General features: G+C 58.6%; 34 protein-coding genes, 1 tRNA gene and 8 pseudogenes. 21 read left to right on the top strand and 22 right to left on the bottom strand.

The genetic code is table 11. From position 1 onward, the window contains the following. Nucleotides 1-493, bottom strand: a 493-nt coding sequence (locus C8024_RS03305) for a circularly permuted type 2 ATP-grasp protein (protein WP_173202958.1), incomplete at its 3' end; no start/stop codon positions are given. A gap of 329 nt (nucleotides 494-822) precedes the next feature. Here C8024_RS03305 and prfB point away from each other — a divergent pair. The 6 genes and pseudogenes from prfB to C8024_RS03330 all read left to right on the top strand — a co-directional run bounded on the left by prfB (nucleotide 823) and on the right by C8024_RS03330 (nucleotide 7,476). Then, nucleotides 823-1,949 (top strand): peptide chain release factor 2 gene (gene prfB / locus C8024_RS03310; RefSeq protein WP_173202936.1). Its coding sequence is split into 2 segments (ribosomal slippage): nucleotides 823-1,219 and nucleotides 1,219-1,949, totalling 1,128 coding nucleotides; the frame shifts between segments, so codons are not numbered across the junction. 671 nt (nucleotides 1,950-2,620) lie between these two features. Continuing rightward, entirely contained in the window at nucleotides 2,621-3,139 is a 519-nt protein-coding gene (locus tag C8024_RS03315; RefSeq protein WP_173202937.1) for a 2Fe-2S iron-sulfur cluster-binding protein, read from the top strand. After that, nucleotides 3,126-4,115, top strand: coding sequence for a xanthine dehydrogenase family protein subunit M (locus tag C8024_RS03320; protein WP_173202938.1), 990 nt, complete (start codon nucleotides 3,126-3,128; stop codon nucleotides 4,113-4,115). The genes C8024_RS03315 and C8024_RS03320 overlap by 14 nt, the downstream gene beginning before the upstream one ends. A gap of 77 nt (nucleotides 4,116-4,192) precedes the next feature. Continuing rightward, a pseudogene (locus tag C8024_RS22835) lies at nucleotides 4,193-5,516 on the top strand (xanthine dehydrogenase family protein molybdopterin-binding subunit). Next, nucleotides 5,498-6,322 carry a xanthine dehydrogenase family protein molybdopterin-binding subunit gene (locus C8024_RS22840; RefSeq protein ID WP_367947129.1) on the top strand — a complete coding sequence of 275 codons (825 nt, stop codon included), beginning with the start codon at nucleotides 5,498-5,500 and terminating at the stop codon, nucleotides 6,320-6,322. Before C8024_RS22835 ends, C8024_RS22840 begins: the two are co-directional and overlap by 19 nt. 530 nt (nucleotides 6,323-6,852) lie before the next feature. Continuing rightward, nucleotides 6,853-7,476, top strand: a complete 624-nt coding sequence (locus C8024_RS03330; protein WP_254305517.1) for a class I SAM-dependent methyltransferase — start codon at nucleotides 6,853-6,855, stop codon at nucleotides 7,474-7,476. A 417-nt stretch (nucleotides 7,477-7,893) separates the two neighbouring features. Here the strand turns inward: C8024_RS03330 and lepA are convergent, their stop codons facing one another. After that, the gene (lepA, locus tag C8024_RS03335) at nucleotides 7,894-9,699 is read right to left on the bottom strand and encodes a translation elongation factor 4 (RefSeq protein WP_173202960.1); all 1,806 of its coding nucleotides are present in this window, start codon (nucleotides 9,697-9,699) and stop codon (nucleotides 7,894-7,896) included. A gap of 869 nt (nucleotides 9,700-10,568) precedes the next feature. Next, complete coding sequence (locus C8024_RS19930) at nucleotides 10,569-10,802, bottom strand: hypothetical protein (RefSeq protein ID WP_217271964.1); 234 nt, start codon at nucleotides 10,800-10,802, stop codon at nucleotides 10,569-10,571. Between the two features lie 170 nt (nucleotides 10,803-10,972). Between C8024_RS19930 and C8024_RS03340 the strand changes: the two genes are divergently transcribed. From C8024_RS03340 to C8024_RS03365, 7 genes are all read left to right on the top strand, one after another. Next, nucleotides 10,973-11,566 (top strand): SAM-dependent DNA methyltransferase, encoded by a 594-nt coding sequence (locus C8024_RS03340; RefSeq protein ID WP_173202939.1) that lies wholly within the window; start codon nucleotides 10,973-10,975, stop codon nucleotides 11,564-11,566. Further along, the gene (locus C8024_RS03345; protein ID WP_173202940.1) at nucleotides 11,512-12,759 is read left to right on the top strand and encodes a hypothetical protein; all 1,248 of its coding nucleotides are present in this window, start codon (nucleotides 11,512-11,514) and stop codon (nucleotides 12,757-12,759) included. The genes C8024_RS03340 and C8024_RS03345 overlap by 55 nt, the downstream gene beginning before the upstream one ends. Beyond that, nucleotides 12,732-13,559 carry a type ISP restriction/modification enzyme gene (locus C8024_RS03350; protein WP_173202941.1) on the top strand — a complete coding sequence of 276 codons (828 nt, stop codon included), beginning with the start codon at nucleotides 12,732-12,734 and terminating at the stop codon, nucleotides 13,557-13,559. The genes C8024_RS03345 and C8024_RS03350 overlap by 28 nt, the downstream gene beginning before the upstream one ends. Beyond that, on the top strand, nucleotides 13,543-13,671 hold the full coding sequence (locus C8024_RS22475) for a hypothetical protein (RefSeq protein ID WP_302051580.1): 129 nt from the start codon (nucleotides 13,543-13,545) through the stop codon (nucleotides 13,669-13,671). The genes C8024_RS03350 and C8024_RS22475 overlap by 17 nt, the downstream gene beginning before the upstream one ends. Before the next feature lie 5 nt (nucleotides 13,672-13,676). Continuing rightward, the gene (locus tag C8024_RS03355) at nucleotides 13,677-13,844 is read left to right on the top strand and encodes a hypothetical protein (RefSeq protein WP_173202942.1); all 168 of its coding nucleotides are present in this window, start codon (nucleotides 13,677-13,679) and stop codon (nucleotides 13,842-13,844) included. A 31-nt stretch (nucleotides 13,845-13,875) separates the two neighbouring features. Further along, nucleotides 13,876-14,052: a hypothetical protein gene (locus C8024_RS03360; RefSeq protein WP_173202943.1), complete on the top strand. Its 177-nt coding sequence runs from the start codon at nucleotides 13,876-13,878 to the stop codon at nucleotides 14,050-14,052. 178 nt (nucleotides 14,053-14,230) lie between these two features. Continuing rightward, complete coding sequence (locus C8024_RS03365) at nucleotides 14,231-15,625, top strand: OprO/OprP family phosphate-selective porin (RefSeq protein ID WP_254305516.1); 1,395 nt, start codon at nucleotides 14,231-14,233, stop codon at nucleotides 15,623-15,625. 34 nt (nucleotides 15,626-15,659) lie between these two features. Here C8024_RS03365 and phoU read toward each other — a convergent pair whose 3' ends face one another. From phoU to C8024_RS03390, 5 genes and pseudogenes are all read right to left on the bottom strand, one after another. Next, entirely contained in the window at nucleotides 15,660-16,388 is a 729-nt protein-coding gene (gene phoU / locus C8024_RS03370; RefSeq protein WP_173202944.1) for a phosphate signaling complex protein PhoU, read from the bottom strand. A gap of 241 nt (nucleotides 16,389-16,629) precedes the next feature. Next, a pseudogene (locus C8024_RS03375) lies at nucleotides 16,630-17,675 on the bottom strand (substrate-binding domain-containing protein). Nucleotides 17,676-17,818: 143 nt separating this feature from the next. Further along, nucleotides 17,819-18,442 (bottom strand): GNAT family N-acetyltransferase, encoded by a 624-nt coding sequence (locus C8024_RS03380; protein ID WP_173202945.1) that lies wholly within the window; start codon nucleotides 18,440-18,442, stop codon nucleotides 17,819-17,821. Nucleotides 18,443-18,463: 21 nt separating this feature from the next. Beyond that, nucleotides 18,464-20,991, bottom strand: a pseudogene (locus C8024_RS03385) (penicillin-binding protein 1A). A 75-nt stretch (nucleotides 20,992-21,066) separates the two neighbouring features. Then, nucleotides 21,067-22,310: pseudogene (locus C8024_RS03390) on the bottom strand (N-acetylmuramoyl-L-alanine amidase). 521 nt (nucleotides 22,311-22,831) lie between these two features. Between C8024_RS03390 and C8024_RS03395 the strand changes: the two are divergent. From C8024_RS03395 to C8024_RS03405, 3 genes are all read left to right on the top strand, one after another. Beyond that, nucleotides 22,832-25,585: an Rne/Rng family ribonuclease gene (locus tag C8024_RS03395; protein WP_173202946.1), complete on the top strand. Its 2,754-nt coding sequence runs from the start codon at nucleotides 22,832-22,834 to the stop codon at nucleotides 25,583-25,585. 164 nt (nucleotides 25,586-25,749) lie between these two features. Then, nucleotides 25,750-27,102, top strand: coding sequence for a M48 family metalloprotease (locus C8024_RS03400; protein ID WP_173202962.1), 1,353 nt, complete (start codon nucleotides 25,750-25,752; stop codon nucleotides 27,100-27,102). Nucleotides 27,103-27,187: 85 nt separating this feature from the next. Further along, complete coding sequence (locus C8024_RS03405) at nucleotides 27,188-27,973, top strand: DsbA family protein (RefSeq protein ID WP_367947130.1); 786 nt, start codon at nucleotides 27,188-27,190, stop codon at nucleotides 27,971-27,973. On the opposite strand, the gene C8024_RS03410 is transcribed toward C8024_RS03405, so the two are convergent. Beyond that, the gene (locus C8024_RS03410; RefSeq protein WP_100094527.1) at nucleotides 27,970-28,644 is read right to left on the bottom strand and encodes an RlmE family RNA methyltransferase; all 675 of its coding nucleotides are present in this window, start codon (nucleotides 28,642-28,644) and stop codon (nucleotides 27,970-27,972) included. The genes C8024_RS03405 and C8024_RS03410 overlap by 4 nt on opposite strands. Then, on the bottom strand, nucleotides 28,641-29,753 hold the full coding sequence (locus C8024_RS03415; RefSeq protein WP_173202947.1) for a Ppx/GppA phosphatase family protein: 1,113 nt from the start codon (nucleotides 29,751-29,753) through the stop codon (nucleotides 28,641-28,643). The genes C8024_RS03410 and C8024_RS03415 overlap by 4 nt, the downstream gene beginning before the upstream one ends. 113 nt (nucleotides 29,754-29,866) lie before the next feature. Here C8024_RS03415 and C8024_RS03420 point away from each other — a divergent pair, with 113 nt between their 5' ends. Then, nucleotides 29,867-30,529, top strand: a complete 663-nt coding sequence (locus C8024_RS03420) for an SOS response-associated peptidase (protein ID WP_173202948.1) — start codon at nucleotides 29,867-29,869, stop codon at nucleotides 30,527-30,529. Between the two features lie 58 nt (nucleotides 30,530-30,587). Continuing rightward, nucleotides 30,588-30,661: transfer RNA gene (locus C8024_RS03425), tRNA-Gln, on the top strand. 158 nt (nucleotides 30,662-30,819) lie between these two features. Here the strand turns inward: C8024_RS03425 and C8024_RS03430 are convergent. From C8024_RS03430 to C8024_RS03440, 3 genes are all read right to left on the bottom strand, one after another. After that, nucleotides 30,820-32,880, bottom strand: coding sequence for a catalase (locus C8024_RS03430; protein WP_173202949.1), 2,061 nt, complete (start codon nucleotides 32,878-32,880; stop codon nucleotides 30,820-30,822). Nucleotides 32,881-32,998: 118 nt separating this feature from the next. Beyond that, the gene (locus C8024_RS03435) at nucleotides 32,999-34,270 is read right to left on the bottom strand and encodes a cytochrome P450 (RefSeq protein ID WP_173202950.1); all 1,272 of its coding nucleotides are present in this window, start codon (nucleotides 34,268-34,270) and stop codon (nucleotides 32,999-33,001) included. Beyond that, nucleotides 34,254-34,868, bottom strand: a complete 615-nt coding sequence (locus tag C8024_RS03440) for a carboxymuconolactone decarboxylase family protein (protein WP_173202951.1) — start codon at nucleotides 34,866-34,868, stop codon at nucleotides 34,254-34,256. The genes C8024_RS03435 and C8024_RS03440 overlap by 17 nt, the downstream gene beginning before the upstream one ends. A 394-nt stretch (nucleotides 34,869-35,262) precedes the next feature. Between C8024_RS03440 and C8024_RS03445 the strand changes: the two genes are divergently transcribed. Continuing rightward, nucleotides 35,263-35,523: a DUF1902 domain-containing protein gene (locus C8024_RS03445; RefSeq protein ID WP_173202952.1), complete on the top strand. Its 261-nt coding sequence runs from the start codon at nucleotides 35,263-35,265 to the stop codon at nucleotides 35,521-35,523. Nucleotides 35,524-35,727: 204 nt separating this feature from the next. Here the strand turns inward: C8024_RS03445 and C8024_RS03450 are convergent, their stop codons facing one another. From C8024_RS03450 to C8024_RS03485, 9 genes and pseudogenes are all read right to left on the bottom strand, one after another. After that, nucleotides 35,728-36,063: a P63C domain-containing protein gene (locus C8024_RS03450; RefSeq protein WP_254305519.1), complete on the bottom strand. Its 336-nt coding sequence runs from the start codon at nucleotides 36,061-36,063 to the stop codon at nucleotides 35,728-35,730. Further along, complete coding sequence (locus C8024_RS20835; RefSeq protein WP_254305521.1) at nucleotides 35,955-36,296, bottom strand: P63C domain-containing protein; 342 nt, start codon at nucleotides 36,294-36,296, stop codon at nucleotides 35,955-35,957. The genes C8024_RS03450 and C8024_RS20835 overlap by 109 nt, the downstream gene beginning before the upstream one ends. Next, nucleotides 36,224-36,475 (bottom strand): hypothetical protein, encoded by a 252-nt coding sequence (locus C8024_RS03455; protein ID WP_173202954.1) that lies wholly within the window; start codon nucleotides 36,473-36,475, stop codon nucleotides 36,224-36,226. The genes C8024_RS20835 and C8024_RS03455 overlap by 73 nt, the downstream gene beginning before the upstream one ends. Next, nucleotides 36,472-36,720 (bottom strand): hypothetical protein, encoded by a 249-nt coding sequence (locus tag C8024_RS03460; RefSeq protein WP_173202955.1) that lies wholly within the window; start codon nucleotides 36,718-36,720, stop codon nucleotides 36,472-36,474. Before C8024_RS03460 ends, C8024_RS03455 begins: the two co-directional genes overlap by 4 nt. Next, nucleotides 36,713-37,641, bottom strand: a pseudogene (locus C8024_RS03465) (IS1595 family transposase). Before C8024_RS03465 ends, C8024_RS03460 begins: the two are co-directional and overlap by 8 nt. Nucleotides 37,642-37,801: 160 nt before the next feature. Next, nucleotides 37,802-38,140: a hypothetical protein gene (locus tag C8024_RS03470; protein WP_173202956.1), complete on the bottom strand. Its 339-nt coding sequence runs from the start codon at nucleotides 38,138-38,140 to the stop codon at nucleotides 37,802-37,804. Continuing rightward, nucleotides 38,086-38,514 carry a hypothetical protein gene (locus C8024_RS03475; RefSeq protein WP_173202957.1) on the bottom strand — a complete coding sequence of 143 codons (429 nt, stop codon included), beginning with the start codon at nucleotides 38,512-38,514 and terminating at the stop codon, nucleotides 38,086-38,088. The genes C8024_RS03470 and C8024_RS03475 overlap by 55 nt, the downstream gene beginning before the upstream one ends. A 6-nt stretch (nucleotides 38,515-38,520) precedes the next feature. After that, nucleotides 38,521-39,724: pseudogene (locus C8024_RS03480) on the bottom strand (toxic anion resistance protein). Nucleotides 39,725-39,766: 42 nt separating this feature from the next. Further along, entirely contained in the window at nucleotides 39,767-40,600 is an 834-nt protein-coding gene (locus C8024_RS03485; protein WP_367947131.1) for an arylesterase, read from the bottom strand. 17 nt (nucleotides 40,601-40,617) lie between these two features. Between C8024_RS03485 and C8024_RS03490 the strand changes: the two are divergent. Together C8024_RS03490 and C8024_RS03495 are read left to right on the top strand one after the other, a co-directional pair. Beyond that, nucleotides 40,618-41,342: pseudogene (locus tag C8024_RS03490) on the top strand (ABC transporter ATP-binding protein). Next, nucleotides 41,339-41,791, top strand: a pseudogene (locus C8024_RS03495) (ABC transporter permease); the annotation flags it as partial. The pseudogenes C8024_RS03490 and C8024_RS03495, both read left to right, overlap by 4 nt.

Below are 41,791 nucleotides of genomic sequence, written 5' to 3' on the forward strand. Positions count from 1 at the left end.
TTTCCAGCATATAGCTCACGCCGGAAGGTGTCCGCGCATTATCCTCGAGCACATAGAACTCGCCCGGTCCGGTGCGGACGATATCGGTGCCGATGATATGGGTGTAAATCCCGCCGGGCGGATCGACGCCGATCATCTGCGGCAGGAAGGCGATATTATTGGCGATCAGCTCGACCGGGATCCGGCCTGCGCGCAAAATCTCCTGGCGGTGATAGATATCGTAGAGAAAGGCGTTGATCGCCTTGACCCGCTGCTCGATGCCGCGCGACAATTTGCGCCATTCGCCGGCCGACAATATCCGCGGGATGACGTCAAAGGGTATCAGCCGCTCGTCGCCCTCGTCCTCGCCATAGACGTTGAAGGTGATACCGGTCCGGCGGAAAAAGGCCTCGGCGTCCTCGGATTTGCGATGAAGACGCTTGGTATCTTCACCGTCCAGCCAATTTTTATAGGCAATATAGGGCTCGCGAGCGTTTCCGTCGCTACCCAGCATTTCATCGAACAAGCCATTTCCCCCAAGGCGAAGTGTGTAAACCTGTCCTCCCGCCGTCAGGCTACTGCAACAAGATGCTGATAGCAAAGGAAATAGCGGACTTCCCTGGATGAACGGCGCGAACGGAATATCTTGCTCCGCTCCTCTCTTGACGGACGTTACGGAATCCGTTCGCCATTGCGGTCCAGCCGATAGCCACGGATTTTCGGTCCCGGCTGCCTTTCGCAGCGCCACAGGATGCGAAGGAAAACAGCCTCCGTCCTCTCCACAATACTTTACTTCCCGGTGATATCGTCTAATCGCTGCTGCCAATAGTTTTGGAGATTATCATGCGTGCCGACGCGCAAGCCTTTGTCGACCGGATCGACGCCGCTCTTACCCTGATCAAGACCGCCCTCAACTGGGATGTTGCCTTGCGCCGTCTTGACGAGCTCAACGCCCGGGTAGAGGATCCGACCCTGTGGGACGACCAGAGCGCTGCCCAAGCGGTGATGACCGAACGCCGCCGCCTCGATGAATCGATCAGCGCGGCGCAGGAAATCCAGCAGGAACGCAACGACGCGCTCGAATTTATCGAGATGGCCGAGGAAGAAGGCGACAATGATCTAGCCGATGAAGGCGTCGCTACGCTCGACAAGCTGGCAACACGCGCCGACCGTGACAAGGTCAAGGCACTGCTGTCTGGCGAAGCGGATGGCTTCGACACCTATATCGAAATCCACGCCGCGCCGGCGGCACGGAAAGCCAGGACTGGGCTGAAATGCTGCTGCGCATGTACCAGCGCTGGGCCGAGGCCCGCGGCTACAAGGTCACCATGGTCGATTATCAGGCCGGCGACCAGGCAGGGATCAAATCGGCAACGATCGAGGTCAAGGGCGAGAATGCCTATGGCTATGCCAAGACCGAGAGCGGTGTGCACCGGCTGGTCCGCATCTCGCCCTATGACAGCGCCGCCAAGCGCCACACCAGCTTTTCCAGCGTCTGGGTCTATCCGGTGATCGACGACAGTTTCGAGGTCGAGATCAACGAGAGCGACCTCAAGATCGATACCTATCGCGCCTCCGGCTCCGGCGGCCAGCACGTCAACACCACCGACAGCGCCGTGCGTATCACCCACCAGCCGACCGGGATCGTCGTCGCCAGCCAGAATGACCGGAGCCAGCACAAGAACCGCGCCACCGCGATGGGCATGTTGAAAGCACGCCTGTTCGAGGCCGAACTGCAACGCCGCGAAGCCGAAGCCTCGGGCGAATATGAAGCCAAGACCGAAATCGGCTGGGGCCACCAGATCCGCTCCTATGTCCTGCAACCCTATCAGATGGTCAAGGACCTGCGCACCGGCCACACCAGCAGCGCCCCCGGTGATGTGCTCGACGGCGCCCTCGACGATTTCATCGCCGCGACGCTCGCACAGAAGGTGACGGGCGAAGCGGTCGATGTCGAGGATGTGGATTAAGGAGCTTTTGCCCCTGCGCAGGCAGGGGCCCATCTTCAGAAATACAGCCAGAAAACACTGGTTATAGATTAAGCTGCGCGGCAGATTAAACGCTGCCTCCCCTCCATTCCTTAACCTGGAAAAGACACGAGATGGCCCCCAGCCTGCGCAGGGGAACAAGACCATGCCCCCAACCCCGTTCGTCCTGAGCCCGTCGAAGGACCGCGTCCGTCCGAGAACCATGCTTCGACAGGCTCAGCATGAACGGCTAAAAGACGTTGGCGGACATGACCGCGCCAGCCTGAACGCGATCATCCTTCCATATCCTCCACCGGCAACGACACGAACTGCGCCGGAATACCAAGTTATGCCCCCACTCCCGTTCGTCCTGAGCCTGTCGAAGGACCGCGTCCAACCGAGAGCCTTGCTTCGACAAGCTCAGCACGAACGGAACGGTTCCACCTTATTTTTCAAGCCGCAAACCACCACCCGCGCACCCCCGCCACGGCTACACCACGCCCGCAAGCCGCTCCTAAATCCAACCCGAATGGAACCAATGGCCCGCCCAAAACGTAGGACAGGCAGACTCTACGCGATATCGACCCGCAGCTGACCATCATCACAGATACGAGACCTTGTCTCTGGCCAGTTCGCGCATGTCACGTCGCCACTCTTGGGAAGGACGCCGTCATATGGAAAGCACCGAACTTGTCGTAAACGGGAAAACGCACATGCTGGAGGCCGACAGCCGCGTCACCTTGCTAGATGCGCTGCGCAACCATCTCGGGCTAACCGGAACCAAGAAGGGCTGCGACCATGGTCAATGCGGGGCCTGCACGGTGATTGTCGAGGGCCGGCGGGTCAATTCCTGCCTGACCCTCGCATGCATGCATGACGGTGACGAGATTACGACAATCGAGGGTATCGGACAGCCGGACAATCTCTCGGCTCTGCAATCGGCCTTTGTTGCACATGACGGTTTCCAGTGCGGCTATTGCACGCCGGGCCAGATCTGCTCCGCCACGGCGATGATCGAGGAAGCCAAGGCCGGATGGCCGAGCTTTGTTTCCGACGATCTCGACGGTCCCGCAGAATTGAGCGACGAAGAGATATCGGAACGGATGAGTGGCAATCTCTGCCGCTGCGCCGCTATCCCAATATCGTCAATGCGATCCGTCAGGCCGCCGGAGAACAGTCATGAAGCCCTTTGAATATGCGAAAGCCACCGCGCGCGCCGATGCAACCGCCCAAGCAGCGAATAATGCGACCTTCATCGCCGGCGGGACCAATTTGCTCGACCTGATGAAGCTCGAGGTGATGGCGCCCGACAAGCTTGTCGATATCAACCGGCTCGATCTCTCCGAGATCAGCGAGACCGATGATGGCGGATTGCGGATCAGTGCCTTGGTGACCAACAGCGATTGCGCCGCCGACAAGCGCATCCGTGACAATTACCCTGTCCTGTCGCGCGCCATTCTTGCCGGCGCGAGCGGGCAATTGCGCAACAAGGCGACCACCGGCGGCAATCTGTGCCAGCGTACCCGCTGCTACTATTTCTACGATACCGCGATGCCATGCAACAAACGCGAGCCGGGTTCCGGCTGTCAGGCGATGGAAGGTTTCAACCGCATCCACGCCATTTTGGGCGCGAGCGACGCCTGCATCGCCACCTATCCCGGCGACATGGCCGTGGCGATGACGGCGCTGGATGCCCTGGTCGAAATCGAGGACAAATCCGGCGATATCCGACACGTTCCGGTGCGGGAATTTCACCTGCTGCCCGGAGACAATCCGGAGAAGGACAATATCCTCGAGCCCGGCGATCTGATCACCGCGGTGATCCTGCCACCTCCGGTCGAGGGCAAACAGATTTACCAGAAAGTCCGCGATCGCGCCTCTTATGCTTTCGCGCTCTGCTCGGTGGCTGCCATCGTAAAAATGGATGGCGACACAATAGCCAGCACCGCGCTGGCCTTTGGCGGACTGGCCCACAAGCCATGGCGTGACGAAGCGGTGGAAAAATTGCTGGTCGGCCAGCAGCCGTCCGCCGAACTGTTCGGCAAGGCCGCCGACCAATTGCTCGCCGAAGCGCAGGGCTATGGCAGCAATGATTTCAAGATACCGCTGACCAGACGCGTTCTGATTTCCGTTCTGAAAGAAGCGACACAGACAGGAGCCGCATCATGAACGCGCATCGGAAAATGGACAAACCGGACTCTCGCAACCGTCTGGATGATATGCGTCAGGAACTGGTCGGGACAGCGATGGACCGCCCCGATGGCCCGCTCAAGGTCTCCGGCCAGGCAACCTATGCGCACGAATGGGACGTCCCGGACATGGTCCACGGCGTGCTGGCGCGCGCGACAATCTCCAAGGGACGCGTCACCGATGTCGCCAGCGACGAGATTCTGGCGGACGATGCGATACACGCCGTGATCACCGACGATCGCCTGCTGCGCCGACCGGCGCAAGGCGGTGCCAATGAGGCGCCACCGCAGGGGTCGAAGCAGGTCGACTATTTCGGCCAGCCGATTGCCCTTGTCGTCGCCGACACATTCGAACAGGCGCGCCATGCCGCGAACAATCTGAAAATCGGCTATGAAACAGAAGGCAATGCGGCCTTTGACCCCGAGGCAGCCGGCACCGAAACAGACAAGCCCGAGGACGACCAGCTGGATCAGGGCGACCTTGATCAGGCGATGCGCGACGCCGCTTTCACCGTCGATCAGGTCTATCGTACACCCGGCCACAACAGCGCCGCGATGGAGCCGCATTGCGCGATCGCCAGCTGGGACGGCGACAAGCTGACCCTGCGCGGCAGCTACCAGATGCTGAATTTCAACATCAACGAACTGGCCGACGCGCTGCATATCAGCGCGGATAATATCCGCATGCTTTCCCCTTTGTTGGCGGCGGCTTTGGCTCGAAACTGGGTCTTTCACCGGAAGCCGTCGCGGCGGCTATTGCGGCGAAGGAAATCGGTCGGCCTGTCTGCGTAACCCTGTCGCGCCAGCAGGTTTTCGAAGCACCATGCGCCGCTCCGAAACCCGGCAGCATGTGCGGCTGTCCTGCGGCGAGGACGGTGTTCTGACCGGCCTCGGGCACGAATGCCTGGTATCCAATCTGCCGGGCGAGGAATTTTACGAACCGGTCACCCAGGCGACCCATTTCCTGTACGGCGGACAGAATCGCAAGCTCGGTATCGAAGTCGCGCGGCTCAACCGCACCTGCGGCGGCTCGGTCCGCGCGCCGGGCGAAGCGGTCGGCATGCAGGTGCTGGAAAATGCCATGGACGAACTGGCGGAAGCCGCCGGTATCGATCCGGTCGAGCTCAGAAAGCGCAATATTCCCGAACAGCATCCGGAGAAGGATATCCCCTATTCGTCGCGCCGGTTCACCGAAGCGCTCGACGAGGGCGCGAAACGGTTCGGATGGGACAAGCGTAACACAAAACCCGGAACCCTGCGTGAAGGCGACTGGCTGATTGGACACGGGATGGCGGGCGCAGCCGGATCAATGTCCTGTCCGAAGCCAAGGCCAAGGTTACATTGCTGGCAGACGGAAGCGCCGTGGTCGAAACCGACATGACCGACATCGGCACCGGAACCTACGCGATACTGACGCAGATTGCCTGCGACATGCTGGGTCTGCCGGCGGACAAGGTTGAAACGAAGCTTGGCGACACCGATTTTCCGGCGGGACCGGGTTCGGGTGGGTCCTGGGGGGCTTCCTCTTCCGGCTCGGCGGTCTTTCTGGCCTGCGAGGAAATCCGCCGCAAACTCGCCGACAAATTGGGCAGCGACGAAGGTGATCTCGATCTTGCAGACGGCAAGGCGGGAACGGGAGAGTCGGCGCGATCGCTGGCCGACATATTGGACGGAGAAGAGATTTCCGCAATTGGCCATATCGAACCCGGCAAGACGCTGGAGGACTGGCAACAAGCGACCTACGGTTCCTATTTTGCTGAAGTTGCGGTCAATGCGGTCACCGGGGAAACACGGGTAAAGCGGATGCTCGGCGTATTTGGGGCGGGGCGAATTTTGAACGAGAAGACCGCGACATCGCAATGCTATGGCGGCATGATCTGGGGCATCGGCAGCGCGTTGACCGAAGAGCTGGCCTTCGACAAGCGCGACGGCCATATCGTCAACCATGATCTCGCCGAATATCATATCCCGGTCAATCTGGACGTGCCGCAGATCGAGGTTGTGCTCCTCAAGGAGCGTGACGAATACGCCAGCCCGATCCAGGCCAAGGGAATCGGCGAACTGGGCATCTGCGGTGCTGCCGCCGCGGTCACCAATGCGATCTATAATGCGACCGGGATCCGGGTGCGGGACTATCCTGCTACGCTCGACAAGTTGCTGGCGGGATTGCCGGACGAAGAGGAATAATTTGGGAGAGCGGTTTGAACCTACCGGCGATAGCTGGCACGACGCGAAAACCGCTTTCCTACATGGTTGCGGATCATTATCCTGCTGCCCATAATGGAGGCAGAAATGACCCGCGGACCTTTTGAAAGACAATCGCCAACCGATCGCGCAGCCGCGCCGACTAAGTATATAATTTCTCAATATATTATTCTATATCAATACCTTATATAATTTTATTCACACAATATCTGTTTCAGCCTTAGGGGGTGTGACCCGTGTGACCCTGGTGCTTCTCGACCGGGCGCTACGCTTTATATTACCGGTCAATTTTTCAACCGACCATAAGCGCCAGCGCTTGAGACAATGCCATACCGCTGGAGGGGTGCAAACAGGGATTGAACCGGACGGTGCGCTCCCCTAGTCTTCCGGTAATGATGAATATCACCGCCCGGACCGCGCTGCCGCCTGCCCGCCTGATGGCCGGCCTGTCTGCCCTGCTGCTGCTGACCACGCCGCTCGGCGCTTGCAAACGGCTGCCCGACGAGGATGAGATGCGCGCAGAGACCGCGCGCGCCTATCCGCCGGCGTCGCGACCGGTGTCGGAACTGGCCGGCAACCAATGGTCGACCGAAACCGCCCGCGACAAGCGCGGCGAGGCCGAGGAGATCATGAAGGCCGCGGGGCTGGAGCCGGGCATGACGGTCGCCGATATCGGGGCCGGCGAAGGCTATTATACCGTGCGGCTGGCCGAGAAAGTGGGTGCGGCGGGCCGGGTACTGGCGCAGGACATCGACGAAGAAGCGATCGACCGGTTGGCCGAGCGCGTCAACCGGGAAAGCCTGGACAATGTCTCGATCAAGCTCGGCGCGCCGGACGATCCGCGGCTGCCGGAGAATAGTTTCGACCGGATATTCCTGGTCCACATGTATCACGAGGTCCGCGAACCCTATGCCTTCCTCTCGCGCCTGCGTCCGGCCCTGCTCGACAAGGCGGGAGATGATGGTGCCGGCGAGGTGATCGTGGTCGATGTCAACCGCGATGTGACGCAGCACGGCATACCGCCGAAGCAGCTGTTCTGTGAATTCGAGGCCGTCGGCTACGAACTGGTCGGCTTCATGGAGCGCCCCGAGCTCGGCGGCTATTTCGCGCGTTTCCGGGCCAAGGGCCTGCCATAAAGCCCGGCGACATCACGCCCTGCCCCTATCAGCGGGACAGCGGTTGATCTCAGCCGGTATTCAGTTGCGTGACCAGTTGGCTCCGCCGCCGCCGCGCCTTCCGCGCCAGCCGCCGCCAATGCCGCCGGTCCCGCCTCGACAGATCCCTGTCGCTCGCCCGTTCGGCCAGAATATCAATAGCCTGCTCGCCATATTTGGCGAAATAGGACTTTACCTCCCGTGCATCTTTCGCCCGACGATAACTTGTTTCAAAAAATCGAACATGGAGTGATTCCCGCAAATCAGATGCGACCCTGATGCGTGTCTCGCAGGTGCAACATATGAGATGTTACAATTGGTTTCAACACTATTTACCATAGTTGCACTGGGAAATAATGTGAAACAAATCGAGCGTTCGATTCCCGTCCGGGTTGTGACCTAACCCTCGTCGCCCATCTTCAGCGCCGCGATAAAGGCTTCCTGCGGGATGCTGACATTGCCATATTCGCGCATCTTCGCCTTGCCCTTCTTCTGCTTGTCGAGCAGCTTCTTCTTCCGGCTGATATCGCCGCCATAGCATTTGGCGGTCACATCCTTGCGCATCGCCGAGATGGTCTCGCGGGCGATCACCTTGCCGCCGATTGCCGCCTGCACCGGGATCTTGAACAGATGCCGCGGGATCAGGTCTTTCAGCCGCTCGCACATATGCCGGCCGCGCGCTTCGGCGGCGTCGCGGTGGACGATCATGCTCAGCGCGTCGACCGGATCGCCATTGACCATGATGTTCATCTTGACCAGCTGGCCGGTGCGCAGGCCGATCTGGTGATAGTCGAAGCTGGCATAGCCGCGCGAAATGCTCTTCAGCCGGTCGTAGAAATCGAACACCACCTCGTTGAGCGGCAGTTCGTAGACCACTTGCGCCCGGTCGCCGACATAGGTCAGATTCTTCTGCACCCCGCGCCGGTCCTGGCAAAGCTTCAATATACCGCCGAGATATTCGTCGGGGCAATAGATGGTCGCCTCGATCCACGGTTCCTCGATCTCGCGGATTTTCACCACATCCGGCATGTCCGCCGGATTGTGCAGGAACATCTCGCTGCCGTCGTTCATCTCGATCCGGTAGACCACCGACGGCGCGGTGGTGATCAGGTCGAGATCATATTCGCGGGTCAGCCGTTCCTGGACGATCTCCAGATGCAGCAGCCCCAGAAAACCGCAGCGGAATCCCTGTCCCAATGCCGCGCTGGTCTCCATCTCGAAAGTGAAGCTCGCGTCGTTGAGCCGCAGCTTGCCAATGCTCTCGCGCAATTTCTCGAAGTCTGCCGCGTCGACCGGGAACAATCCGCAGAAGACCACCGACTGCACTTCCTTGAAGCCCGGCAGCGGCTCGGTCGCGGGATTTTTCACCGTCGTGATCGTGTCACCGACCGCGGTCTGGCTGACTTCCTTGATCTGCGCCGTGATAAAGCCGATCTCGCCCGCCGCCAGTTCCGGCAGCTGCTCGATCTTCGGCCGCATGCAGCCGACGCGGTCGACCAGATGCTCGGTGCCCTGGGCCATGAACTTGATCTTCAGCCCCTTGGTGATCACCCCGTCGATCACCCGCACCAATATAACCACGCCGAGATAGGGATCATACCAGCTGTCGACCAGCATGGCCTTCAGCGGCTTGTCGCGGTCGCCGCCCGGTGGCGGGATCTTGGCGACGATCTGCTCCAAAATATCCTCGATGCCGATGCCCGACTTGGCGCTCGCCATCACCGCGTCAGAGGCGTCGAGTCCGATGATTTCCTCGATCTCGTTGCGCACCCGTTCCGGCTCGGCCGCCGGCAGATCGATCTTGTTGAGCACCGGAATAATCTCGTGATCATGCTCGATCGACTGGTAAACATTGGCCAAAGTCTGCGCTTCCACGCCCTGCGCCGCGTCGACCACCAGCAATGCCCCTTCGCAGGCCGCCAGGCTCCGCGAGACCTCATAGGCAAAGTCGACATGGCCCGGCGTGTCCATCAGGCTGAGCTCATAGGTCTCACCGTCCTTCGCCGTATAGTTCAGCCGCACCGTCTGCGCCTTGATCGTGATCCCGCGCTCGCGCTCGATATCCATATTGTCGAGCACCTGCTCGCTCATCTCGCGCTCGGTCAGCCCGCCCGTATGCTGGATCAGCCGGTCAGCGAGAGTCGATTTGCCATGATCGATATGGGCGATGATGGAAAATTGCGGATATGGGCCTGAGAATAAGATGGTTCGGTCATGGCCAGCCGTTAGCAGGGGCGCAAGCCCTTGTCAGCAGGAAACGTCCGCCCCGCGCCCGACATTTTCGCGGCGATTCCATCCCGTGCCGCCAATCGAACTTTACAAACTTTACACTGTTATGAATTTGAAACTTCCGGGGTTTTTCGGGCGGGATTTCGGCAGCAGCGCCGGCCCGCAATAGCCGTTTGTTCAGTTTCGGAGCAGAGAGGCTGAATGAGGAGAGAATGGGAAAGCAACGGGCAGCAGCGAGCCTTTCCGCTCCGCTTTTACAGATGGGGGCGGAGGAGGATTTGATTGTCAAAGAGCCGTCCAAGGATATGGCATAACGAGGCATGTGTAGGAAAGAGCGTTGAAGCCCCCATTTTCCTCCCTGCCGCATAGCGGTGGGGAGGTGGCAGCCGGAACGGCTGACGGAGGGGCACGTCCGGCAACAACAACACTCCGAGAATTACCCCGAACCTCAAGACCAGCGTCAAGCCCAACCGCCCCCTCCACCATCCTGCGGACGGTCCCCTCCCCACCGCTGCGCGGCAGGGAGGAAAGGACATTAAGAATGCGTAGTGAAAGAAATTTTGGGATTGAAGAGCTTGGTTCCCAAGCTATCTCCTCTCGCCGCAACCGTTCGCCAGTTAGTTGATATTTGAGGACAAGTGCGAAAGTTTGTCGATGACGTGTCCCAAATGTTCCGCTAGCAGCAGTTCATGAGCGCTGAACAAATACTTGAAGCATTTCTAAACTATGCCCGTGAGATCAGACATGCCCATGCGGCCAACCCCGATGTATCCGAACCGGCACTTGCACCTCGATTCCAGATTTTGGTAGAAACTCTTCTACCTCTTCTTCCAACAGCACCTGCACTAACCATTAGTCCCGAATTTAACAATCCAGGCGTCGGTCGCCCGGATATCGCGCTGATACGGCCCGGTCAGCCACCGCGAGCCTTCATTGAATTGAAGGCCTCCAGCAAGCATGCCAATCCGGAGCGTTGGACGACCGCCCACGACAGGAAACAATATGCCCGTTTCCAGGAACTGGCCCATTGGGCGACTTGCAATTTCGTCGATTTCTGCCTGTTTGAGCGGGATGAACAAGTGGGTCAGGCATCTATCGTACCCGAACAAGCTCTTAGGGCGGCAACATCCGATCATCGTGCTGCCGAGTTAATCGGAGAACATGATACAACCCGGTTCCTACAATTGCTCCAGCAGTTAGCCAACGCAGAACCACCAACCGCCCGAAATGCTAAAACCTGGCACATCTTATGGCGCATTCAGCCAGACTTGTTCGATCGATCGTTGCCGACCGTTTGGCCGATCTGGCGGATGCAGGCATTGAAGACGGGCCGCTCTTGCAAGTGCGCCAGACATTTAGGGACGCGCTTTATGCGCGACCTGAGGCGGGTGGTTACGCCAGCCGTGACTTCGATCAGTTATTTTCCGCAGCCTTTGCGCAAACATTAGCATTCGGCCTTTTGTTGGTTCGGGAAGATTCCGATGGTCCAGTTGACCGCAACGCGTGGGAGGATATGCCCGAAGAGCATCCTTTAATGCGGACAACGCTGCGCGTCCTCAGTCAACCGGAAGTCCGAGACGACATTGGCGTCGGATTCACCGTGATGCTCGATACGGTCAACAGTTTTGCTCCAGACATCTTGGCGCTCCGGGAAGATGGGTCGGACCCGATCCTATATTTCTACGAAGATTTTCTTGAAATTTTCGATCCTGCCGCACGTGAAAAATATGGCGTATACTATACGCCAATCGAGGTTGTTCGCTATATGGTTGGCGCACTGGATCGGGCTTGCGTGAAAATCTCGGAACCAATGGCTTGGCCGATCAGAACGTCACCATATTAGATCCCGCCACCGGCACGGGTACTTTCCTGCTCGGTATCGCTGAACGAGTCCGCGAGCAAGTCGAAGCCACTGGTGGCGCGGGTCTCGCCTCGCTCGCTCTACACGATCTTGCCCGGCGCATGTTTGGCTTTGAGCTATTGGTCGGTCCTTATGCCGTGGCACATTTCCGGTTGCACCGGGCGCTTTCGCATAGGCAAGATGAAGCCGAAAATACACCGCCAGAACTGCCCCGGCTAGGAATATATCTGGCAGATACATTGGCGCGGCCCAATGCCGAGGGCGCTCTTGGATCGATTGGTTGGATGGCCGATGGTCTGCGCGATGAAAGACGGGAAGCCAATCGCATCAAGAATGAACAGCCGATTTTAGCAATTATCGGGAATCCACCTTATCGGCGGCTGGAAGAAGGTGAACGTGAAACCCTGATTGGGCGTTGGATGGATGATATTTGGGACGACCTAAAGCAGCCTGTTAAAGATGCTGGAAAAGGAGGTGAACTCAAGTCGTTTCATGAATTTTCAATCGCCTTTTGGCGTTGGTCCATTTGGAAAATCTTCGAAGCGGACAATGCGCCGAATCGCGGCGTCGTTTCTTTCATCTCTAATCGTAAATACCTTACCGGTTGGACATTCGCTGGTTTGCGTAAAACGCTGCGAGAGCGATTTGATCGCATTGAAATCATTGATTTGCGAGGGGATGTCAGAGCTGGCGCGCGGGCCGGTGCCGAGGGAGATCAAGGCGTTTTCAACATTCAGGTGGGTACATGCATTACATTGGCAATCGCCGATGGGAGCAAAGAGGACGGTGCATTAGCCGAAATATTCTACCGTGATAGCTGGAGTGATATGCTGCTGAGGCGCACTTCCAAATTGAACTGGCTGCAAGAAGCGTCTGCGGAAGGTTCTGTAACCGATTTTGTAGGAGTAAACCGTGGATTATTGGACGATATGCGACCCGAACCGTTTCAAAATGGTGAATGGTTATCTCTTACTGAAATTTTCACATTCTATAAGTCTGGCGTAAAAACCGGCGATGACGACAATTTGGTAAAAACGATCCAGACTAATCTAGAACAATCGATCACGCCGCTCATCGCGCATCGTGACGATACAACATATGATGTAGAACTGGAAAGGCACTACGCATATCGACCACTCGATCATCGTTGGTTTTCAATGATCCAAAGATGCTAAACCGAAGAGGCCCTGAAACCCAAGCGGTATGGGGCGATGAAAACATAGGATTTTACGCGATGCCTTCCGGTACTCGAGCAGGTCCGGCTCTATGGTGTCATGGTTTGCTACCGGATTATCATGCATTCCGGGGCAGCTATGGTGGCTATGCTTTCCCTCTCTATGACCGTCGACCGGAAGAAAATGATATCAATCTCTCACCGCATTTACTCGAAGGTCTACATGCTGCCTATGGCGGCGACATGCCTGCAGAAGATATATTTGATGCGATTCTCGCTCTGCTGTCCGCAAACTCTTACACCATGCGTTTCGCCGAAGACTTGGAAGATGTCTTTCCGCATGTTCCGTTCCCTGCGGACCGGGAGGTTTTCAATCAGGCTGTTGCAATTGGAGCATCAATTCGTGCCGTCGAGACTTTCGCTCGGGCTCCCGATCGCAACTATGTAGCTACACGTTTGGAAACTCCGCCGACAGGAGTGCTGGGAGATACAGTTTTGCGTGATGGCGAGATAATTCTCTGTGCAGATGGTTCAGGCCGATTGACCGGCGTCACAGAAGCCGTCTGGAGTTTTGCCGTCAGCGGGTACCGAATATTGCCGCGCTGGCTAGATGCACGCGAGGGGCAGCCGGTTGATCTGGAACTGGTGGAACAAATCCGGGACATTGCCGCTCGGATTGCCGAACTTATTGACCTGTTCGACCAAGCCGATAATGTGTTGGAATCAACATTAGTAGATTGCCTGACGCGCGAAGCGCTCGGCTTTGGTGAAGAGGAAGCAGATGATGACGGACAAGACTGACCTGTTCGGCAACTCACAGCCGCAAGGCAGCCTCTTTGGTGACAGCGAAGATCGCATGAAACCTCCCGAGCGATCCTATCAACCCGAGCCGGAAAAATTCGCAAACGTCTGAACCGCTTGCTTAAAAAGGCGCGGGAAGCAGACCGCATGCCTTGGAACGAACGCGACGCGCGCATGTGGCAGACGGTATTTCCCAATATGGCCAACTGGCTTCCCGAGGAAGAAGCAGAGCAACTACGCTTTGAATTTCGACGTGAGATGGAGCGACTTTTGGAGGCTGCCTGATGGCCATCCATTCCCCCAGAAAATCCACCCCATGCGCACCCGCCTCGCTATTTGCCGCAAGAAAAAGCGCTTTGCCAGCGAGGCGGAGGCTATCGCGGCGGCCCTATCCGCGACCATCGATCTGCGCCCCTATGCTTGTGACCGCTGCTTCCAATATCATCTGACCAGGCGGACCAGGGGCAAGCGCCGCTTGCCTGCTGCCGTTTGAGGGCGCCCGCCTCGCGCCCGTTCACCGTCGCTCCGCGCCACCGCTAGCCTATCGCCCTGCCCCGGCACCCCACAGCCGCGCTCTGTCACAAACGTGAAATAAATATGCCATGAAAGGGCAACGCTCCGGTCATAGATCGCTCACCATCATGCAACGAAAATGCAATGGACAGGCGATTATGAAAAACCATATGCTCAAGACAATAGGCCTGCTGGCCGGGACCGCGGCGATCGGACTTTATCCCGCATCGGCCATGGCGGAGACGATTTCGGCGGAGCAGGCTGCGGCCCTGCTCAGCAAGCTGAACCAGCTCGAGCGCGAAGTCGCCGATCTGAAGGCGCAGCTCGGCAATGTGCAGCAGACGCAGCAGGCCTCGACCAGCGCGATCGCTGCGACCGAGGCCAAGCTGGCCGCGACCGAGGAAAAGCTGGAGCAGCAGAAGCCGGTCAAGGTCGCCTTCAAGGGCGCGCCGGAAATCAAGGGCGAAGACGGCTGGAGCTTCAAGCCGCGCGGCCGGATGCTCTATGACTTTGGTACCGTCAATGCGCCGGACTCAATCAACGACGCCGGCCTTGGCTTTGCCAATGAAGCGCGGCGCATCCGGCTCGGCGCGTCGGGATCGATCCCGGGCGGCTTCGGCTACAAGCTGGAGGCCGATTTTGCCGGCAACGAAATCGATCTGACCGACGCCTTCTTCACCTATGAAGACGGCGGCCTGACGGTGACGGCGGGCCAGCACAATACGTTCCAGGGATTGGAAGAGCTGTCGAGCAGCAACGACACCAGCTTCATCGAGCGCGCCGGCTATACCGATGCCTTCGGCTTCGAACGGCGGGTCGGCCTGTCCGCGCAATATGGCGTCTCGGACCTGCTGTTCCAGGCCGGGGTGTTTACCGCCAATATCGATGATCTCAACAATGACGAGAACAATAGCATCGGCATTGACGTGCGCGCCGTGGCGATGCCGAAATTCGGCGACACGCAGACCCATTTCGGAGCGTCCTACCATTATCGCGATCTGGGTGACACGGTCGGTTCGCGCCGCTATCGCCAGCGCCCGGCGGTCCATTTTACCGACACGCGCTTCATCGACACCGGCAATATCGCCGACGCGGAATCGGAGACCAGCTACGGGCTGGAGGCTGCGGTCATTTCCGGACGGTTCCACGCCGCGGCAGAGGGCCACTGGCTCAACCTGAACCGCAGCGGCGCGCTCGCCGATCCGACCTTCTTCGGCGGTTCGGTCGAGGCGGGCCTGTTCCTTACCGACGACACGCGCGGCTACAAGGAAGGCGTGTTCAAGGGCGTGAAAGTGTCCAATCCCGTCGGCCAGGGCGGTCTCGGCGCGTGGCAGGTCAATGTCCGCTATGACCGGCTCGACCTGGTCGATGCCGGCTTTGTCGGGGGCACGCAGGATGCCTATCAGGCGTCGCTTATCTGGACCCCGGTCGACTATGTCCGCTTCCTGCTGAGCTATTCGAAACTGGATTATGGCAACGCGGCGATCCTCGCGGCGGGCGATGGCGACTATAATGTCGATGCCGTTGCCGGACGGTTCCAGATCAGCTTCTGATCCGTATGATCTGCGCCGGGCGGCGGCTGTTAACCTAGGTTGATGGCTGCTGCTCGTCCCAGATGGTGCCGACATCGTCACCCTTGTTGCGATCCGGCATCTGCCGTCCGGTTTCGGCAAAATAGGTCAGCTCCGCGATATTGGTCGCATGATCGCCAATCCGCTCGAGATTTTTCGCGATGAACAGCAGATGCGCGGATTCGCTGATATAGGCGGGATTTTCGACCATATAGGTAATGATTGCGCGGAAGATACTGGTGTAGAAATGGTCCAGCGTCTGGTCCCTCGCCCAGACCGACACCGCCAGATCCGCGTCGCCGTCGGCATAGGCCTTGAACGAATCCCGGACCAGTTCGGCCGCGATATTGGCCATCGAGGGCAGCAGCGAGGCGGGCTCAACCTTGCGGCTGGACTCGGCCACGAGCGGTACCCGCTTGGCGATATTCTTGGCATAGTCGCCGATCCGCTCGGCGATGCTCGAAATCTTGAAGGTCGCGATCAGATGCCGCAGATCGTCCGCCATCGGCGCGCGCAAGGCGATCGTCTGGATCGACAAGGCATCGATCCGCCGCTCCAGTTCGTCAATCTCGCGATCATCCGAGACCACCGCTTTCGCCAGCGCCAGATCATTGTGCGACAGCGCCTCGATCGACCGGACAATCGCCGCCGTGCTCTTGTCGCCCATCTCCAGCACCATCGCCCGAAGATCGTGAATTTCCGCGTCAAAGGCGGTCACGGTATGCTGGGAGGTGCTGAGATTCATCGGGTTTCCTTGTGGCGGCTTCGCCCATTGTAACAAAAATGTCATATAAAAGACAATTGATTTGCATTTGCAGGCCGTCGCGCGGCGAGGATCGGCGCGCCATTGCCCTCCCGGGTCGGGCCGTCCCACCCCTTTCGCGGACAATAAAAAGGGGGCCGTTGTTGCCAACAGCCCCCGGATCAGGACCGATATTGTCTAGTTCGGGGCATGATCCATTTTGAGATCAGGCGATAAGGGGCGCCTATTTCAAAACATCCTTGGTCAGCAGCGGCAGATTTTTCACTGTGTCCTGCATCGCGGCCCGGGTTGCATCCGGCGAAGCGATCAGGCCCGCCTTGACCAGATAGCCGTCACGGGTGCCCGCGTTGACAAATTCCGTGATATATTCCTGGATGCCGGGGATCACGCCGACATGCTGTTTCTTCACATAGATGTACAGCGGCCGCGCACCGGGATATTCGCCCGACGCAATCGCGTCATAGGCAGGCTTGACCCCGGAAATGACGATCCCGCGCACCGTGTCGAGATTTTCCTCGAGAAAGCTGTAGCCGAAGATGCCGACCGCATTGGGGTTGGATTTCAGCTTCTGGACGATCAGATTGTCATTCTCGCCGGTGTCGAGATAGGGACCGTCGGTGCGGATCTCGTGGCAGATCGCCTCATATTCGTCCTTGTTGCTGTCCTTGAGCGCCTTGGTCGCGGGATCGGTTTTGCAGCCGACTTCCATGATCAGTTCGGTCAGCGCGTCGCGCGTACCGGAAGTCGACGGCGGGCCGTATACACTGATCGGCATGGAGGGCAGCGCGGGATCGATATCCGACCAGTTCTTGGTGGTGTTTTCCTTGCCGAACGGCTTGGCCGCAATAGCCTTGTAAATCTGCTCCGGGGTCAGGGCAAAGCTCGGACCGTCATTCGATTGCGCTACCGCGATACCGTCGATGCCGATATTGATTTCGACAATATCCGTCACACCGTTTTTCTGGCAAAGTTCAAACTCGGACGCTTCATCCGGCGCGAAGCATTTTCGATATCGGGTGTGTCCGCGCCGACACCGGAGCAAAACAGGCTCATGCCCGCGCCGGTTCCGGTCGATTCCAGTACCGGCGCCTTGAAGCTGCCAGCGGTGACAAAATTTTCCGACACGGCCTTGGCGAACGGAAAGACGGTCGAGGATCCGACGATGCGGATCTGGTCCCGGCTTCCGCCGCCGCCACTGCTGCCGGCCTGGTTTTCACAGCCGGCCAGCGCCAGTGCGGACATCGCGATTAGTGCAAATTTCGTTTTCATCAAAAATTCCCTCGTTCAAGGTTGATTGCACACGGAAAATGCCCGTGCGACCTCTCGAACAAGGCGTCTACTGCCGCTCAATGACTTTTGAATTACAGAATTATTTCATTAATATTGCACGCGGCCCGGCCGCGACCAATATTCTATCGGGGGAGCCGCTTCATCGCTTCCAGGGGCGGACTATCGGGCATTGGATGGAACAGTTCCACCCGCTCGAAACCCAGGCTGTTGTAAAAGCGCCGGTTGGCCGGATTGCTGTTTTCCAGATAGGCCATCGTACCCGTGCGGTCACAGGCATCGAGAACCGGCTGGATCAGTCGCCGGCCGAGCCCCCTGCCCCGTCCGGCGCTGGCGACACCGACGGTGAACAGATAGGCGTGCGGCTCTTTCGGATGATGTTTTGCCATCGCCTCGCCGGCTGCCTTGCCGCGCATCAGCGCACCCCAGCCACCGCTGGCAAGCAGCCCCCAATAGGTCTGCACCATCCCGGCCAGGGAGGCATCGGCCTTGTCGCCGGGCATCAGCCACATCGCCGCCGCACGGCCTTCGCCGTCTTCGCGCAGTATCTGGCAAAAGCCGTTCGGCGCGTAGATATGTCGCGCGAGACCCGAAAAGGTCCGCTTCATCGGATCAAAAGCGCCGAACAACCAGCTGTTGAACGGATCGTCGCGAAAGGCATCGGCGGTGATATCGGAAAGAGCTGCGACGCTCTCGACCCCGACGGTGGCGATACCTTGCCCAAGCACGATGTCCGATGCCGTCAGCATCGGCGTCAAGACCGTGCGGCGCTAATAAATGCCGCCTTCAGCCTGCAGGAATTCGTCGTCATTCTGCGCCGGCCCGCGGTTACGGCTGGCTTCCAGAGCCCGGGCCCGCGCTGCGGCCTGCTCGGCAAGCAATTGCGCCTTGCGGGCTTCCAGCCTTGCCAGAAGCTCGTCCTTGCGGATCGACCGGCGGGGTTCGGTTTCGGGCTTGAATACATCCCAGATCACCGCTGATTTGGGATCGTCGGTGGGCCAGCCACCAAAGATGCGCTTGCCGGTCTTGCGATCGACGCGCACCATCCGTACGCCCTTCGGCGCGACAAAAGGAGTTTTCGGCATGCCCGCCATCGCCCGTTCGGCGAAGCGGCGGAAGACAGGCGCGGCCAGCGTGCCACCCTGAGCATAGCCGCCCATATTGCGCGGCTGGTCATAGCCGAGATAGACGCCGGCGACCATGTCGGGCGAACCGCCGACAAACCAGACATTGGTCGGGCCGCTGGACGTTCCGGTCTTGCCGAACAGCGGCCGGTCGAGACTTTTCAGATTTTGCGCGGTGCCGCGGGTGATCACACCCTGCAGGATATCGATCATCTGATAGGCGGTCATCGGGTCCATCAGCTGTTTTCCGGCGGGGCGTGGACGCGGCATCGGCTCGCCGTCCCAGTCGCTCATGTTGCACTTATCGCAGACCCGCTTGTCGGCGCGGAAAATCACCTCGCCCTGCCGGTTCTGGACAAAATCGATCACCGTCGGCTTCAGTTCGCGCCCGTGGTTGGCGAGCATCGAATAGGCGTTGGTCAGTTTCATCACCGTGGTATCGCCAGCACCCAGGGCGAAGGCGAGATAGGGCTGATATTCGCCAATCCCCATGGTCTTGATCGTTTTCACGACATTTTCCATGCCGGCATCATTGGCGGCGCGCACCGTCATCAGGTTGCGCGACTGTTCGACGCCCCAGCGCAGGGTCTGCTCGCCGGCACCCCGCGAATTGCCGAAATTGCGGAAACATTTGCGGCCAAGCGAAGCGGACTGGTAAACACAAAACGGGCTGTCGGCGATCAATGTGGCAGGTGTCATGCCATGGTCGAGCGCAGTCGCATAGACAAAGGGCTTGATCGTCGAACCGGGCTGCCGTTCCGCCTGCGTCGCGCGGTTGAACGAACTCATCCGGTCGTCGAATCCGCCCTGCATCGCCCAGATCCGGCCGTTGCGCGGATTTTGCACCACCATGCCGCCCGAAACTTCCGGGACATTTTCGAGCCGGTAGCTGCTGCCACCCTGCGGGCTGACAGCGATAATGTCTCCAGCCTTCAAGGCGCCCGGAACGGAATTTATCCGCCCCGTGGTCCCGTCGGTAAAGCCGATTTCTGCGCCGCCACCGGTCCGCCGGATGGCCACGGCAATCCGCCAGTTGGCATAATCGGTATTGATGAAGGTCGACGCGAGACGCTGTGCCCATTGCTCGTCCATCTCGATCTTGTTGATCGGACCGCTCCAGCCCTTGCCTCTGCTATAGCGCAGCAAGCCCCCGCGCAGGGCGTCCTTGGCATATTCCTGCAGTTCGGGGTTCAGCGATGTGCGCACCCAGAGGCCGCCGGAATAGACGCTATAAGGGCCTGCCTTTTCATTCTCGCCAAATTGCTCGATCAGCTGGCGCCGGACTTCCTCGATAAAATAGCCTCCGACCCGCTCGAAGCGCGGACCGGAACGCGAAATCGCGCCAAGCGGCTGCGCGATCGCGGCCTTATGCTGGGCGTCGGTGATCCAGCCATTTTCCAGCATTTCGCCGAGCACCCAATTGCGCCGGTTGATCGCCCTCTGCTCGTGCACTTCCGGACGATAGTTGGACGGTCCCTTGGGCAAGATCGCCAGATAGGCGATTTCATGCAGCGTCAGCGCATCGACATCCTTGCCGAAATAAGCCTGCGCGGCAGCCTGCACGCCATAAGCGTTGCGACCGAGAAAAATCTGGTTGAGATAAAGTTCGAGAATCTCTTCTTTCGTCAGCACATCCTCGATCCGGTAGGCCAGAATCGCTTCACGGACCTTGCGCCGATAGGAGACCTCGCTGCTCAGCAACAGATTCTTCGCCACCTGTTGCGTGATGGTGGAGGCACCGACGGGCCGGCCGCTTCGGGTGATGTTGGTGACCATCGCGGTCGCGATACCGGGATAGTCCAGCCCGCCATGTTCAAAAAGGTGCGATCTTCCGCGGCCAGATAGGCGCGCACCAGCAGCGCCGGATATTCCGAATATTCCAGCTGCACGCGCCGTTCGCGGGCATAGCTGTGCACCGGTTCTCCGTCATAGGCGCGGACCATTGTCGGCAAGGGCGGTTCGTAGGATTGCAGCGCCGTGGCATCGGGCAGATCACGGGCGAAAATGAGCCAGATCAGCAGCCAGCCCAGCACACATAGCGCGAGAAAAGCGACAAGCAGCCGAAACCATTTCTTCTGCCAGAATCTTTCGATCCGCTCGAAAAAACTGCCCGTGCTTCGTTCGAGCTTGTAGGCGAGACTTTCTCCAGCCGTATCTGACGCATCATTTACCATAGGCTGCGCTATCTAAACCGGCTCGCAACCATTTTCCAGCGATTATCGATGAAAAGCGTGTCCCGCCTCGTTGCTCTAGCGCATCGCCAATTTGCGGGCAAAATGCGACTCGATCGCGCTGGCAACACCGGCTGCGACCTTGCTGCGGCCCTGACGGGAATTGAGAAAGGCCACATCGTTCTTGTTCGTCAGATAGCCGGTTTCGAACAATACCGAAGGCGTGTCAGGTGCCTTGAGCACGACAAAGGACGCATAGCGGTGCGGTATTTTGCGGAACGCCATCTGCCGGCTGCCCTCGCGGTGGAGCAATTTGGCAAAATCCGCAGAGACATTCATGGTCTCGCGCTGGGTCAGGTCGATCAGGATCGACGACACGTCCTGGTTCGCTCCACCGAGGTTGACGCCATTGATGATATTGGCCTTGTTCTCGCGCGCTGCCAGCTTGGCCGCTTCGCGGTCGGACGCGACTTCCGACAAGGTATAGACTGTGGCTCCGGAGGCTGTCTCGCTGCCAGCGGCATCAGCATGGATCGACATGAACAGATCGGCGTCGAGTCTGCGCGCGATGCCGTAACGCTCTTCGAGCACCAGATATTCGTCGCTTTCGCGGGTCAGCGCCACCCGCACCCGCCCCCCGGCCACCAGCCGGTCTCGGATCGCCCGGGCAATCGCCAGCGTCACATTTTTTCCTGCGCGTCGCCATGGGGCGAGATTGCGCCCGGATCATGGCCGCCATGCCCGGCATCGATAACAACCAGCGGCCGGCTGGGATCGCTGGGCCCGTATATTTTCGGCAGACGGACAGAATCGCGCGGTTTTCCGAGCGGCACCTTCACGCTATATTTCTTTTTCGGCGGTTCGGCGCGAAACTGCGTCGGCGGCAGGAAGGACAGCCGGCCACTCGCCAACTGGTTCTGGCCGACCGCTTGCAGGCTCAGTTTCAGACTTCTGCCATCTTTCGAAAAGCTGCCGTTGGTGACCACTGCCGGACGATCCAGATCGAATACGATCCGGGCGGTATTGGGATTATATTGTCCCTGGCGCACCGACTTGACGATGCCGGTCGCGGAGCCGCCGCGTCCGGCCTTGCCGCCGCGCACGTCAATCGCAATACGGTCCGGTCCGATCAGGGAAAAAGCCGAGGCCCCCTCGACCAGATCATCGAAAGAGATGGTGATTTGCGAGCCATTGGCTTCAATGCGGCTGACAGAGCCTGCATGCGCTGGAGCAATGCTGACCAGTGCCGATGCCAAAATTGTTGCCAGTGCCATGGTCCGCTTATGCATCCGCTGTGCCTTTTTGGTCCAGTCAATTTTCATAGATCGCGGCGTCCTGCTGATTTCACCCCGAATATTGGAGTGAAGACGGCATTAAGGATGCTTTCGTAAGGCGCCGTAAAATGACGCGGTTAACGGCGCATTAGGCACGTTTCGGCGGAGCGCGGAATCCGCAGAGATGTTTACCCCCGGTCACAGTTTGTGTTGCCGATCAGCGCGAGCGGTGCTAGCAGCCTGTTTGAACCTTTCGGAAAGAATCCGGAAACGGTTCGTCTAAATGCCGAAAATCATTCGGCATCTACCAGGTTGACGCAACATGAGGCATGAAATCTCCGGCTTAGAGGCTCTCCGTTTCGGAGGCGCTTCCATGGGCGGAAAGACTTTGGCTAACGGCCAGAGCCATGCGGTTGTTGCAGACACATTTTTATCTGAAATATTTCAAATCAACCGGATGACGACGCCCGCCCCTCATCAAAGGAACGCGCGCACGAAAACGTCATCCCCATTATATTGCATGGACCCGCCGGGCTCTGATCCGGCGCTCCCTGCCAGGAGACTATTGAATGACTACGCGCATGCTAATCGACGCGCGCCACCAGGAAGAAACCCGGGTGGCGGTCGTAAAGGGAAACAAAATTGAGGAATTCGATTTTGAATCTTCCGAGCACAAACAACTTAAAGGCAATATCTATCTAGCAAAAGTTACCCGGGTCGAACCGTCGCTGCAGGCGGCATTTGTCGATTATGGCGGAAATCGTCACGGGTTTCTGGCCTTTTCCGAAATCCACCCTGACTATTACCAGATTCCGAGAGAAGATCGCGAAGCCCTGCTCGCCGAGGAAGCCGAACATGCGGCTGAAGAAGCAGCCCTGCGCGCCCAGGAAGAGGAAGAGGATGACGCGCCCGCCGACATGGTGCGCAGCGAAGCCACCGAAGAGCTCGACACCGCGCTCGTCGAAGTCGACCAGGACGAAAGCGTCGACACGATCGATGTTACCGAAGGCGAAATCCCGGTAGAAAATGGCGACGACGAAGATGACGACGAGGATGATGATTCCGAAGACGATTCCTCCGAAGACACTGGCGAATCCAAGGGCAAGAGCGGTGGCCGTCGCGGTCGCGGGGGCCGGCAAAAGGGACGCGGCAAAGGCAGCATGCCCAAAGCCAGCGACCAGGCGCGCCAGAAGCGCATGGCTCTGCGCAAACGCTACAAGATTCAGGACGTTATCCAGCGCCGTCAGGTCGTTCTCGTCCAGGTCGTCAAGGAAGAACGCGGCAACAAGGGCGCTGCGCTCACCACCTATCTCAGCCTGGCCGGCCGCTATTGCGTGCTCATGCCGAACACCTCGCACGGTGGTGGCATCAGCCGCAAGATCAACAATGCCGGCGATCGCAAGCGGCTGAAGTCGATCATCGCCGACCTGAAGCTGCCAACCAGCATGGGCTGTATCGTCCGCACCGCCGGTCTTTCGCGCACCAAGCCGGAAATCAAGCGCGACTTTGACTATCTCGCCCGTCTCTGGGACGAAATCCGCGAGAAGACGCTGAGCGCGACGGCACCAAGCCTGATCCACAGCGACAGCGATCTCGTCAAACGCGCGATCCGCGACATTTACAATCGCGAGATCGAGGAAGTGCTGGTCGAAGGGGCAAGCGGCTATACCGCAGCCAAGAATTTCATGAAGCTGCTGATGCCGAGCCACAGCAAGCGGGTGAAGAGCTACGCCGATCCGGTGTCGCTGTTCCAGCGCTATGGCGTCGAGGACCAGCTTTCGGCCATGTACTCGCCGGAAGTGCAGCTGAAATCCGGCGGCTATCTGGTGATCAACCCGACCGAGGCTCTTGTCTCGATCGATATCAACTCGGGCCGCTCGACCCGCGAACATGGTATCGAAGCGACGGCTGTAAAAACCAATATGGAAGCCGCCGCCGAAATCGCACGTCAGTTGCGACTGCGCGACATGGCCGGCCTGGTCGTGATCGATTTTATCGACATGGACCGCAACGGCAATGTCCGCAAAGTCGAACGGGCGATGCGCGATGCCTTGAAAAACGATCGCGCGCGGATTCAGGTTGGACGCATCTCCAGCTTTGGCCTCATGGAAATGAGCCGCCAGCGCCTGCGCACCGGTGTGCTTGAAGCATCGACCAAAGTCTGCCCGCATTGCGAAGGCACCGGACTGGTCCGGACGGCATCCTCTGCGGCGCTGTCGGTACTCCGCCTGCTCGAAGAAGAAGCGGCCAAGGGCAAGGCCAGCCAGATCACCCTGCGCACCAGCCAGGAAGCGTGCATCTATGTCCTGAACAGCAAGCGGCACGAAATCGAGGACATCGAGAAACGCTACGGCGTCTCTATTGAAATTGTCCCCGACGGCGAGACCGAAGGCGCACGGATGGACATCCAGACCTCGGGTAGTCCGCCGAAAAATATGCCCAAGTTCGAGCCCATCATCGACGATGACGATGATGATCAGGTCGACGAGGCGGACAATGATGCAAATGAGGCACGTGGCGAGCGTCCGGAACGCGGCGACCGCAACGACGGCGAAGAACGGCCGAAGCGCAAACGGCGTCGGCGCGGCAGACGGAATCGCGGCGGTGATCGCGGCGAAGCCGGCACGGCGGAGAATAATGGCGACAACAGCGGCCAGAATTCGGCTGACAATGGCGGCGAAGCCTCGGGCGGCGACAAGGGCGAAGCGACCGCGCAACCGCAGGATGCGGATGCCGGTGAGCAGGCCGACAAGCCCAAGCCGCGCTCGCGTCGCAACAGCGCCCGCAAGGCGGATGCTGCGCCGGTAGCGGAAGCCGAAACCGCCGGTGAGGAAAAAGCCGAGGCCAAGCCGCGGACAAGACGTCGCTCTGCCAAAAGTGAAGCCCCGGCCGAGCAGCCAGCGGCAAGCACCGAGCCGGATGCCGAAGCGGCCGAAGAAAAGCCGAAGCGGCGCCGCGCCCCGCGCAAGGCCAAGCCGGCAGCCGATGCGCCTGCTGCTGAAGCCACAGGCGAAAGCGCTGATGCCGTTCCCGAGAAAAAGGCACCGGTAAAACGGGCGCCGCGATCACGGGCGAAAAAGGCCGATAGCGCGGAAACGTCGGACAAGGCGGCAACCGAAGCTCCGAAAGAGGCCAAGGTAAAAGACGCCAAGGAAAAGGCACCGGCCAAGCCTCGGAAGCCCAGAGCAGCGGCCAAGCCCAAGGACGAAGCGGCAGCCAAGCCCAAGGACGAGGCCGTAGCCAAAACGTCCGACAGCGACGCCAAGGAATCCAGCGACGGTTCACCCCGTCAGGCTGGTGGCAACGCACCTTCGGCTGATTGACGATATAGGCTTCCCGCCGGATGTTTCCGGCGGGAAGGCCATGCTTTTCATCAACTGTTCAGACAGCTAGTGTCAGGAGAAAGGACTCCCGCCAGACTTTCATGCTAAGGAATTTCATGCGCAATTTTCTTGCTGTTTCATTTTCCCGCATCGGCCTGCCTGCCATGGGCCGGCTGACCCGTCTGATGGTTGCATTTCTGGCGATAATATCGATCGCCGTCCAGCCGGTTGTCGCCCAGTCGATCTTGCGCGACGCCGAAACGGAAGCCCTGTTCACCGACATGGTGGCCCCGCTGGTGGCGGTATCCGAACTGGATGCCAAGGACGTCGAGGTCATCCTGATCAACGACAGCCAGATCAACGCCTTTGTCGCGGGCGGCCAGCGCATGTATTTCTATTCCGGCCTGATCGAGACCGCCGACAGCGCCAATGAAGTACAAGGCGTGATGGCGCACGAGCTCGGCCATATCACCGGCGGACATATCATCCGCTTTGACGAAGGCGCGAAAACCGCAACCGGGATAACCATTCTCAGCCTGGTGCTGGGCGCCGCAGCCATTGCTGCCGGAGCCGGTGACGCCGGCATGGGCATATTGGCCGCCGGCCAGCAAGCGGCGATGGGCAAGTTCCTCGCCTTCAGCCGGGTACAGGAACGCTCGGCCGATTCGGCCGGTGCCCGCTATCTGGGCGCAGCGGGCATATCCGGCAGAGGCTCCATCGACTTTTTCAAGAAATTGCAGAATTACGAATTCCGTCTCGGCATCCCGCAGGAGGACAGCTACGGGCGGACCCATCCGCTGTCCGGCGAACGCGTAACCCTGCTCAGGGACGTCTATCAAAAGGATCCCGCCTGGGACAAACCATCCGACCCGCAGATCGAAGCCCGCTTCCAGCGGGTCAAGGCCAAGCTGCTCGGCTTTACCTCGGACCCTGCGGTGACCTTGCGCAAATATCCCGAAAGCGACCAGTCGGTCCCTGCCCGCTATGCGCGCGCCTATGCCTGGCACAAGAGCGCCTATCCCGACCGCGCGCTCTACGAAGCCAATAATCTGCTCAAGTCGGCGCCGAACGATCCCTATTTTCTGGAACTGCACGGACAGATCCTGCTCGAATCCGGCAATCCCGACGGCGCCCTGAAATCACTGCGCAAATCGGTGCAACTGACCAACAACCAGCCGCTGATCGCCAGCCTGTTCGGCCATGCCCTGATCGCCACGGAAGATCCGCAATATCTCGACGAGGCCGCCCAGGTGCTGAAAGCCGCCGTGAACAAGGACAACCGCAATCCCTTCGCATGGTATCAGCTGGGCGTGGTCTATTCGCAGAAGGGCGATATTGCGCGCGCGCAACTGGCGACGGCGGAGAGCGCATTGCTGGAGCGCAATTATGCCGGCGCCATTCGCAGTTCCCAGATCGCCATGTCGGGCATCCCGGAGAACAGCCCGGACTGGATCCGGGCCCAGGACATATCCTTTATCGCCAAAGCCGAATTTGAAAAGAACAGCCGTCGCCGCTAGGGCGTGATGCGCGGGTCCGGGCCATTTGGACTGGACAAGCCCGACAGCCATGGCCATTGCCATGCTTCAAGGAAAGAACCCGATTGTGGACGACATTTCAAACAGAAAGTGGATGATTATGGCGGGTGGCGGATTGGCCATAGCGGCAGCAGTGAGTGTCTGGTTCTGGCAGACCGGCAGCAGCGCCTCGACCGAAGCGGCCAGCGAAGCCGCGCTGGCGGCAGGTATCAATGCCCAGGAACAGAAAGCGATCGAGGCCATTGTCCGCGACTATATTCTCAACAATCCGGAGATCATTCCCGAGGCGGTTGAAATATTGCAGAACCGCCAGAAGGCCGGCGCGATCGATACTATTCGGGCAGAAATCGAAAAGCCGTTCGCCGGAAATGCCTTTGCCGGAAATCCCGATGGCGATGTGGTGGTGGTTGAATATTCCGATTTCAACTGCCCCTATTGCAAGCAGACCGAGCGCGACATCGCCAGGCTGATCGCCGAGGACAAGAATGTGAAGGTCGTGTTCCGCGAACTCCCCATTCTCAGCGAATCGAGCAATGATGCTGCGCTGATGGCGCTGGCCGCGGCCAAGCAGGGCAAATATTACGCCTTCCACAAGACCATGTTCGCGACCGGGCGTCCGACACCCTCGACCATCGCGGCTGCCGCCAATGAAGTCGGCCTCGACATGGCGGCTGCGCGTGCCTTCATCGCCTCGGCGGAAGCCAAGCAGGAAATCCAGGCCAATATCGAAGCGGCGCAGCAGCTGCGCTTCACTGGTACCCCGGCCTGGGTCGTCGGCAACCAGTCGGAAGTCGGCGCGGTCGGCTTTGAAGGCCTGAAGGAAATGGTCGCAAAGGCGCGCACCGCCAACTAGGCGTCGTCCGCCCTGCCCTTGAACCCCTGGGCAATCACATACCATTCGGACGAGCCCTTGCGGCTTGCCGGCGGCTTGGCGTGCTTCACCACGTCAAAATGCTGCTTGAGCAAAGTCAGCAGTTCGTTGTCGGTACCGCCGGCGAGAACCTTTGCCACAAAAGCGCCGCCCTTCTGAAGATTTTCGACCGCAAAATAGGCGCCTGCCTCGACCAGTCCCATGGTCCGCAAATGGTCTGTCTGCTGGTGGCCGACCGTATTGGCAGCCATGTCGGACAATACCAGATCCGGCGCGCTGCCGAGCGCTTCGATCAGCAGATCCGGCGCGGCATCATCCATGAAATCCATCTTGAAAATGGTGACCCCTTCGATCGGATCGACGTCGAGCAGATCGATACCCACGACCGCGGCCTTGGGCGCAAATTTGCGCATCACCTGGGACCAGCCACCCGGCGCGATGCCGAGATCGACCACCGCCTTGGCGTTGCGCACCAGTTTGAAACGCTCGTCCAGCTCCAGCAGCTTATAGGCTGCACGGGAGCGATAACCCTCCGCTCTCGCCTGCTTGACATAGGGATCGTTGAGCTGCCGCTCGAGCCAGCGCGTCGAGCCGATCTTCCGGCCCTTGGCGGTCTTGACCTTCTGCCTGGTTCCTGACCTGCCCCGGCTCATCGGACCGCGCTCCGCTCGTTTGCCGACATCAGCGAGCGCAAAATGCCCTCGCGGATACCGCGATCCGCTACACCGACACGGCTGGCGGGCCAGATATCGAGAATCGATTCGAGTATCGCACAACCGCCGACAACCAGATCGGCGCGTTCGCGGCCGATGCACGGGATATCGGCCCGTTCCTGCGGCGAGGCATGGGCCAGCATATTGCTGATTTCCCGCATCGATTCCGTGGGAACGATGAGACCGTCGATGACCTTGCGGTCATATTGGGGCAATTTCAGGTGCAGGCTCGCCAATGTGGTCACGGTTCCGCTCGTGCCGAGCAAGCGATAATCGCACTGGTCCAGCCGCGGCAAGCGCGCGGCGAAATCGGCAAAACTGTCGCTGACCCGGGCCCGCATGGCAGCGAAGGCGGCGCGGCGCGCTGCCGGGTCATCGCCGTCGAATTTCTCGCTCTCGGTCAGCGAAACCACGCCCCAGGGGGCGCTCTGCCAGTCGAGAATTTCCGGTGCCGAGCCGCTGGTATCGACCAGCACGAGTTCGGTCGAGCCACCGCCTATGTCAAAGATCAGCGCCGGCCCCTCGCCCGGTTCGAGCAGGATGTGGCAGCCGAGAACCGCCAGCCGCGCTTCTTCTTCTGCGGTAATCACGTCGAGCGCGATGCCGGTTTCCCGCCGTACCCGCTCGATAAATTTGTCGCCATTGCTGGCACGCCGGCAGGCTTCGGTGGCCACCGAGCGGGCCAAGGTCACATTGCGACGCCGCAGCTTGTCGGCGCAGATCGACAAAGCGGCAACCGCCCGGTCCATGGCGCGACTGCTGATCTTTCCGGATTCGACCAGTCCTTCGCCCAGTCGCACAACGCGCGAAAAGGCATCGGTGACAATGAAGCCGTCGGAAGACGGTTTTGCCACCAGCAACCGGCAGTTGTTGGTTCCCAGATCGATTGCTGCATAGGACCGCAACTTGGGCCAGCGGCCGTTGCCTGCGTGAACAGGAGGCGCAACCCGACTCTGTCCATTATGTGTCGCCGCATGTTTCGGGCGGGATTTCCTTGCGGATGATCCGCCTTTTGTATCTAGCGGCGATGGGGATGCTTGATCCGCCATAACCGTACTCTTATGTTCTCCGGATCGGATAATACCGCCGGTACTTGCCGGTGAAGATAACGCCGCAGCAGCAGAGACGCAAGGGGCGGTAACCAAGTCGAACGGAAAATATCATGTGCGGCCGCAAATTCAGCCACGAAGAACTGACCTGGGCGGAATATCGCGACATATTGGCGATCGTCCAGCCGCCTCCCGACAGCAATTTCCAGCCCAACTATAATATCTGCCCGACCCAGAGCGTTCCCGTATGCGTCAACCGCGAGGGTGGCCGGTCGCTGGAACTGATGCGCTGGGGGCTGGTGCCGCACTGGGCCAAAGACACGAAATTCGCCGCCAATATGATCAACGCCCGCGCCGAGACGCTGACCGAGAAGCCCTCGTTCAAGCCGCTGCTGGAGCAGAATCGCTGCATCATCATGGTCTCCGGCTTCTACGAATGGCAGCGCGACGGTACAACCAAGACCCCCTATAAGGTCGAGCGCGGCGATCGCCAGCCAATGCTGCTCGCCGGCCTGTGGACGCATAATGACCGGCTCGGCATCAACAGCTATGCGGTCATCACCACCGCCGCGCCGCCCGCCTTCGCCCCTATTCACGACCGCGCGCCGGCCATTCTCGAACGGGCCGACGTCGACATCTGGATGGATGATGGCTGGAAAGAGGCGGAAAAGCTGACGAAAAGCTTTCAGGGCGAACTCGCAACGACGCCAATTTCCAGCCTGGTCAACAGCAACCGCAACAACGGTCCCGAACTGCTGCAACCAATCGCAGAATAAGACCACCAAAAGGGTTGACCCCGGCCATCTCCATGCCTATTGCCCCGCGCACCGGCATTCCCCTGTCGTATAATGGTAATACCACGGACTCTGACTCCGTTAATTGAGGTTCGAATCCTCACGGGGGATCCAGTTTTTCCCATATCATGCGTTTCGCGCCGACAGCGCTTTGATAGTCCGTTTCTGCCTATTTCATTAGGCCAGAAACGCATCGAAGCGGCAAACGGATGATCGCTTGCCGCTTCGACGGTTCTGTTGTTGCGCCTCAGCGCTGCGGATGAAGCCCGCGTCTAGCCCGAGACGCGGTCCCAGTAACGCAATTGCCTGCACTGGGTGAGGAAGTCCGCAGCGTCCTTTTTCGCTCCGATTTCCACCACACCGTCGTCGATCTTGTCGGCGATACCCGCCGCTTCCAGCAGCGGCATCGCGCCTTCGGAATAGGCGATGAACTTCACATGGGCGAAGGCGTCGCTGACGAAGTCCTGGCTCGGCTTGTTGCCCGCCAGTTTCTGCGCTGCATCCTCCGACATGACAAGAGCAACCGCATCGAACACAACAGACGGGCCACCGTCGATCTTCTCGTCAGCCGGCATAATCTTGCCGTCGGACAATTTCGCGCCGGCAACATGCGGCGCGATGATCGCGGTGGTGCCGCCTTCATCCTCGACCGCCTTTTTCAGCGCCTTGACCAGATCGGCATCGCCGCCTTCGGCGATATAGATGCCGAGCTTGCGACCGGAGAAGCTTTCCGGCGGGTTTTTGAGCATGCTGAGCGCATCCGATACCGGCAGATCGTCGACCGGCTTGCGCGCGGGTTTGATCTTTTCGGGCAGCTTGTCCATGCCGATGCCGTCGGCGACATTTTTCGCCAGATCATCGTCGATATTGCGCAGATGGCCAACCATGCGTTCGCGAATCGCAGCCTTGCCCACCTTGGAAAGCTCGAAGGTAATGGCGGCGGCAATATGATCCTGCTCGATCGGGGTCTGGCTGATATAGAATTGCCGGGCCTGGCTATAATGGTCGGCAAAAGTCTCGGAGCGGACCCGCTGCTTCGTGCCGTCCACCTCTTCCGGATAGCTTTTGAAACCCTTGGCCGGATCCTCGCGGGGCCCCTCGCCTTCGTCCCAGCTGTTCGGCTCGTAATTGACCCGCCCCTTGGGATTGGTCATCGCCATATGGCCGTCCTGCTGATAGTGGCGCACCGGGCATTTCGGCGCGTTCACCGGAATATGGGTGAAATTGGGGCTGCCAAGCCGCTTCAGCTGCGTGTCGAGATAGGAGAAATTCCGTCCCTGCAGCAGCGGATCATTGGTGAAGTCGATGCCGGGCACGATATTCTGGGTGCAGAAAGCGACCTGCTCGGTCTCGGCGAAGAAATTGTCGACATTGTTGTCGAGCACCATCTTGCCGATGATCTTCACCGGCACCTGTTCTTCCGGAATCAGCTTGGTCGGGTCGAGCACGTCGAATTCAAACTCGTCGGCGAACTTGTCGTCGAACACCTGAACGCCCAGTTCCCATTCCGGATAGTCGCCGGAATCGACCGCATCCCACATATCGCGGCGGTGGAAATCGGGGTCCATGCCGTTGATCTTGAGCGCTTCGTTCCAGACCACCGACTGCATGCCCTGCTTCGGTTTCCAGTGGAATTTGACGAAATGCGATTTGCCGTCGGCGTTGACCAGACGGAAGGTATGGACGCCGAAACCCTCCATGAAGCGCAGCGAACGCGGGATGGCGCGGTCGGACATCACCCACATGATCATATGCATCGATTCAGGGCTCAGCGTGACAAAGTCCCAGAAATTGTCATGCGCGCTCTGTGCCTGCGGGAAGCCCCGATCCGGCGCCGGCTTGACCGAGTGGATCAGGTCGGGGAACTTGATCGCGTCCTGGATGAAGAACACCGGAATATTATTGCCGACCAAATCCCAGTTGCCTTCTTTGGTATAGAATTTAACCGCAAATCCGCGCACATCGCGCGCGACATCGGGCGAGCCCTTGCTGCCGGCGACGGTGGAGAAGCGGCAAAATAAAGGCGTCTTTTCGCCAACGCGCTGGAAAATATCGGCGCTGGACAGTTCCGGAATCGCCTCGGTCAGTTCGAAATGACCGTGAACGCCATAGCCGCGCGCATGGACGACGCGCTCGGGAATCCGTTCGTGATCGAAGTGGAAAATCTTTTCCCGCATGACCTGGTCTTCCAGCATGGTGCCGCCGCGGGCATGGGCTTTCAGGCTGTTCTGGTCGTCCGATACCGGCATACCCTGCTGGGTGGTCATGATATCATCGTCGCCGGTTGCGGTCTGGCGTGGCTCGCCATTCTCGCCGAATTTCAGGTCTTTCATGGGCTTTTCCTTTGTTGGGGACACATCTCTTCACTCAAACCTACGCAGCTTGAGCAAGATGGTTCACCGGAACAGCCGATAATATTTCAGGTTGGTGCCGCGCGCCGGAGCGGCAGGATCAGTTCACCCTGGGCGTGAAACCGATATGCAGTTCCTTCAGCGAGCGCAGCAGGAAATGCGGGTGGATGGCGAAATCATTCTTGCCCTCTATAAACCACATATCCTCGAACCGGTCGACCACCGCGGTAAAGCCCCAGATCAGTTCGCGCCGGGCCAGCGGTGCGCCGAGGCAATGGTGGACACCGGAGCCGAAACCCATGTGCGCGCCGGCCCGCTTGCGCTCGAGGTCGATTTTCTCCGGACATTCAAACACGCTCTCATCGCGGTTGGCTGCAGCATAGCGGACATTGATCAAACTGCCCTTGGGGATGGTGACGCCGTGCATCTCCACTTCTTCTCCGGCAAAGCGCATCAGGCTCTGGACCGGCGATTCCAGCCGCACCACTTCCTCGACAAAAGTCTTCATATATTTGTCGGGATCGCTTTTCAGCTGCTCCCAGACATGCTTATTCTCGATCAATAGCCTGACCCCCGATGCCAGCGCATTGGTCGTCGTCTCGCTGCCGCCGACAAATGTATCGGCCATCATCTCGGCGTGCAGTTCATTGTCGTTGAGCGGCCTGCCCCATTCCTCGATCACCCGGTTGACCAGTTCGCTGAGCAGGCTGTCATCCGGACTTTTGCGCAGCCGCTCGAAAATGGGATGGAAATAATGCTGCCCCTCGATCTCGCGTTCGACCATTTCCAGCTCGGATTCCTCGTCGAGCATCATCGAAATCCGCTGGAAAAAGGCATCGGTCCAGCGCTTGATTTTCCACATGTCCTGGCGCGGCGCGCCCATTTGTTCGCCGATGATATAGAGCGGCAAGGGCACGGCAAACTGGCTGACCCAGTTGCACTGGCCGTCCTCGATAAAGCCGTCGATCAGCTCGTAGGCGAGATTTTCGACCAGCGGATCCATCGTCTTGATCTTGCTCGGCTTGAATGCCTCGTTGAACATCGCGCGCATCTGTTTGTGATTGGGATCATCGCGGCTCGACAAGGTTGGCTCGGGCAGCCAGCCATTTTCCTCGAACCGCCGCTGCACCACCTGCTGCCGTTCGGTGGTGCCGGTCTTGCTGAAGGCGGCAAATTTCTTCGGGCTGCTCGGAAAGGCCTCCGGATCGAGCAGGACGCGGCGCACATCTTCATAACGGGTGATCACATAGATATCCGTGCCCGGCTGCTTGTAGACCGGCGCCTCTTCGCGCAAGGTCTTGTAGGCATCATATGGGCATTGCTGTGTTTCCACATCGAGCAGATTGATATCGAGTTCAGCCTTGGTCGCCATATTCTTTCTCCCTAACGTAGCTGAATTTTTCTTCACCCCATGGTGCAATGGTCTGGGCGTTCCGAAACGCCTCGGGCAGTTCGTCGACCATGTGAAAGGTCGCCGCCAGCCGGCCGAAGCCGACAAAAAAGGCGCAGGTCATGCCCAGTTCAACAATCTGTGCTTCGCTGAAATATTCGCGCAGACCGGCATGGACGGCATCATCAATCGCCAGATGATCGGTGGCAATCAGCTCGCCATAATGGATCGCCGCCTTTTCCGCGTCGCTCAGGTTATCCGCTTCCTGCGGCTTCTCCAGCGAGCAGACCGCGCCTTCGTCAACGCCGTCATTGACCGCGTCGCTATAGCGGATCGCCATGCAGCTGCGGCACTGATTGAAGAAAGCGATGCGCAGCCGGACCAGTTCGACCAGCCGTTCCGGCAGGCTGCGGCCCGTCTTGAGCGCGCCACCAAATTGCATGAGCCCGAGCGCCTGTTCGGGGCAATGGGCGAAATAGCGGACCAGCCCCTGCTCGAGATCGGTAGCCGCATCGGGGTTCACGGCATCGCGTATCCGCGGATCCCAATCCTCCGGTGGCAGCTTCGATATCCGGCTCATCCGATCCTCTCCAATCTGGCAATGATATTTTTGCCTATGCTAAGCTTTATTGCGCGTCCCGATACTGTCGAATTGGAGAAGGATCGGGCGAGCGCACGGCATGGCCTGGAATGTTCGGATCATATCTGCGGGCTAAATCGGACTTTTATAGGTTGCCGCCCGCTAGCCTCTGCGGGACCTATATACCTGACTAGCCACACTCGATGTTTTGGTTAGTCCTTAAGAATCTTAGATTACATCCGCAGTATGTTATATTCTAACAAAGTGGCCATGCCCCCTTTGTAATTTTGTTATTTGCATTTTTACCTTTTACTCATATATCTGACTCGTTCGTTCAGGCCGGTGACAGGGGCCGTTGGCTATTTTGCCAACATAGAAAGGCGTAAAAACTAATATGATCAAAGCACCAGACTCCGTTATGGTCAAAGCTGAATTTGACGATGATGCTAAGGTATGGGTGGCGACCAGTGATGATGTTCCAGGACTAGTTTCGGAGCACAAAGACTTAATGAAGCTGCTGGATGAAGTAGGGGAATTAATTCCTATTCTTCTAGAAGAAAACGGCATGCTACCCCCATCGCACGAAGCATTTGATATGCCGGTATGCATCGCCGCGCAGGGCGTGGCTAAACGCCGCGTATTAATTCCTGCATAAATGGCGGATTACCGCAGGGATTTGATTAAGAAACTGCGGGCGCATGATTGCGAGTATGTAAAACCAGCGAAGGGAAGCCATGAACTTTGGCAAAGCCCCATTCGATGACCCGATTCGTCGTTCAAAGAAATCTAAAGTCAAGAATATCGGCCAATAATATTCTAAAACAAGCCGGTATTTTTGGTGAAGATTTCTGATAAGCGGCTAGATAATCCGGTTCATTTCGTCGAAAAGATATGGCGCTACCGTGACTGCTTTCCGCCGCTTAGCTACCGTCTTGAAGTGATCAATATCGTCGCACATTTCCATAATACCTTCAACCTTGCCTATCTGGCGGGTTAGTATTGTTCGCCCCTCATCGGTAAGCCATTGGTGAAACCGTGCCTTCCGCTTGCCTTCATCTGTAATGTTTAGTTTGTCTAATTCCGCCTTCACGTAACCGTACTCAATCGGGTCGTAGACGTACTTATTGATGAACCGGCCATAATATTGGGGACGGCTGCGAGACGTGGTTGTGGGATTATCGTAAAGACGGTCCAGTTCGGAAAAAACGTATCTGGGAAGGTATGAATCCACTTTTGCAGACCTTCTGCGATGTATTTTCCCAAGAGCAAGCGCAGGGCGTCATGCGCACGGTCTAACTGGTAGCCAGTTGCCTCATCAATCAGCGCGACGATGCCAACTTTAGCAAATGCTTGCATCAATACTTCGGCTTGTTTTGCAAGATGCTCTTGCGATGAGTGCAGTTCATCCTCGCGCGCGCGGCCAACCATACTCCACAAATGTCCGGTAGCAATTCAGCTTTGATGCCATTCGCCGCGGCTCCACCCTTGGTTAACTGGTATTGCAACGGCTCAATCAGGTCGGCAACAAGGCTCTTAGAAATGAAAGGCTCAAGATTCTTCGCAGAGAGAAAAGACGGTAGGTTGGCGCCCCCCTCATTCTCTTTCATTCTTTTCCAGTGCGACCCACCGCGTTTGCTACCAAAAGCGCGGTGGACTGCGCGTTCCGACAGGCGCGTGTGCCATCTTCAAGAACGGCACAATCCAATTCGACGCCGCCAATTGGCAATACACCGCTATAAAGTGCCACTGGAAGCTCATTGTTGGCGCCACCCCTGATTGTTGGCGCCATGGCCTTAGCCACCGCATCAAATGGAGCGTTAATCGGCTCAATAATCTTGTCGTCTTTAGCCACTGATCACTTCCTTATAGGTAAGCCGCTTGTTGGCCATCTGACCGATTGTCATGTTGATAAATCCCATAGTACCAATTTGGGCTGTATTGTGCCGGAATGCAAATTCGTTGACATAGCGGTGAAGGTGCTTGGCGCTCATCATGTGATAGATGCCGTAGTGTCCCCGCTTTAACAGTGCCCAAAAGCTTTCAATGCCGTTCGTGTGGGCCTGATCTTTGACATACTGGCCTACCGAGTGATTGACGATTTTGTGCGTGTAAGCGTCTTTCAGGCCCTTGTAAGAGTGATATGCGTCCGTGACGACCGTTGAGCCAGCCTCGACATGGGCGCGAACAAAGCCTTGCAGCATATGGGATTGAGTATTTGGCACTGGTTCTGCTCTTACGTCGCCATCGTCTTGTAGAACGCCTACAACAGCAACTTTGCCGCCCTTACCACCAATCTGGTGGAGGCGCTTGTCACTATGCTTATTGGCCTCTTTGCCGCCAATGAATGTTTCATCAACTTGGACGTTCGGCCCCATGTCGTCGCTGGCAACCTTAAACCACGTTTCGCGAATGCGCTGTGCGAGAAACCAAGCTGACTTTTGAGTGATACCAAGTTCACGCGCCATTTGGGTTGAGGGCATACCTTTGCGGGCGCTGGTCATCATAAAGATGGCCATCAACCATTTTTGAAGCGGCAAACGGCTTTCGGCAAATACTGTGCCGGTGCGGATACTGAAATGCTTCCGGCAATCACGGCAGCGATAAGGCATTGGCTTATGATTTTGCACTCGACAACATTGGTGCTGCCACAGTGGCCGCAATTAGGCTCATCGCCCCAGCGGTTGGTTTCAAAATACTTGCGAGCCGATTCCTCATCAGGGAACCAATTGAAGAACTCGAAAGTGCTGATCGTTTCTGGCTGCTTTTCGAGCATGAACCTAACTAGCCAAAACAGCACGGCTAGTCAAGCGCAATCGTGGCTAGCTAAATATATAGGTCCCGCCTCTATCATAGCTTCTCAGACAGGGCAAAGCGGTTAGAATCTCTCGCGATGCCGCACGATCCGAGATCAGCTATGAGCCTTTGGACTGGCGCTATTCCGCTTCAGCGCTCTGATCATATTTGAGTTCAAGATAGCGACCACGGATCGACAGATTGTCGATGTCGCCCTTGGCGATCTGCTGGGTAACGCCAGCGATTTCCTTTTCGATCAGGGTCAGACCGCCGATCAGCTGTTCGTCCGGCGATTTGCCACTATCAGTCGCTTTGCTGCGCATGGAGGCGGGGATCGCACGATAGCCGTTGATCAGCTCGGGCAGATGCTCGCCGACCAGCTTGCGCACCTCGTAGGCCGCAGCATCCCCCTCGTTGAGTTTGTTCAGTTGCGGCGAGAGCATGTCCAGCTGGACGCCGATGCCGTTGACGATCTGCACCGCCGGCGCGGCAGAGCCGGACGCTGGTTTTCCAGCCAGATTTCGGTCTTGCCGGCCAGCGACTTGAGATCGGACTTCAGGATCGTCTCCGGTGTCGGCATTTTCATCTTCGGAAATTTCATCGAGGCCCAGATACCGCCAGCGATCAGTCCGGCAGATATCATCACGCCCCAGAAACCGATGCCGCTCAAAATCCCGCCAACGATGCTCGCACCGACCAGCACGCCCACAGTCCACAAGGCGGCGCGGCCCAGTTTCTTGAAGAAATGGCCCTGCTTCAGCTTGTGCGAGCGATTGCCGATCGAGCGGCGGAACTGGGAATCGCGAAGCGCCCGCGCCGCGCTGTCAAAGATTTGCTGATTGGATTCGGGCACCTGGCGCTATACCTCCAGCGATGACAGGGGGTTTTCGGACGGCGCTTCCAGCTGCGCCTTCGCCTGCCCCTCGGAACGCGCGATATAGCCTTTAGACTTCTCTATCTCACCGGACAGGCTGTTGACCGTCGCTTTCATATTTTCCAATGCTTTCAACTTGAACGTGTCGATATTGTCCATCGTGTCATAGACATTCTGGAACGCCCGTTGCAGCGTTTCCAGCGGGATGGTCGACGACGCGGCCTGTTCGTGGATCTGGCCGGTCTGGTTTTCAGCATCTCGCTGGTGCTGTCGATCACGCCGGCTGTTGTGGTGTTAAGCGCGCTGATCTGGTCGAGAACCAGCTTCTGGTTGGTCAACGCCTGGGCCACGGTCACACCGGTGCGCAGCGCGCCCACTGTGGTCGTGCTGGCCCGGTCGACGCCCTTGACCAGTTCGACATTGTTGCGCTTTACCAGATCGAGGGCGAGATAGCCCTGCACCGTCACCGCCATCTGGGTGAGCAGGTCCTGGGTCCGCTGACGCACATAGAAAAGCGCGCTTTCGCGGATCGCCTTGGCCTTGGCCGGATCGGTCGCGTCCAGTTCGGCGGCCTTGTCCTCCAGCCTCTGGTCCATGACCTTGGACACATGGATCATCTGCTCGAGCCGGCCCATCGCCGCCCACAGATTCTTGCGCTCGACGTCAATCGCCGCATTGTCCATCAACAATTCGTCCTTGCCGGAACGAAGCCGGTCGAGGATCGAGCCGATATGGCCCTGCGCGCTTTTATAGCCGTCGAAATAGTTGCGCATCTTGTTGCCGAAGGGGATGATCCCGAACAGCTTCTTCTTGGTCGTCAGATTGCCCCGCTTGCCGGGATCGAGGTCCTCGACCGTCCGCCGCAACTCGGCGAGATCGGAGCCAATACCGCTTTCCTCGTCCATCGTCCGGATCGGGCGATCGAGAAAACGGTTGGACTGGCCTGCCGCTTCGGCGATTTCCTTGCGGCCCATATTCGTGATCTGGTCCACTTTTTGCCGAATTCGGGGCTATTTTCGTCCTGCGCGATCAGATCGTCGATAAAACTGTCTACTTTTTCTTCCAGTTTCGACTTTATTTCGTCACCGACCGGCACCAGGCCAGCGGCCTTTTCGGGCGCGACGGGCACCACCGGATCAGGCGGAGTCAGTTTCAGTTCGTCGGTCGCGGTGATAGTTTCGGTCGCCATGCTGTTCAGCCTCCCTGCCCCGGCACCAGTGCGGGGCTTTCTCTATAAATGGATGCAAATGCCGCGCTTTTCAAGCGTTTCCACTAGTGTATTAGTAAAATAATACAGTTTTTCCGGCACGGTGCAACATGCTTCCAATTCTTCCAATTTCCAACAAGGCTCAGCCTTCCAGCAATTCCGCCACCTGCGGCGTGATCTTGCCGACGATGATATCGATGCCCTCGGCGGTAGGATGCAGGCCATCAGGCAGGAAAAGCTCTGGATTTCCAAGCACTCCGTCCATAAAAACGGGTAGAGCGCGACATCATATTTCCTGGCCAGTGCAGGGTAGATGACATTGAATTCATCGGTAAATTGCGCGCCAAGATTGGGCGGAGCGAGCATGCCCGTTAGCATGACGGCAATGCCGCGATCCTGCAGCTTCTTGACCATCGCTTCCATATTCGCCCGGGTATCCGCCGGTTTCAGGCCGCGCAGCAGATCATTGCCACCCAGTCCCAATATCACCAGATCCGGTTTCCGCGGCAGGCTGTCGAGCACGAAATCCATCCGCCGCAACCCTGCTGCCGTGGTGTCACCCGAGACACCGGCGTTATGCACCCGAACATCCTTGCCAGCGGCCTTCAGCGCTGCCTGAAGCTCGGGAGCGAAGCCCTCTTTCTGGTCCAGACCATAGCCGGCATAGAGGCTGTCGCCAAAAGCGACGACGAGAAATTCGGCCTCCTCGGTCGGTGCCGATTGATCGCCGCTGCTGTCCGCCGGACCCGCTGCTACGTCCTCTCGAACAGCTTGCTGCTCGTCGGCTGCAGGGCCACAAGCGATCAGAAGTTGCAGAAACGCCAGCGTGAACCCATATAAGACCAAATTCTTCAACATCGGATATCCTTACCCCCATGATCCAGAAAAACGCCGCAACGAGCGACGCCGCCACAGTTGAACCCCATATCGCGATTGCAGCCCGGAATGTCACCCTGTCTTTGGGGGAAGGCGACGCCCGTGTCGATATATTGCGCGGCATCGATCTCTCAATCGAGGAGGGCAAGACGGTCGCCTTGCTCGGCCCCTCGGGTTCGGGAAAATCATCGCTGATGGCGATCCTTTCCGGTCTGGAACAGGCAACCGGCGGCTCGGTGAATATTGCGGGCGCTGATTTTGGCGCGATGAACGAAGATCAGCTGGCGGTTGCACGACGCGGACGGGTCGGCATTGTATTGCAGGCCTTTCACCTGCTTCCCACGATGACCGCGCTGGAAAATGTCGCGGTACCGCTCGAACTGGACGGTCAGCCCGATCCCTTTGAGATTGCGGCTAAAGAACTGACTGCGGTCGGTCTCGGCGACCGGCTGGGCCATTACCCGACCCAGCTTTCCGGCGGCGAACAGCAGCGCGTCGCGATCGCCCGCGCCATGGCATCGCGACCGACCATCATTTTCGCCGACGAACCCACCGGTAACCTCGACGGGACCACCGGCGAAAAATCATCGCCCTGCTCTTTGATCGCCAGAAAGCCACATCGGCAACCCTGCTGATCATCACCCATGATCCGGAACTGGCCAAACGCTGCGACCGGATTATCGAATTGCGCGACGGCCTGATCGAACGGGACAGCGCCGCGTGAGCGCTGAACTGAGCAAGGCATGGACCATTGCCCGCCGCGATCTGCGGGGGCGGTTCGTCGGGCTGCGGCTGCTGATCATCTGCCTGTTCCTCGGCGTTGCCACGCTGGCGGCCATTGGAAGCCTGACCAACGCGATCACCGAAGAACTGGCCAATCGCGGGCAGGCGATTTTGGGCGGCGATCTGGAGATTGCGGTAGCCCAGCGCGAAGCGACCAGCGAGGAACTCGCGGCCCTTAAGCAGGCTGGCACATTGTCCGAAACGCTGCGGATGCAGGCGATGGCGCGACTGCCGGACGGCAGCGACACGCAACTGGTCGAACTGAAAGGCGTCGATGACGCCTACCCTCTCTATGGCAATTTCACGCTCGAAAATGGCCAGAGGGTCTCAGCACCCGGCCCTCAGGACATCTATGTCACCCCTGCCCTGATGCAGCGGCTGGCATTGAAA

Source organism: Sphingopyxis sp. BSNA05, from assembly GCF_013265645.1.
Taxonomy (GTDB): Bacteria; Pseudomonadota; Alphaproteobacteria; order Sphingomonadales; family Sphingomonadaceae; genus Parasphingorhabdus.

Coding starts and splice junctions, on each gene's coding strand:
- C8024_RS03315 (WP_173202937.1), top strand. CDS start 2,621: ATGGAAAGCACCGAACTTGTCGTAAACGGGAAAACGCACATGCTGGAG.
- C8024_RS03320 (WP_173202938.1), top strand. CDS start 3,126: ATGAAGCCCTTTGAATATGCGAAAGCCACCGCGCGCGCCGATGCAACC.
- C8024_RS03330 (WP_254305517.1), top strand. CDS start 6,853: ATGCGCGCAGAGACCGCGCGCGCCTATCCGCCGGCGTCGCGACCGGTG.
- C8024_RS03340 (WP_173202939.1), top strand. CDS start 10,973: ATGGCGCATTCAGCCAGACTTGTTCGATCGATCGTTGCCGACCGTTTG.
- C8024_RS22475 (WP_302051580.1), top strand. CDS start 13,543: ATGACGGACAAGACTGACCTGTTCGGCAACTCACAGCCGCAAGGCAGC.
- C8024_RS03360 (WP_173202943.1), top strand. CDS start 13,876: ATGCGCACCCGCCTCGCTATTTGCCGCAAGAAAAAGCGCTTTGCCAGC.
- C8024_RS03365 (WP_254305516.1), top strand. CDS start 14,231: ATGAAAAACCATATGCTCAAGACAATAGGCCTGCTGGCCGGGACCGCG.
- phoU (WP_173202944.1), bottom strand. CDS start 16,388: ATGAATCTCAGCACCTCCCAGCATACCGTGACCGCCTTTGACGCGGAA.
- C8024_RS03380 (WP_173202945.1), bottom strand. CDS start 18,442: ATGCTGACGGCATCGGACATCGTGCTTGGGCAAGGTATCGCCACCGTC.
- C8024_RS03395 (WP_173202946.1), top strand. CDS start 22,832: ATGACTACGCGCATGCTAATCGACGCGCGCCACCAGGAAGAAACCCGG.
- C8024_RS03400 (WP_173202962.1), top strand. CDS start 25,750: ATGGGCCGGCTGACCCGTCTGATGGTTGCATTTCTGGCGATAATATCG.
- C8024_RS03410 (WP_100094527.1), bottom strand. CDS start 28,644: ATGAGCCGGGGCAGGTCAGGAACCAGGCAGAAGGTCAAGACCGCCAAG.
- C8024_RS03415 (WP_173202947.1), bottom strand. CDS start 29,753: ATGGCGGATCAAGCATCCCCATCGCCGCTAGATACAAAAGGCGGATCA.
- C8024_RS03420 (WP_173202948.1), top strand. CDS start 29,867: ATGTGCGGCCGCAAATTCAGCCACGAAGAACTGACCTGGGCGGAATAT.
- C8024_RS03430 (WP_173202949.1), bottom strand. CDS start 32,880: ATGAAAGACCTGAAATTCGGCGAGAATGGCGAGCCACGCCAGACCGCA.
- C8024_RS03435 (WP_173202950.1), bottom strand. CDS start 34,270: ATGGCGACCAAGGCTGAACTCGATATCAATCTGCTCGATGTGGAAACA.
- C8024_RS03440 (WP_173202951.1), bottom strand. CDS start 34,868: ATGAGCCGGATATCGAAGCTGCCACCGGAGGATTGGGATCCGCGGATA.
- C8024_RS03445 (WP_173202952.1), top strand. CDS start 35,263: ATGATCAAAGCACCAGACTCCGTTATGGTCAAAGCTGAATTTGACGAT.
- C8024_RS20835 (WP_254305521.1), bottom strand. CDS start 36,296: ATGGTTGGCCGCGCGCGCGAGGATGAACTGCACTCATCGCAAGAGCAT.
- C8024_RS03455 (WP_173202954.1), bottom strand. CDS start 36,475: ATGAAAGAGAATGAGGGGGGCGCCAACCTACCGTCTTTTCTCTCTGCG.
- C8024_RS03485 (WP_367947131.1), bottom strand. CDS start 40,600: ATGTTGAAGAATTTGGTCTTATATGGGTTCACGCTGGCGTTTCTGCAA.